Origin of the sequence: Fibrobacter sp. UWB10, from assembly GCF_900182935.1 — a bacterium.
GTDB lineage: Bacteria > Fibrobacterota > Fibrobacteria > Fibrobacterales > Fibrobacteraceae > Fibrobacter > Fibrobacter succinogenes_O.
The window spans coordinates 173,015-230,685 of the sequence record NZ_FXUE01000005.1 but is presented as its reverse complement, the minus strand read 5'-3'; the positions used below and the strand labels follow the sequence as shown (position 1 = coordinate 230,685).

Sequence of the window (57,671 nt, the reverse complement as noted above, 5' to 3'; positions counted from 1 at the left end):
GTTTGCCTGCCAAGCGAAATAGCCGGAGCCCCCTGTAGCAGGGTCTTTCCACATGTGTTTCTTGGCCCAATTCCAGAGTTTGTCGAATTGTTCTCTGTGATTGGTCTGCACGGCAATCATCATGCCGTAGCTCATGCCTTCGGAACGAATATCGTTGTTGTTGATGTCGACGATGTAGCCACCGTCGTAATCTTCGTAATACACGGTCTTATCGTTCTGGCCGCCAAAATAATGGTTCCAGAGTTCATCTAGCTTATCTTTGATGTCTTGGTCGGTCTTACCGAGAACCGTCTTGAAGGGGCTTGTGTAATCGCCGGTGTAGTAGGCGCCCGTGTAATTTTTATCGTCGCAATCCGGGCCGTAGTAGGCGCCGTTTTCGTCGAAGAATTTTACGGGAGTGACTTTGTCTTGCGCGTTTGATGCCGCAAAAAAGCCCAAAGTCAAGACAGAGATGATGGCCGAAAGAGAAGTGTTTTTCATACTAAGAAAAATACCTGCCCGTTGGCCGTGGCGCAATAAATAACAAGTTATTTGCGTTGTACCGATTTAAACGCCGAAATTAGGGACTATTCGGCAAAAGCGTGTTAGAATTTTTTGTGCAAACGAATAAACGTTTCTTCTACTTTACGATTCCGACGTCGCTCGTTTTGACAAAACCGCGGATTTTTTCACCGAGGCGGATTTCGACGAAACCGCCCTGTTCCGAAAGCACTTCGAATGTGGTACCTTCAGAAAGCGTGTTCAGCGTTTGCGATTTGTTGTTCGGGGCGCTGGTCACGTCGGCATCCTTGGCGGTTACGACGCCTTCGATGTCGGTTTCGGCAACAAAAATCTTGTAGCCGGCACTCATGGCGATAATGCAGAAAATGCTAGACAGCGCAAACATGGCGCCAATCAGCACGTTCTTTGCCCTACCGCTACGACTGATGCGTCTTGCGATTGCGGCGAGTGCAATTGCCCAGAAAATCCCGAGCAATACCCACATTTGCGTCCTTAAAGAAAGCGCATGGTGGGCTTTGAAAAGTCCTGCCAAAAGCGGGTTTTCTTCGCCGTCTTCTTCAACCTTGTCGCGGGTCATGGCCTGCGCGTACTTGAGGTTGTGAATAATGTCGTCGTTATTGGGGGCGAGGCGCAGAGCCGACTTGTAATAGTAAATGGCGAAACCGATCTTGCCTTCTCTAAAGTAGGCGTTGCCCAAGTTGTAGTAGAGGTCCGAATTTTCGGTGCCGTTGTCAACGCAGGTGCGCCATTCGTCAATGGCTCGCTCGAATTCGCCTTCGTTATAATAGACGACGCCGGATTCAATTCCGTTGCAATGATCTGCCGCAAAACCTGCTGTCGCCAAAGCGACCATCATGGCGAAAAAGATAAATACTTTCATTTTCATATTATACCTTCAATCCTTCGCACAATTTTTCGACATCTTTCAACATTTGTTCCTGTTCGTCCTTGGTCGGATTCACCGGAGCAAAACGCGCGAACGCGCACTTTTCAAGCCAGCTGTCAATGGCGGCAATCGTTTCGGCCTTAATACCAAGCTTGGCCAGTTCTTCCTTCATTTGCGGACGGGTCATGCCCTTGAATTCCAGGTTGGTCTTGTCGCTTAGGTAATCAATCAAACCGTTTTCGAGGGCGGCGTAAAGTGCCTTGGCGTCGCCCTTCTTTAAGGCTTCGCGGGCGTTTGCAAAACGGGCCTTGAGCATCTTGTCGGCCTTGCCCTTACGCACCAGGGCGGCATCGCTGTTGTGCTTGCGGCGGCTGCGCACGGCAAACGTTACAATCAAGTAGAACGGAATCGCGGCGGCAAAAATCACCCAGTAAAGAAAGCTCTTGTAGGGGGCGGTTGAGTCGCTGGCGTCGTTCACCTTGTGAATAAAGCGAATGTCGGAACCCAGCGATTCAATTTCTTGTTTTTGCACGGCAGCGGGGCCTTGGGCGACCGGCGCTTGGAAGATAGCCTCGGCAGCGGCTTCACCCTTTTCTACGACGACGTTCCAGGGGCCAGCCTTAGCGGTTTCGTACTTCTTTTTGCTTGGGTTGAACCAAGAGTAAGAAATTTCGGGAATGGTGAATTCGCCCTTCTTTTTGGGGTACAGGAACACGCGAATGTTTTTGGTGGTCACTACCTTGTTGCCGACAATCTTCTTGTTGATTTCGTTTTCGGGCGGCACCGAGCGGAACTCGCCGAAGTCGGGGAGCTTGGGGTCGGTAATGGATCCAGGCAGACCGTCACCCTTGATGTTGATGGTGAGAGTCATTGCTTCGCCGACCTTGAGGTTGGTGCGGTCGAAGTCTGCGTTAAAGGTGTAGCTACCGACCATGCCGCTAAAGTTGGCGGGCTTGCCTTCGGTAGGCAGCGGCTTTACCGTAATGTTCACCGTGGGGGTTTGCGTTTCGGTTTCGACAGATTCCTGACGAATCGATTGAGCATGGAACGACATGCCGCCCATTTGCTTTTTCTCTTCGACTACCTTGGGTTCGCCGCGCTTGGTGTACTTGAACTTGAACGGCGGAATTTGCAGGTTGCCGCTCTTGGTGGGGCTGAGCCATGCGAACTTGGCGCTTGCCTGCATTTCGCGGCGGCTGCCTTCGACCGGTTCGAACTTCATGTTCGAAAGATCGCTACGGTGTACAATAAAATCGTCGCCCGTGTTCATGTCGGTGGCCTGCAGGCCGCCTTCAAAGTGTTCGTAGGTGTGGAATCCGAGCGTCACGCTGAACTGTTCGCCTTCGTAAATGGACTTTTTGCTCGGAGTCAGGCTAACGGCCAGAGCGTCGTCGGTGTAGGCGCGCTGAATGGTAATAGGAACATCGCCGGTAAGGTTGCGTTTTTGTCCGTCGATGGTCAAGAAAATCTGTCCGACGCTGAGTCGGCCCGTCTTTTTCGGGGCTTTCAGCTTAAAGGTGTAAACGCGGGCTTTGTAACCGCCGCGACTTCCGCCACTGAAAAACGAATTGAACATGTCTTCCATGCTGGGGCGAATCACCTGGTCGGTACTGTCGATTCCCATGAGGGTGAATCCGTTTGCAGGTTCCATCTGCAAATCGCTACGGTTTTCAGGAAGTTCTGCTAAAGGGAATACGAGCTGGAGTCCAAAGGTCTTGCCCGATTCCACGCGTTCCCGGTCCACTTGCAGGGACGGCCGTGCAGATACGCACAGGGCAGCGGCTAGGCAAAATAAGATAATTCGTTTCATGCCCCAAATTTACCAAATTTTAGCCTGAAAAACAAAGAAAAGGGGGGAGGTCTCCCCCTCGCTACAGCCTTCGTCTTTCGCTACCCCCTCTGCGGGCACATCCCGCAACGCCCTGAAAGAAGGAAATGAAATTTTTGGAAAAAAGTCGCTGAATATATACTTTTTCCCCTTGACGCGTTAGTAAATTTTTGTTAAATTTGGCGCGCTGTTAAAAAATGGCGATAAAACGTCGAAAATAAAGGATGGAAGGAAATATGTACTGCATTCTCGCTGCCCTGCTGGTCAAGAGCTTCAAGAAGTACGCCAAGCGCGCTTAATTCGCCGCCTGGCTATTTTTTTTAGTTTTTCTCTCTCTGGTGATTAACCGGTTACGCTTCTATGGCTGACCGGTGTTTTTTTTGCCCAAATTGAGGCGAAATTTGCCTTAATCGAAGTTAAGGGAGCGGCGGTAGGGGGTAAAACCGGCGTTTTTGATGAAATTTTCGGCTTGTTCGATGGTCGTGAGGCCGTGGTTCTGGAGCACGTTTTCTTCGATGACGATGCTGTTGATGTCGTCGGCGCCGCAGTGCAGCCCGAGTTCACCTAAAGAAAGCCCCATGCCGAGGAGCGAAACTTCGATATGCGGGATGTTGTCGAGGTACAGGCGCGAAAGCGCCAGAAGCTTGAGGTATTCGTCGCCGCGCACGTGGCGGATCGGGAACTTGTCGGTTTGCGGCTGGAATGTCCAGACCACAAAACTCTTGAACCCGTTTGCAATATCTTGAGTCTTGCGCACGTAATCCAGATGCTCGATGATTTCTTCGGGCGTCTCGACGCTACCGAAAACGATGTTTGCGCTGCCGGGGAGCCCTTTCTTGTGGCAGGCGGCAAGCGTGTCGCACCAGACTTGGGCGGGCAACTTTTTCGGGCTCAGGATTTGGCGCATGCGGTCGGAGAGAATCTCGGCGCCGGCACCCGGAACGGAACTGAGACCTGCGTCCTTAAGAATATCTAGCAGCTCGTCGAGCGAAATTCCGTTGAATTCGGCGATGCGCACCAGTTCCACTGGCGAAAAACCGCGAACTTTTACGCCCATTTCCTGTGTAAGCATTTTCAGGACATCGGTGTAGTAGCTGAGCGGAATGTCCTTATTCACGCCGCCCTGCAGAAAAATCTGGTCGGCGCCCTTGGCTTTTGCTTCAAGGGTCTTCTGGCGGATTTCGTCCAAACTAAGCACGTAGGCTTCTGGGCTATGCGCCGGGCGGCAAAAGCTGCAAAAACTGCAAGTGATTTCGCAGACATTCGTGTAGTTGATGATGCGGAAAGCCGTGTAGCCCACCTTGTTGCCGGGGTTTATGCGGTGGCGCACGATATCGGCGGCCTCGGTCACCTCGGTCCACGGGGCGTTCTTCAGAATGTCGAGTGCTTCGGCGGGGGAGAGGCGGTTGCCTTCGATTGCTTTTTGCAAAAGGGAATTCATCGACGAGTAAGATAGAATTTATTCGCCCTATCATTGCCACACGGATTCGATTTTGCCAACGCAAAATCTAGATATGAAGAAAAACCTCTATTTGTTTTGCCGCACTGATGACAATAGTCACTTGCAGCTTTGCTGCTTAGTGGATATGATTCTCGGAACGGGGACGGCATCTCCTGTTCAATCCGTAAAAGAATTATATTTTGTCCGAGTATTTGATTTGAAGTTACCGGAGGTTTTCTGTGAAAAAGATCTTTGCGTTGTTGCTTTCGGCAGTTTTGTTTGTTGCCTGTGACGATGACTCTAATAGTTCAGCGCCAGCCACAGACCCGAGTGAAAAATCCTCTTCGTCTGTTTGCGGGGACTGCGATGGTTCGAGCCGTTCGACGAAGTCTTCCTCGAGTAGCGGTGTTCCCGAGGGGTATGTAGATCCTTCGACTGTAGTTACGGGGACTATGACTGACGAACGTGATGGGCAGACCTACAAGACTGTGACCATCGGTACGCAGACCTGGATGGCGGAAAACTTGAACTATAATACATTGAACAGTAGCTGCTCCTATCGTGACACGACCAAATGTTCCGAATATGGTCGTGGTTATAGCTGGTCTGCTGCGAAAAATGCTTGCCCGAGTGGCTGGCATCTGCCGACAAGAGATGAATTTGAAATTTTATTTACCACAATTGGCGACCAAGAAACGGCAGGCGCATTGCTTAAATCTTCTAGCGGCTGGTATGACAACGGAAATGGCTCGGATGCCTATTCCTTTGCGGCGCTCCCTAGTGGAGATGTGAATGACAATGGAATTATTGATGGCAATGAGGGATACAGTGCTAATTTCTGGAGTTCTTCTGAATCCCAGACCTATAGCGAATTCGCAATTGATATAAGCTTGTCTTATGATAAAGATTACGCGGCCATTGATAGTCAAACATGGAATATGCGATTTTCTGTCCGTTGCGTGAAGGACAATTAGCCGGGGCGTTGCGGGGCGGCGAGCGCCCGCAGAGAGGGTGGAGAGCAACGTAGTGCGAACCAGGGGGATTCTTCCCCCTTTTTTATAAAAAAGCAAGCCAAAATGCCCCCGATAATTGTATTTTTCTGTGCGGTACCGAATGATACCTTTAAAAATGCACAAATTGCACAAAAAGGTGAATATATGCTTGATTTGAACACTGTCGATTGGAAGACGCTCCCCTTCGGTTATTACGATACCGATTACAATGTCCGCTGCTACTACCGCGATGGCAAGTGGGGCAAGGTTGAACTTTCTTCTTCCAAGGACATCAGCATCCACATGGCCGCCACCTGCTTGCACTACGGCCAGGAAGGTTTTGAAGGCCTCAAGGCTTACACGGGCAAGGACGGCAAGGTCCGTATTTTCCGCGTCGACGAAAACGCCAAGCGCATGCAGAACACGGCTAACCGCGTACTCATGGCTGTTCCGCCTGTTGAATTGTTCCGCGAAATGGTTCACACCGTGGTGAAGGCCAACAAGCGCTTTGTTCCGCCGTATGGCTACGGTGCAACGCTCTACATCCGTCCGCTCCTCATCGGTATGAGCCCGGAAGTGGGTGTGAAGCCTGCCGACGAATACCTGCTCATGATGTTCGTGACTCCGGTGGGTCCGTACTTCAAGGACGGGTTCAAGCCGGTGGACATGATGATTAGCCGCAACTATGACCGCGCTGCTCCGCAGGGTACGGGTACGGTGAAGGTCGGCGGTAACTACGCTGCTAGCCTCCAGTCCCTTGCAGAAGCCAAGAAACTCGGCTACTCCAGCACCATCTATCTGGATGCGAAGGAAAAGAAGTACATCGACGAATGCGGTCCGGCAAACTTCTTCGGTATCAAGGGCAAGACCTACGTGACCCCGAAGTCCGAATCCATTCTGCCGTCTATCACCAACAAGAGTTTGCAGCAGCTGGCTGAATACCTCGGCTACACCGTGGAACGCCGCCAGGTTCCGTTCGAAGAACTCGCTGAATTCTCCGAAACTGCCGAATGCGGTACCGCCGCCGTGATTACCCCGATCAAGAAGATTGTGGATCCGGTTGCCGGCAAGGAATTCACCTACGGTGACGGCAAGAATCCGGGCCCGGTCTGCACGGAACTCTTCACGAAGTACACTGCTATCCAGTTCGGTGAAGCGGAAGACCCGTTTGGCTGGACTGAAGTGGTTGATTTGTAATCGCTGTTAGAAATAGTATTGAAAATTCCGCAGAGAAATCTGCGGGATTTTTTTAATTGAGTCTTTCTTTAAGGCGCGTGTAGCGGCGGGTGCTGCGGTTGTTGCGGACGGCCTGGTGGAAGGCGCCGGGGGCAGAAAGAATCCACACGTGGCCTTTCGCGCGGGTGATGGCGGTGTAGATTAAGTTGCGCTGTAGCATCACGTAGTGGCTGGAATCGAGAATTACGATGACAGCGGGGTATTCGCTGCCCTGGCTCTTGTGGATGGTGCAGGCGTAGGCGAGTTGCAGTTCGTCGAGTTCGTCATCTTGGTAGGTGATGAGCTTTTCGTCGAAGAAGACGGCGATTTTGCGTTTCTCTTTGTAGATGCTGTAGACGATTCCGACGTCGCCGTTGAACACGTTCTTGTCGTAGTTGTTCTTGATTTGCATGACGCGGTCGCCTACGCTCCAGCCGATGCCGACCATCTTGTGGCGAGGAACTCCTGGATTCAGCAGGTCTTGCAGGAACGGGTTTAGCTCGATAATGCCGAGGGGACCTTTGCGCATGGGAACGAGAATCTGCAAGTCGGTTTTGAGGTCGATATCGATTTTGCTGCGCACGCCGGTCGCGATCAGTCGCTGTAAATGCTGCTTGGCTTCTTCGGGCGTTTCGAACGGAACGAAGTGGAAGTTTGGACCTTCGATCGGGGCGGGCGTGATGCCCTGATTGATTTTAGCGGCCTTGTCGGCGATGTCGTTATCGCCGGATTGTCTAAAGATGTGCTGCAGGCGGACGCTTGGGATGCGCGGACACTGCAGCAGATCGTTGAGTACGTTGCCGGGGCCGACACTCGGGAGCTGGTCGGCGTCGCCAACAAAGACGATGCGGGCTGTTTCGGGAACGGCGTCGAGGAGCGAGGCCGCAAGCCAGGTGTCTACCATACTGAATTCGTCGACGACGAGCAAATTGCAATCGAGCTTATTGAACTCGTTCTTGTTGAATTTCTTGGTGACGGGGTCGACTTCAAGCAGACGGTGGATGGTGTAGGTCTTGTCGCCACAACAGTCGCCCATGCGCTTGGCCGCGCGGCCCGTCGGGGCGGCGAGCAGAATGTTTTCGCCCATCTTGCGGGCAAGGTGAAGGATTCCTTTGAGAATCGTCGTCTTGCCGGTGCCTGGGCCGCCGGTAATGATGCAAATCTTGTGTGCTGTGGCAAGGCGAATCGCTTCGCGCTGCACCGGGTGAAAGCTGAATTTATGTTCGCGTTCCCAGTCGACGAGTTCGCGCTCAAAGCCGTAAGTGGGCAATTCGTTTTCGTTGAGTCTGCGCTTGATGATTTCGGCGATTTTCTGCTCCGCATTGTCGAGCGGCGGAAAGAAACAATCGTCGCCGTGGCGCTTGATGCGGCCCGTTTCGCAAATTCGCTTGAACTGTTCCAGCAAATTCTGGATTGCATCGTCGTCGGTGACGTCAATGCGCAAGTTCTTGAGGGTGCGTCCGATTAAATCGTTGCTTGGCAAATAGCAGTGACCGTCCGAAAGCGATGCTTCTTGCAACGAGTAGAGAAGTGCTTCTTGCATGCGCATGGGGCTGTCTTTCGGGATGCCGACTTTCATCGCGATTTCGTCGGCCTTCAAGAATCCGATTCCCCAGATTTCTTCGCAGAGAATGTAGGGGTTTTCGCGGATTTTGCTGATGGTGTCCTGCCCGAATTTCATCCACAGCTTCTTGGCGACAGAGCCTGTGATGTCGTGATTGTACAGGAACAATAAGGTTTCGCGGCTGTGGCGATTTTCTTGCCAGCTGGCGAGGAACTGTTCTACCTTGGCGGCTGAAAGACCCTTGATTTTCTTGGCACGAAAGCGGTCGGGTTCGTAGTCGAGAATGTCGCGCAATTCTTCGCCAAAAGCGTCGACGATGGCTTGGGCTGTCTTGGGGCCGATTCCCGGAAAAAGGCCGCTGCCGAGGTAGGCGGCTAAATTGTTGTTCTGGGTTTCGACGATTTCGAAATGCTTTGCTTGGAACTGTTCGCCGAATTTGGGGTGGCGACCCCATTCGCCTTCAAAGCGTAGGTTTTCGCCTACGGAAAGTTCGGGCAAGGTTCCCGTGACGACGACTACCTTCTTGGTGCTACTATCAATAATCCGCAGGACGGTGAATCCGTTCTGCGGACTGTGAAAGGTGATGGACTTGACGGTTCCTTCGAGAATCACGCGATTTATCGTGCCTTGGGAACTTTACCTTCGTCCAGTTCGGGGTTCCAGCGGTCAGGATCAAAACCTTCCATCTTGGTAAGGTATTTGCCGCGAGTGCAAAGCAGGAATCCGAGAATGGCTGCATCGTGCAGGGCAATCACAAGGGCGGTTTTGTAGTCGAGACCGAATCCGAGCGGAGCGCCCTTCAGGTTTTCGGGGCTCACCCAAAGAATGTAGTCGCAGGTAATGAAGGTCATGAACATGCACGGAATAAGTGCAATCCAGAAGTTCTTCTTTTTGCTGCGCAGGTAAACCGTGGCCACGCAAAGGCTGCACACGGCCATGAGCTGGTTACTCCAGCTGAAGTAATTCCACAGAATGTTGAATCCTTCGGGGTTCAGGTTGCTCCAGAAAATGATGGCAGCGCAGATGGCAAACATCGGCACGGTAAGGAGCAAACGGTTCTTGACAGAGGTCTGTTCCATTCCGGTGAGTTCTGCAATCGTGAGACGGAGGCTGCGAAGGCTGGTGTCGCCACTAGTGATAGCAAGAACAATCACGCCCACGACAACGAGAATCGAAATCGGAGCCCAGGGAATCACGGTAGAAACGAGAATGCTCAAGACCTTAACGCCCGAAGCGCCGGTTAAGAGTTCCGGCATCTGGTGGTAAATGAACATGCCACCGGCGGCCCAAATCATACCGATCAGACCTTCGATAATCATCATGCCGTAGAAAGTCTGGCGACCAGTCTTTTCGGTGACTTCGGTGCGGGCGACAAGCGGACTTTGCGTGCTATGGAAACCACTAATGATACCGCAGGCAATTGTCACAAAGAGCATCGGGATAATCGGCTGTCCGCCCGGATGCTTGTGGAAATTGCTCATGATGTCGTTGAAGCAGAAGTTGTCGAGAACGTTCAAGTTCGGGATGATCCCCACGAAAATAGCGAGAGATGCAAGAATCAAGAGCGCACCGAAAATCGGGTAAATGCGGCCGATAATCTTGTCGATGGGGAAGAAGGTGCTTGCAAAGTAGTAGGCGAAAATGCAGGCGACGGCAATCCAGAACAAAGTGGGCGATACCGCAGAACCGGCAAGAATCGGGGTGTTGATGAGGGCTGCAGGCGTGTTGGTGAAGACGGCGCCCACCAAAATCAGGGCGACCGAGATTAGCGTCATCACGATTTTGGCCGGGCCTTTGCCCAGGAACTTGCGGGAAAGTGCCGGCACGTTGTAGCCGTTGTTGCGCATGCTGATCATGCCGCTGAAGTAGTCATGCACGGCACCGCCAAGCACGTTGCCGATAGGCAGCAAAATGAAGACGATGGCGCCGAACTTGATGCCGAGAATCACGCCAATCACAGGACCGATACCTGCGATGTTCAAAAGCTGGATGAGGACGTTTTTCCAGTGCGCCATGGGGACGCGGTCAACGCCATCCGGGTTTTCGAGGGCGGGAGTCTTGCGGTCATCGGGGCCGAAGACACGTTCAACGAATTTTCCGTAAGTGAAGTATCCGCCGACAAGAATCGCGATACCAATCAGGAATGTAATCATGTTATGCCTTCTTTTTGAGGTTTGTTCTTAATTTTAAAAATCTTCTTCTGCTGCGGGAGCTTCCGATTCTTCAACAGCGGGGACTTCCGGAGCTTCTACAGGTTCTTCTGCCGGAGCCTCGGTTTCGTCGGACTGCGTTTTCACGTTCCCGCCGCGGACATAACCCTTATCCTTAGCGATTTCGTCGGGAGTCTTGTCCGTGCCAAATTGCTGTCTGAAGTACAGAATGTTCGTTGTGTAGCTCGACTTGCCGGCGTAATCGTAGCCCACGACCGGGTGGAACGACTTGCCGAGCTGCAGTGCGATGGCAATGCCAAAGCGGAAACCATTGTTGCCCTTCACTTTGACATCGGGCTCGATATCGGTCATCTTGATAGGTTCGGCGCCTTCGACAGCGAGGCCTACCGTTTGATAGAATTCGCCAGAGGCTTTCATTTCGGCGCCCTGGTAGCCGAGCGACATCATGACTTCAAAGAAGTTGAAAGGCTTGTAACCGATAACGAATGCAAAGTTGTTCGTTGAAATGTCGAGCTTGAGTTCGCCATCTAAATCTTCGGGGCTGTAGCCGATGGCGCTGGAGTTGTGACCGTATACGATGCTTATGTCGAGCGGTTGGGCTGCTCTCGGGAGCATGTACTGGAAAAAGTGACCGAAGCTGTACTGGAATCCGAAACCGAACAGGCTGAATTTTCGCAGTTCGCTGATAGAAGGCAAGTACATTCCGCGGATAACAGCGCGGAAATGGAAGAAACTTGCGCCCAGCTGCAGGTAGGGATAAGTGAATACGCCGAGACCGTTAAGGGTTTCGTTACCGTATGTGGTTCTGTCCAGCATGTTCGTGGGGTCGCCGTGATCGCCAAAAATGGTCGGAAGTTCGAATCCGTTTTGGGTGTACGTTCTGTCGTCGTCATTAATAGGGATAATCGAAATCGGGAGGCCCGCTTCGAAGGTAAAGCTCTGCGGCACAGAAGCGCTTACGAACCAGTTGCTGTTGAGCACGTTACCCAGGTTGTCGACAATGGGCTTGACGTAACCGGTACGATCGCCAAAGCGGCTATCGAAAGCGGACATGGTTTCGCGTTCGGTGGCCCAGCCATCTGCGTCCATGGCGAAAATGGAACTGGCCCCTAAAAATAATGTGGCGATTAAAGCGAGCTTTTTCATACGCGGCCAAAGATAGAAAAAGAAAAGGCGCCGGGTGGGCGCCTTGGGTTAAAACTGATACTGTATCGAAAGATCCGCTAAAATGAAGGTTTGCCACAGATACGGGTCTAAATCGTTGTTGTCGACTCTGGAGCAATGTACATTTTTAAACCAGCTTTCGTAAACTTTGATAGAGGGAACCATGGCGATGTGCTCGGTAATATAGTAATGCAGGTTGGCGATGAATGCGACTGCAGAACCCATGAATTCGGCGTCGTATATGCCGTCGCTGAATATGGCGGCGTTTTCGGATTTTACGCTGTTGTAGGAATATCCGAGACCAAGGCCAATCTGGAAAAAGTCCGGATAGAATAAGTTGTATGTAACTTCGAGACTGGCGCGCCAAATGCGGGTCGACTGTTCGTAGGATTCGTCGGGAAAGTCGGCAAGAACCTGATCCGAAGTCCAGTATTGGAATCCGATTCCGAAAGAGAATGCACCGAGGTTTACGCCGAGCATAAAGTCCGGAGTCGCGATGAATTCTAATGCAGGCGGGTGAATGAGTCCGACAACGCCTGCGGAATCTTTGCCCTTGATGGCATGCTCGTTAAAGTCACCCTTGGAAACCATGACGCCAAAGCCTGCGGTGGCGTAGTAGCTACGCGGCCAGTAATATTCGTCGGCGAATGTGAGTCCGGCACAAAGGCAAATTAACAATGCAATGACTTTCAGCTTTTTCATTTTTTAACCCCTAACCAGTAACCCCTACTTGGCTGCGTAGTAGAACATCGCGTCGATGCACTTCTTGGCGGCAACGCGCACGCTTTCGTCGAGTTCCACGTGCTGGGCCTTTTCCGGGTGGCGGAGCGTTTCAAGAATGTTTTCGAGCGAGTTCGACTTCATGTATTTGCACATGCTGCAGCTGCCGATAAAGGTCTTTTTCGGGAATTCGTACTGCATGCGTGCGTTCAGACCGCATTCGGTGAGCAGCAGGAACGGGGTGCCTTCGGGCTGTTCCTTGATGTAGTTCACCATCTGGCCGGTGCTGCCCACGTAGTCGCTCAAAAGGGCGACGCCCGGGTGGCATTCGGGGTGGCTCACCACCTTGAGGCCCGGATTCTGGCTGCGGAAGAAGTTGATGAGTTCGGAATCGTAGGTTTCGTGCACGTAGCAGCAACCGCTGTGGAGCACGATTTCTTTCTTGATGCCTCGCTTCTGCATTTCATCGATCAGGTTCTGGCCCATGAGACCATCGGGTACGAACACAATCTTGTCGTTTTCGAGGCTAGAGACAATCTTCATCACGTTGCTGCTGGTGACGCACACATCGCAGTTCGCCTTCACGTCGGCGGTGGTGTTGATATAGCACACGAAGGTGTGGTCGGGATACTTTTCGCGGAGAGCCTTGACTTCTGCGCCGGTAATGGAGTCGGCGAGGCTGCAACCCGTAAGCGGGCCCGGAATCAGAACGTCCTTGGTCGGGTTCAAGATCTTGGCGGTTTCGCCCATAAAGCGCACGGCAGAGAACACGATTGTCTTTGCGCTCACCTTGGTGGCGTCTTGACTCAGCTTGAAACTGTCGCCATCGTAGTCGGCAACGCCCAAAATGATTTCGGGGGCCACATAGCTGTGGGCGAGAATCACGGCGTCGCGTTCCTTCTTGAGTTCGTTGATTTCGTTGATGAGCGGGAGCATCTGTTCGCATTTTTCCATGGAATAGGTGCAAAGCACAGCGCCCGGCTGGATAGAGCTAAGACGTTTATAGAGTTCTTCTGCTGTCATACGCCTAAATATAGCAAATTGTAAAAATATTTCTATATTTGAACGCGAAAAGTTTCCTGTGCCCTGAAAAGCCCATGCAGGAGCCCTACTGGGTGGCCTGCAAGGAGAGAATCCCGTGAAAGCCGGGAGCGGTCGCGCCGCTGTAAGGGAGGACGAAACCGGCATGAACCAATGCCTGCAAAGGTGTGAAGGAGCCGGAAGTAGATTGAGCCCCGAGCCAGAAGAACTGTGGGAAACGCTTTTTGAGGAACGATGCGAACGACGTCATTCTACAAAGCCGCTATGGTTGCGGTGTTTTTGTGTTGTGCGTGGGGAACCCCCTTTGCACAGACCGTGGTCATGTCAAAAGACGTGGCGGTCGATGAGTCCGCTCCTGTACAGGATCTTGGTTCGACCGAGGTGACAGCACCTTCGGTATCTGGTGTTGCTGTTTCTGGCACTGACTATATGGAAATTAGCCCTTCCGCTTGGGAAGGCCGTGGCTTGTCTGCCACAGAAATTCTGTCGTCGCTTTCGGGAATTCAGGGGTATACGCAGGGGGGCATGGGCAGTTTTCAGACGGTGAGCATCCGTGGCGTTGCGGCAAGGAACATCTTGATTTGCATTGATGGCATGCCGCTCAACGATGCGGGCGGCGGTGCTGCTGACCTTGGCGCCATTGACCTCAACAATATTGAAAAAATCGAAGTCTACAAAGACCGGACTCCGGCTAAGTATGGAGGTTCGGGTGTCGGCGGCGTTATCAACTTTGTGACTAAAAGTGCGATTAAGGCGTCTCGCGTGCCGACCGGTCGCGTTTTTGCAAGTTTTGGCTCGCACAATACGTTCGAAGGCTCTGCCCAGGTGAGTGCAAGTGTGACCGACAGCGTGCAGTTCTCGGCAACCGCTTCGATGCGCCACAGCGACAACGATTACGAATTTGACAATCGTAACGGCACGCTTTATAATGACGAAGACGATTTTAAGGACAGAAGAAAAAATGCGGAATTCACGGAGTATTCCGGAAACATTCAATACCGCATGCTTCATAGCGGTGGATTTTTCTCGACTTTGTCCGGAAACATTATGCACACCGAAGCGGGCAATCCCGGTACCGAAGACTTGCAGACCAATGTGGCAAAGTTTACGGGCGACATGGGCCAACTTTCGTACCGCTTGGAATTCCCCGAATATTTTGATTGCTTGCTGATTGAATCTGGCATTACGGGAAGATTCGAAAAGAATTCGTCGGAATCGTATTATCCGTTGGATAAAATCGGCTACCTGTCGCAAGATTTCAAGGTACTTGGCCTTGCAGGGTATAGGGCGATGCCCGAGGTTTCTGCAACTTTGTACCGCGGAAATCTTGAGGCTTTCCTTAGATTGGCAGGAAGTGCTGAACTCTGGGAAGCGCGCGGACCGGCGCAAGATTTCAGCCTGAATCGTTATACGGGTTCTGTGGCGGGCAATGTGGAATATTCCTTTACGCAGTGGTTCTCGCTTTTGGCCGAGGGCAATGTGCTGAAGTCGATTGATGATATTGATGGCGGCAGATTCCAGATGACTACAGGGGCGGCGCTGATAAGCGATGCGACCGAGCGTGATTTGAGCTGGGCCGGAATGGTGCAGGCGAAATTGGGCAAAAAAGATTCGTGGATTGGCGGAAGTGCTTCGTTCGGACGTTTCTACAGACAGCCGCAATTGATGGAACTTTATGGCATGTATCCGGGAACGCTTTCGAATCCGACTTTGAAAGATGAATCCGCGTTGAAGTTTGCGGCAGGGCTCTATCTGTCTACCCCGAAACAGCGCTCTGTATTCCGTGCCACATACTTTGAAACCCATGCCGAAAACGGAATTTATTGGTTGATTAGCACCAATATGATGAAGGCTTTCAATGTAGACAAGTCCGTTATTCGCGGGGTAGAACTGGAATTGGATAGTCGTCCGGTTGATTTTTTCCAGACCGTATTGCGAGCAACCATTCAAGACCCGCGTGATGATGGCTTAAGTAAGGCCTATAACGGGAATCTTTTGCCGGGAGAACCGGTGCACAGCTACTATGCCGAAGGTACAGTGTTCTTGCCTCTGCATTTGAGTAGCACGTTCTCGATGGATTACAGGTCAAGAATTTATAGTGACCGCATGAACTTTACGAGACAGCCTCCAGTGGCGCATTACAATGCGTCGCTTGCTTGGCAACCGTGGAATAAGACACGCCTCGTTTTTGCGGTCAACAATATATCAGACGAAACATATCGAAACATTTTTACCCCTTATCCGACTCCGGGTAGGGAATACAAGTTCACAATCATACAGGGGTTCTAGCCCCCGCGCTAAAATAGCGTAAAGCCAGAAAGGAGCAATAATGAATAAAAAGATACTCACAACACTAGCGGCGTTATCGTTCGCGTTCTACTTGGGCGCTTGCGGTGACGACAACAGTTCCTCGGCAGGCATTGAATGCTTGGACAACGAAAACTGCCTGGACGACGAAGACCTGAGCAGCGATTCTGACGACGCCAAGAGCTCTAGCTCTGTCAAGTCCAGCAAGAACAAGTCCAGCAGCTCTGTCAAGAAAGACGAAAAGTCTAGCAGCTCTGAAAAGGCTACTTCTAGCTCCAGTGAAAAGAAGGATGAAAAGTCCAGCTCCAGCGAAAAGAAGGACGACAAGTCCAGCTCCAGCACAAAGGATGACAACTCTAGCTCTAGCGAAAAGAAAGACGAAAAGTCCAGTTCTAGCGAAAAGGTAGAATCCAGCAGTTCCGAAGCTCCGGTATCTAGTTCTTCTGCAGAACCGGAATCCAGCAGCTCTGTTGAACCGAAGGTGACCTACCTGGCTAATACGCCGTTTGCCGCCGACCTGGAAGTTTCTGGCGATACGCTGTTCGCCGTGTTCCAGCGCTACGAAGTTGGCGATGATGGATATACCGCTATCTTCAACGATCCGGGTCTTCTCGCTATGTACAAGTTGAGCGACGGTACCCTTCTCGATACCATTACTCTTGTGACCAAGAACCCGCAGGTTGTGAAGGTTGTGAATGGCAATGTGTTCGTGGGTACGCAGGGTGAATACAATGCCTCTTGGGGTATTGACGCCGATGAAAACCGCGGTATCGAAAAGGTTGACCTGAAGAAGAAAAAGTCTGAACTTTGGGTGAGCGGTACGCTGCTTGGCGGTGGCGTGTACATGATGGATGTTGATCCGATTTCTGGCAAGGCTGTTGTTGCCGTTTACAAGGCTTACCAGAATGTTCCCGCTGCCGAAGTTGATTTGAATGACAAGTCGGTGAAGAGGATAGATGGTGTTGTCGATGCCAGCGGTGGCATTTACTATGACACCAAGGGTGAACTCTTCTATATCGGCGACCGTGGTTCCATTGACTATACCACGTTTGCTATGACCCCGATGGTGGCGTATTCTTATAACGGCCTGAAACTCTCCGCCCTTTATGACGACGAAATGGGTTACCAGCCCGCTGGTATTGCCGTTATCAATCACGAAGTGTTCGTTTATATCAGCGACTATGCTAACGCCGGTAAACTTTACTGGATTGATGGCGAAGACATCAGCGACGAAAGCATTCAGTTCTCTACCGACACGAAGATCGTAGAAGTCAATGGTGGCCTGTATGTAATGGACCGCAAGGGCAAGGGCAGCATTACGAAGGTGAATACCAGCGCAAAGAAGGTTGCTTGGCAAAAGGCCATCGAATCTGAAAACCCCTACGATATCGTGGCGATTGACGGTAGCACCGCTTGGGTTGCTATGTATAACGCTGCTGAAATCCGCAAGATTTCTCTCACGAATGGTTCGACGATTTCTTCCATCGACACGAAGGAACTCAGCGCCAAGATTGTCGAATAAGTGGCTGAATAATCAAAAAGACTAAGGTTCAGTAACCAAGTCCATTGCCCTGCGGATCAGTTCCGCGGGGCTTTTTGTTTTGGGGGCGTTTTCGCCGAGGTACTGGCGGTATTTGCGGGCGCCAGGCTTGCCGTTAAAGAGGCCGTACAGGTGGCGCACCAAAATGGTGGCGGGCGTTCCGCTGGCGGCTTCCATCTCTACATAGGGGAGGTAGGCTTCAAGCAATGCCTTGCGGCTTTCGGGCTTGGCGGCGCTTGCGTCGTTGAAAATACGTTCATCGGCATCGCGCAGGAACCATGGATTTTCGTAGGCTTCGCGACCGACCATCACGCCGTCCAAATCTTGGAGCAGTTCAAGCGTCTGGTCGAGCGTCTTGATGCCGCCATTGATTGAAATGTTCAACTGCGGCATTTCTGCCTTGAGGCGGTGTACCGTATCGTAGTTCAGCGGCGGAACTTCACGGTTTTCCTTGGGGCTCAGGCCTTTGAGCCATGCCTTGCGGGCGTGAACAATGAACACGCGGCAGCCGGCATCGGCAATGGTGCCGATAAAGTCGCGGAAAAATTCCCAAGAATCGAATTCGTCGACACCGATACGGCACTTGATAGACACGGGAATGCTCACGGCGTCTTGCATGGCCTTAAAACAGTCGGCGACTAGGTTCTTGTCTTTCATGAGGCATGCGCCAAAGTTCCCGTTCTGCACTCGGTCCGAAGGGCAGCCGCAATTCAGGTTGACTTCCTGAAAGCCGGATTCTTCGACCATTTTGCTGCATTTGGCTAAATCGGCTGGATTGCTGCCGCCCAGCTGCAAAACAGCGGGGTATTCGAATTCCTGATGGCGCAAGAATTGGTCCGGGTCGGTATGCAACAGCGCGTTGGTCGTGACCATTTCGCTGTACAACAAGATGTGCTTGGACAATAACCGCAAAAAATATCGTTCGTGACGGTCGGTGCAGTCAAGCATCGGGGCAATCGAAAGTCTGCGGTTAAAGTCTAATTCCATATAATATCTTTCGTCTCTCGTCTGTAGGCTCGGAGAGCCGTTCTCTCGTCTGATTTAAATAAACATCATCGTGTTGAGTTTGGCGCGGTACTTCCAGGTAAGTTCGTGCTTCGGGCCGAGAACTCCGAACAAAGTAAGCATCGCCTTCTTCGCGGCGCCGTCGTTCCATTCCGGAGCTTCTACGTACAAGTTCAAGAATGCCTGCAAGGCACTTTCAAAATCTTCGCTGCAGGCGAGCTTGCATGCTTCGTGGTACACGATCGCTTCTTTGCCCTGAATGTCCTTCTTGGCGGCTTCGGCGTGAAAATCGAGAAGTTCCAGCAACGATTTTGCTTCGCGGTACTGGTCGTCGGCTTCGGTAAACTTGGCGAGTACAGATTTTGCCTTTTCGGTGTCGCCCATGCCGAGGCTTGCCTTTGCCCACAAGAGCTGCAGCTTCTTGTCGTCGGGGGTCTTGGCGAGTGCTTCGTCGAGCATCGGGAGCGCCTGGTCAAAATTCTTTTGGGCGATGGCGTCTTCCAGGGCTGCCTGAAAACGAGCTTCGTCGCTCACGAAGAACTTTTCGAGACGCTTCTTGAGGTCTGCTTCGGGCAACACGCCCTGGATTACGTCTGCAATCTGACCTTTTTCGACAATGTGAACTTCGGGCACCGAGCGCACGCGGAATGCCTGAATCAGTTGCATGTTTTCGCGTTCGTCGCAACTCACAACGCCAAGCGTAAAGTCCATGCTGGTCGAAAGGGCGCCCAACAATTGGGAATATGGCGCGCAGTCAGGATATTCTGCAGAGGAGAAAAGGACTGCTACGGCGCGGGTTTCAGAGGCCTGAGCGACCTCGGTTTCAAAATTTTCAGCGGTAATCTGTACAACTTTAGCCATGCCACAAATATAGTTATTATATTAGGGTACATGAGTACATGCCCTTATTGCAAATCAGAGGTGGCAGAAATCAAGTTCCAACATTTGGACTTGCGTATTTGCCCGAAGTGCTATTCAACGTTTTTCCCGTGCGACCAGACCATGGCTTTTCGCAGTGACCTGACTGACAAGTCCCGTGAACTCTGGCTCAAGGCATTGCTTGCCAAGAATGTGCAAGACCCGGTTTGCGAAAATCCGTGCTGCATTGACCACGGTGAACCGCTTGTCGCCGGCAAACTTCCGGACTACGGTTACGACGGCAGGGTTACCACTTGCTGCAAGATGTTTCACATGCCGCCTTCTATGACCATCACGCTCTTGAAGCGCACTTTGGAACACCCGTTCCAGCAGGTTACGAAAGAAGGGAAACATCATTTCTTCTTTATCCGTGCTCTCGATGCCCTGATTAATAAGCTGTTTGGTGAAAAGGAACCTGACGAAGATCCGTTGGATTTGGTGCAGTACAGCCTTCATTTGAAACCCATTTTGGAACCCGAAGATTCTAATGGCTAAGACTTACATTGTAATAGTGGCAATTGCCGCCGTCATACTGGGCGTGTACTTTGCCTTGCCGGATCGTCACTTTACCGATTCTGTGTTCCCGTTGCACGATGGCGCCTCTGTCTTTGAATACGACGACAAGGGCGACGGTGGTTCGTCTGAGGTGACGTTTGCCTTGGCCGATTCTTCGCTTTCGTTTAGCTGTGCGCTTGGCGCCGATACGACCAAGAGCGCCTGGTGTGGACTTTTGTTTGACCTCAGTCAAGGTGAGAAGGCGGAATATCGCAACTGGACTTTTGTGGATTCGCTGATTTTGGATTTGGAATCTAGCGGTACCGATGAAATCTTGGTGAAGGTCTGGACGTTCGATCCCGACGTTACCGACATCACGAAGCCGCGAACCTTCCGTCTGCTCATGAAAGAAATTCCGCTGACCAAGGGCCGCCAGCGTATTGCGTTCCCGTTCGAACAGTTCTACACGCCGGACTTCTGGTACGACGACGAACATATCGACCGCAAACTGAACCGCCGTCATCAAGAAACGGTTGCCCGCGTCGAAATCGCTCCGGGCTGGAATCACCCGCGTGGCAAAAAATTCTCGCTCAAGTTCTATGCAATCTCTGCACAGGGCGTGAGCAATTTTGCTTTTGGCGTCGTGATGTTCTTGATGCTTGGGCTTATGATTGTGGCGATTGGCCGCACGCATTCGTACAACAAGGAAAGCGAAAGCAAGAAGGCGGATCCTAAAGCATGAAAAAAATCATAATTGCTTCGGCTGCGCTGGCTGTATTACTTGCAGTCTGGATTTGCCTGTTTGTCAAGTTTAGCGCATCGGAACAAATCCTGTTCCCGGGCTCTACATTCCAGGTGTATGCGGTGTCCGACGCGAACGTGGGTGGCTTTTCGACTGTAGAGCTTACAAAGCAAGATTCTGTGGTTTCGGCTCGCGTGAATATTCGCTCGGGTATGGCTTACCCGTATGCAGGTGTCGGAATCAATTTGCTTTCGGTCAACAACCGTCCGGCAAACGGATTCTTTGACTTCTCGGAATTTGATTCGCTTGTCATAGATGTCGAAACGAATCGTATGCAGCGCGTGGGCGTCAAGATTTTGAATGACGACCCCGTGTACAGTAAAAAGAATGTGTACCAAAGCTACCGCCCGATGGTGGCTCAAGCTCCTGTGATTATTCGCGACAAAAAGAGCCGCGCCTCCGTTTCGATGCTCGATTTTAAAGTGCCTGAATGGTGGCTTGCCATGCAAGGCCTCGACAAAGACGATGGCCTACGCTACATGAACCGCGGCATGTTTTTTGAAATCACGAACGGCGAAGGAACCATGCTCGGCATTCCCGACGAAATCGTGGTGCGTACGATTAAACTCTGGGGCGAAAATCGAACCTTCAAAGCGCTCATGATTGTGGCGCTCGTGGTGCTCCTGTTGATTTATGCAGGCTTTGTTTCGCTCACGATTCGCAATTCCGCAGGTTGCGTCGCTAGCCGCGAAAAGAAACTGAACGAATTAAAATCTCGCATGGGGAATGCGGCCAAGCTCTTGAAAGAATCGGACCGCTCGATTGCAGAAATCGCGCTTGCCGTAGGCGAAAAGAATCCCGCCGCATTCGAAAAAGATTTCGCCAAAATTTATGGCGTAAAACCTCTGGAATTCAGGACTAAAAAATGAAACGTATTTGGACTGTAGACCGCGTCATGCGTGTCTTGATTATGGCTGCTGGTATCGGCATTCTGCTTTGGGTGCTGAATTATTTGAGCGGCGTGCTCGCTCCGTTCTTTGCGGCGTTCTTGGTGGCGTACATTTTCGATCCGCTGGTGACCAAGATTCAGAGTAAAGTCAAGTTCCGTATTGTCGCTGTCGTTGCAGTGCTTACGCTGATGATTCTTGTGGTGGGCGGAGCTGTGTGGATTTTCGTGCCGATGGTGGTTGGCGAAATCAGGCACCTGGGCGAACTTATTCCAAAGTTGTTCAACGATTCTACTTGGGCAGATCGTTTGTCCATGTTCGTGCCTAAAAACTTGTGGCAAGAAATCAAGACGTTTATTTCTTGGGACAAAGTAGCGACTGCCATGCAGAGCCTTGACTTCTGGAATGCGGCGCAGTCCGTGGCGGGCAAGGTCTTGCCGAGCGCATGGAACGTGTTGAGCAAGACGTCTGCTTTGTTTGTATGGCTCTCTGGTGCAATCTTGATTTTTATGTACCTCGTGTTCATCATGCTTGATATGCCTAAGCTTCGCGGTGGTATCAAGAAGCTATTTCCGACAAGGTATAAAGAAGGTGCATCTGATTTTGGAAAGAAGATGGATATGTTCATGGGCAGCTATTTCCGCGCACAATCCTTGGTCGCGCTGACGGTTGGTATTTTGTATGCAATCGGATTTGGAATCATCGGACTGCCTATGGGAGTCGCCTTTGGGCTGTTCTCTGGCGCCTTGAACATGGTGCCGTACTTGCAACTAGCGACAATCCCTGTAGCCCTACTGCTAGCGGTAGTCTACGCTCTCGATAAGGGCATGCCGTTTTGGGAAGTCGCGGTGCTTGTCAGTGTTGTTTATCTGATTGTACAAATTATCGAAGACATGTTCTTGGTGCCAAAGATTGTGGGCTCTTCAATGAACTTGCCGCCGGTGGGCATTCTCTTGTCGCTTTCTATCTGGGGAAAACTCCTCGGATTCCTCGGTTTGATTGTTGCGATTCCATTCACTTGTCTGTGTCTTGTGTACTTAGACAAAATTCAGAAGAAAGCGGACACGATTGTAGAGGCCGAAGTCGAACCACCGCCCGAGGCTTGATTTTATAAGGATTTTTCAAAAATTTTTCAAAAAAAGTGTGCCGCGACGCAAAAAAAAAAGTATAATATCACTATAAAATTCTTAACCTACTCAAGGAGTTAATAAAATGAATAAGCAAGATCTCATCGACGCCATCCTCGCTAACAAGGAAGCAGGCATTGAATCCAAGGCTGCCGCTGGCCGCGCTGTTGACGCCGTTCTCGATGGCATCGCCGCCGGTTTGAAGAAGGACGCTTCTGTCCAGCTTATCGGCTTTGGCACCTTCTCTGTCAAGACCCGCGCTGCACGTACCGGCCGCAATCCGCAGACTGGTGCTACCATCAAGATCAAGGCTTCCAAGACCGTGTCCTTCAAGGCCGGTGCTGCTCTTAAGGCTGACGCTGCTAAGGCTAAGGTTGCTAAGAAGTAATTTTGCTTTAAAGCGATTTTGCTTTTGCACTCGGGACTCCCGGGTGCTTTTTTTTGTGTTTTGAAGGGCTTATCTAAGTTTTAAGTTTTGTCAACTGCGTTTTGTTTTCTATCTTATTGAATGTCAATTAATTAGCGAGAATGTACTATGAAAAATGTTATTAAATTGCTTTTGGCTTTTTCTTTTTTTTCTGTAATCGCCTGTGCAGAATATGAAGAAGGAACTGGAACTCGTAGTGATTGCCTGGAAAATCCGAATCTTCCGGTGTGTAACGATGTTGATCCCCAGGATGAACCTGCTGAGACGGGAACGCCTAGCGATAACGATTTATAGTTTTTTCTGATTTTGCACTGCACGGTTTACATTTTTTGATTTTACCATTGCAGAACTTACATTTTTTGTCTATATTTGCGCAAGTTTGAACCTTGTGTAATCTAGACGATAAGATGAACCAAAATATTGCAATGCCCTTGCCCCCGTGCAATGCAAAGTGCGCAATCCACTGCGCAACCGCAATTGGTTTTTCCAAGGTTAATTGTTTTTCTGATTTTATTGTTGCTGAACCGTTTGGTTCAGCGTTTTTTTTATGTCATCCTGAGCGCAGCCCGAAGGGCGAAGCCGAAGGATCTATTGGATTTAATAATTATTAGTCTTACGGAGAAAACAAAATGAAGATTGAAGGCATCGACAAAGTCCTTATCATCGGTTCTGGCCCGATCGTGATCGGTCAGGCTTGCGAATTCGACTATTCCGGCACCCAGGCTTGCAAGGCCCTGCGCGAACAGGGTTACAAGATTGTGCTCGTGAACTCTAACCCGGCTACCATCATGACCGACCCGGTCATGGCCGATGCCACCTACATCGAACCGCTGAACGTCGCCCGCCTCACCCAGATTATCGAAAAGGAACGCCCGCAGGCACTCCTCCCGAACTTGGGCGGTCAGACTGGCCTGAACCTCGCCTCTGCACTCAGCAAGGCCGGCGTGCTGGATAAGTACGGCGTGAAGGTCATCGGTGTGAACCTCGACGCTATCGAACGCGGCGAAGACCGTGAAATCTTCAAGGAAACCATGCAGAAGCTCGGTATCGACACCCCGCGCTCCGGCATTTGCCACTCTGTGGAAGAAGCCGAAAAGATCGTGGCTGAAATCGGCTACCCGGTCGTGGTTCGCCCGGCATACACCATGGGTGGTGCAGGCGGCGGTTTCTGCTACAACGTGGAAGAACTCCGCACCATTTGCAGTAACGGTCTTGAACTCTCCATGACGCACCAGTGCCTCATCGAAGAATCCATCCTCGGTTGGGAAGAGCTGGAAGTTGAAGTGGTTCGCGATTCCAAGAACCAGATGATTGCCATCTGCTTCATCGAAAACATCGACCCGGTGGGCGTGCATACCGGCGACTCCTTCTGCGCTGCTCCGTTCCTCACCATCGACAAGAAGCTCGAAGAAGAACTGAAGGAAAAGGCCTTCAAGATTGTGGAATCTATCGGCGTGATTGGCGGTACCAACGTGCAGTTCGCTCACGACCCGAAGACCGGCCGCGTGGTGATTATCGAAATCAACCCGCGTACCAGCCGCTCCTCCGCTCTTGCTTCCAAGGCTACCGGCTTCCCGATCGCCCTCATTTCTGCAAAGCTCGCTGCAGGCCTCACCCTCGATCAGATTCCGTACTGGCGCGATGGAAGCCTCGAAAAGTACACCCCGAGCGGTGACTACGTGGTGCTCAAGTTCGCCCGCTGGGCATTCGAAAAGTTCCGCGGCGTCGATGACTGCCTCGGCACCCAGATGAAGGCCGTGGGCGAAGTCATGGCTATCGGCAAGACTTACAAGGAAACCCTCCAGAAGGCTATCCGCGGCCTCGAAAACGGTCGCTCCGGCCTCGGCTTTGCCAAGGACTTCAACAAGAAGAGCAAGGAAGAACTCCTTGAAATGATGAAGACCGCTTCTTCCGAACGCCACTTCCAGATGTACGAAGCCATCCGTAAGGGCGCTACCGACGAAGAAATCTTCGCCGCCACCTACGAGAAGGCCTACTTCGTGCAGCAGATGCGCGAACTCGTGGAACTCGAAGAAGAAATGCTCAAGACTCCGGGCCGCCTGCCTGCTGACGAACTCCTCATCAAGGCCAAGAAGGACGGCTTCAGCGACAAGTACATCGCGAAGATCCTCGGCATCCGCGAAAAGGACGTGCGCAAGAAGCGTACCGAACTCGGCGTGGTCGAAGGCTGGTGCGCAGTGCCGGTGAGCGGCGTGAAGGACCAGTACTACTACTATAGCACCTACAACTGCAAGGACGAATCTACCGCTTCCAACAACCCGAAGAAGATCATGATCCTCGGCGGTGGCCCGAACAGAATCGGCCAGGGTATCGAATTCGACTACTGCTGCTGCCACGCTGCCATGGCTCTCCGCGAAATGGGTTACGAAACCATCATGGTGAACTGCAACCCTGAAACGGTTTCTACCGACTACGATACCAGCGACAAGCTGTACTTCGAACCGGTCAGCCTTGAAGACGTGCTCCAGATTTACCACAAGGAAAAGCCGGCTGGCGTGATCGTGCAGTTCGGTGGCCAGACCCCGCTGAACATCGCCCGCGCCCTCTCCGACGAAGGCGTGAAGATTCTCGGTACGAGCATCGACTCCATCGACATCGCCGAAGACCGCGACTTGTTCCGCAAGATGATGGACCAGCTCGGCATCCCGATGCCGGAAAGCGGCATGGCCACGAACATCGACGAAGCCCTCGCTTGCGTCAAGCAGATCGGTGGCTATCCGGTGATGATCCGCCCGAGCTTCGTTCTCGGCGGCCGCGGCATGGAAGTCATCTACGACGAAAACATGCTCCGCGAATACGTGGCGAAGGCTGTTGGCGTGACCCCGGATCGTCCGCTCCTCATCGACCGCTTCCTCCACAACGCTTTGGAATGCGAAGCCGACGCCCTCTCTGACGGCGAACACGTTTACATCCCGTCCGTGATGGAACACGTGGAACTTGCCGGTGTCCACTCCGGTGACTCCGCCTGCATCATCCCGCCGGTGACCATCACTAAGGAAAACTTGGCAACCATCAAGGATTATACCCGCAAGATTGCCGAAGCCCTCCACGTTTGCGGCCTCATGAACATGCAGTACGCTATCGAAGACGGCAAGGTGTTCGTCCTCGAAGCCAACCCGCGCGCATCCCGCACGGTGCCGCTGGTCTCCAAGGTCTGTAACACCCAGATGGCCCGCCTCGCAACCCGCCTGATGCTCGGTGCCAAGCTCGAAGACCTCAAGCTCAAGGACAAGAAGTTCAACCACCACGGTGCCAAGGAAGCTGTGTTCCCGTTCGACAAGTTCCCGAAGGTGGACCCGGTTCTCGGCCCCGAAATGCGCTCCACGGGCGAAGTGCTCGGTCTCTCCGACGACTATGCCCTCGCTTACTACAAGAGCCAGGAAGCCGCAGGTTCCTTCCTCCCGAACGAAGGTGCCGTGCTGATCAGCCTTTCCGACAAGGTTAACTTGTCTGAACAGGCCATCGAAATCGGCAAGGAATTCCAGAAACTCGGCTTCAAGATTTACGCTACCGAAGGCACCGCCAAGTTCTACGAAGCCGCCGGTGTCAAGTGCGAAGTGGTGAACAAGATTGCTGAAGGCCGCCCGAACGTTCTCGATGTCATCCTGAACAAGCAGGTGAACCTCATCATCAATACGCCGTGGGCAAAGCGCGACGCCATCAAGGACGAAAGCGCTATCCGTAAGGCCGCCATCAAGTACAAGGTGCCTTACATCACGACCCTCGCCGGTGCCTACAACACCGTCAAGGGCATCGCCGCCGCCCGCAACGGCCACGGCGCCGTGAAGTCTCTCCAAGAGTACCACGCTTCTATTGAAGAGGTGTAATTTCTTGAGAGCGTGTTAACGCAATTATAAAGGACTGCAGCGATGCAGTCCTTTTTGTATTTTTGCACCATGTCGTTGATTGCCCGTACTTTTATTTTGTTTGCGTTCTTTGTTGTATTCGCAGGTGCTGCGGATGTTCAAGTTATTGAAGGGGATGCCGACGGCTCGTGGGACCTTTCGGCGAAAAAACTCCGGGCAATGGCGACGGTCTATTTGGCGGAATTAGGGCATGTTCCTAGTGAGAAAAACAAGAACTTTGGGGTTTCTTTCTCTGCAACTGGACCGGCGAAGCGTACCATACAGATGAAAATGATTCTTCAAAACGGTCAGATTGAAGAAGATTCTGTTGTAATCGCGAATATGGATGACGCCGACGAAGCTGTGGAATCGATGCTTTCGAAATCTTTCGGATATGCCTCCCAAGTTTACGAAAGTGAAAGACAGCACGAAGTGTTTTTTATGGACTCCGAGTTCATTGGTGCTGACGACAAAATGGCGAATCTTGCGAGCCGGAATACGCAAAAGGCTCTTGGTGTACTTGGATACAAACTTTCTGAGAAGAGTCCCGTCAGACTCCAGATGTACCTAGTGAAGTTGAAAGATGCCTATTGGCTGGGAATGGTTCGCGTGGAAGGTTCCAAGGTCGTCAAGGGTGCGCATAAAAAATTCATGCCGGGCGAAGATTTGGAAGTCATTTTCTTGTCGTTAACCAGCCAGGTGATGAATCCGGATGTGTGGTCCGAGAGCCCCGATGTCGAAGTAAAAGATTATGCAAATACCCATGAGTCGAGGTGTCGTGCGACAGCATCTGCAAAATCCATTGATGGTTTCTTTGCTGGTTTTGTCTGGGACCTTCTGTGTTATCTTTCTGAATACAACGGAATAGATGTGGCGATGGGCGCCAAGGACCTTTATGGTAACTGGTATCCGAATTTGCGTATCGACTATGTGTGGGGATTTTTGCCCTATCATTCTTGGAGTGTGGGCTTGGATTATGCGGGATCCTTTGGAGAAACAAAATCGAGGTGGGCGTTTGAATCTATGCACCGGTTTTCGCAGAGCAAGGGCTTGTTCGTCGATGTTGTCTGGGGATGGGGCCATGATAGGGATTTTGAAGGCTGGTATCTGGGCGGCGATATCGGGTACAATCTGTTGGCGTCTAAGTCCAAGGCACATTGGCTGTCCCTGATGGTGCGCTATGACTGGGGCTTAGATGATGATTGGATCGAAGACGGCCGAATTTCTGTCAACTTGATTTACAGTTTACGCGGCTACTTTAGCGATTGATTATCTTTTATACCTAATCTTGCTGAATGAATTAATATGAAAAAAAAGAATCCTTCGATAGAATTGGTCCGGATTGTTGCCATATTGCTTGTGATTATGGCGCATAGTCAGCTTGGAGTTTCGTTTGGTGAAACGCTTGTGAAGGGGCGGCTCGCGATTTCTACGATGATTGCCGACGATGTTCCGCTGTTCTTGCTGGTGACAGGATTTTTCTTTTTTGGCCGCGTCAAGCAGGATTCTGATATTGCGGCGACTTTCAAGTACAAATTAAAATCGTTTGCGAAAACCATTTACATCCCGACAATCCTGTTTATTCTAATCAGCATTATTTACCGCTATTTTGCGCAGTCGGTGCCGTCGCTTGCCGATGCCGATTGGGATTATCTCGGGCGCTTTGTATTCAGGCTTTCGCCTGGTGACCATCTGTGGTACATTTGTACCTACATGTCTTTTGTTTTCTTTTTCCCGATGCTTGCTTTTATTTGCCAAGATTCGCCCGAAAAGAACAAACTGCGCCGCTTGTTGCTTGCAGTTGCGGTGGGTGGTGCCGTGATTGCCGATGTGCAGTATTTCTTTAGAATGAGCATGCTCGATATCGAAAAATACCTGTGGGGCTATTGCACCATATTCTTGATTCTGGGCTACGAGCTTTCTTTATGGGTCAAGAAGTTTGATCTTCAGCAGATGCCGCAGCGTTTAAAGCTTGCCGCCGTGGGCGCGGGCCTGTATCTTGCTGGCTTTATGGTCAAATTTGGCGCGCAGATTTACATGTTCGAACAGTACAACTACGGCAATAACCGTTTCCGCTGGCTTCAATGTACGCCTTGCTTTGTGACGGCGGTGGGAATGTTCCTGCTGGTTTATGCCATTGGCTCACTTGTCAAAAAAGAGGGTAAGCTTGCCTTGGTAATTAATTTCTTTGGTTCTTGCACCTTCGCCATTTACCTGTTCCACCAGCTTGTCATTAACGAAACCGGCGCTTGGCGCAATTCGCTCGTGCAGACGTTCAGCGGGTCTGAAACGTTCTTGACGGCGGCCGGGTATTACGGCGGCTATGCACTTGCCGTGTTCTTTACGACTTTTGTGGTGGCGCTTGTGTTCAAGCTTGCGGTCGACAATTCTGTCGGTCGAATTTTCAAGATAAAATAAAAAAAGCCGCTCTGGTGGGTCTGTCTCGTCTAGAGACTTGCGGCTCGCGATTGCTGACTGGAACGGCTGCGATGCCGGCGCTTCTTATCCACCAGAAGGGCTCAATCATTAATATACCACTTTATTTCTAAAGTGGTACGATTTTCTTTGTTTTCGATATTCCAAGTTGGAATATATTAGCCGATAAACCCGTGCGGGGTAAAGCCGAGGCCTTTAACGAGCTCGAAGTCCTTGCAGCTGTTGACGCCTGCTGTGGTGAGCATGTCGTCGGTGATGGCTGCGTTGGCGCCGCTCTTGAAAGCGCGTTTGCCGTCGTCGCCGAGAACGCCGCGGCCGCCAGCGAGGCGGATGAATGCCTTCGGGTTGATGAATCTGTAAATGGCTACGATGCGGCAGAATTCGTCGTTCGTGAGCTTCGGAAGATTCTCGTAGGGCGTGCCCGGGATGGCGTTCAGCACGTTCACCGGCGTGGACTTGACGCCGAGTTTGCGGAGGTCCAAGCACATGTCGATACGGTCTTCCATGGTTTCGCCGAGGCCCATGATGCCGCCGCTGCAGATTTCGAGACCTGCGGCAAGGGCGTTTTGCAGTGCGCCGATCTTGTCATCGTAGGTATGCGTGGTGCACACGTCGGGGAAGTGCCTGCGGTAAGTTTCCAGGTTGTTGTGGAAGCGGGTGAGGCCTGCTTCTTTCAACTTGTCGAACTGTTCTCTGTTCAAGAGCCCTGCCGAAAGGCATACGGAAAGCTTGGTTTCTTTCTTGAGGCGGCGAATGGCTTCGCTAATCTGTTCTACATCGCGGTTTGAAAGCGTGCGGCCCGAGGTCACGATGGAGTAACGCGGAATACCTGCGGCTTCTTTCTTCTTGGCGTCTTCAACAATTTCGTCGGCGCTGAGGAGCTTGTATTCGGGGGCTCCGGTGTGGTAGTAGCTGCTCTGGGCGCAGTACTTGCAGTTTTCAGAGCAACGCCCGCTGCGTGCATTCACGATAGAGCAAAAGTCAAAATCGTTGCCGTGAAATTTTTCGCGAATTTCGTTGGCTGCATCGCAGAGTTCCTGCAAGTCTTCGCTCAAAAGCTGGACTGCCTCTTCGCGGGTAATCTCGTAGCCGCCCAACACTTTTTCTTTAAGGTCTTGAATAAAGGACATATTTACGCTCCTTTAAAAACGGGCGTAAATATAGAAAATATGTTGGGAGGGGGATGGTTGCGGAATTTTGATAATTTTATTAGATTTCGGGGTATAAAGCAATGTCTGTAAGGAAAATCTCAACTGAGAACGTTTTTTTTGCGATTGTGCGTGGCAAAGTTGTAAATGGATGAACTAAATGATTGTCAAGGAACTTGAAAATCTTGTAAATGATGAGTTTTTGGATTGTCGTTCAAAAAAAGGCTATAAATCGGAAAAACAGATGGCCTTTTATTTACAAAGGAAATTTTTTGACAATCAGGAAATTTATGTTTTAAACAATCTCTATATAAAAACTGTTAATGACAAGGGATATTTTCAAATAGATCATCTTGTCGTGACAAAATACTGTTTTATTGTAATAGAATCAAAAACCTGTAATACTCATTTGAAATTTGATGAAAATCTGCAGTGGAGCGTCTTTGAACAAAAGGAACAAAAATGGATTGGGACAAAGAGTCCTATGATGCAAGCGGAAATGCAGGGAGATGCTTTGCGAAAGCTTCTTCAAGATAATCGTGAGAACTTGAGACAAAAATGGTTGAATAAGCAGGGTGGATTCTTGACTATGCCAATTCATACTCTTGTTGCCATTTCTGATTCGGGAATAATTGATTACCCTCCAAATAGTGGAGATTATTGCAAAAATGTTTTAAAAGCGGATTTAATTCCGAATAGAATTCTTGAAATAAATGAGACTTATAAAAATCGTGATACGATTAAAAATGTTTTGTTGAATCGAGATCCGACTTATATTCTACCTGAAGAAGATTTGGAAAAGACTATACGGTATATAGTTGGTTTACATCATGTGAAGCCTGTTTATCGGGAGATTGAGTGTGTAAATGTTCCGAAGTGTGATGCTTGTGGCCAGGTTTATTCGATTGCTTACAATAGTTCTTTGAAATGTTATGAACTGGTTTGCAAAGGATGTGGCTCCGCGAAAAAGATAAATTTTAAATGTCAAAAGTGTGGAGGGGGTCTTTCGATTCGTAGGTACAACGAATCATTTGTAGTTGGTTGCGAAAAATGCGATAATTATGGCAAATTGGTTTGATGAAATCGGTTTGTAAAAATACAGACTGCGAAATCAGAACCCTTGCAAACTTACTGCGCGATGGTTTGCGCGGATTTTCTTCAAATGAAAGCGAATACGTAATCTGATTTTTTACCATCCTTGAGTGCAGGCCGAAACCAAGGATTGTTGCCTTTGCATTAGTTTATTTCGGTTTTGCTATGCATGTTGCTCGTTGCAGACCGCATTTTGAAAGTCCGTTGCTTGTTCTTATAGGAAAAACTATCAAGATGGACGGAGTGAAGTCTTTGTTTGTATTGAAGAAAAGGTTATTTGGGAAAGGGTGGATTGACGATATATACGATTTTATGGTGCATATGTAAAAAAGACTTTTGAAAACGTTTATTTCTTTTTTCCAGGGGTTGATGATTGTAAATATTTGCTGTAGTTGTTTTTTATCAGAGTTAGATCGGATCCTTTTATACCGAATTTTCCTTGTGCGTCCCTTTTCCAGTCGGGATTGGGTAGACCAAATGGAATCGTTGCGTATACAGTTTCGTGGTTTTCAAGCTTTTTTTCGTTTTTAATGCATTTTTCTATATTTACGGTGTCTAATTGATTGGATGTAACATCGTTTGAAAAATTTATTAAATCATAATTGCGGATGACTTGGGCTGTGTAAAAAAGATCTGCATTCATTCCTGAAGGACATTTTGTTTCTTCACTGTCGTCTGGGTCATCATTCCTAAAAGTGGATGGATATCCGAAAAAACCGGTTCCACATCGCCAATAAAATTTGTTAGCACTATTATTATTAATACAAAGATCTCGCAATTGTGTCATTTGCTTGCGAAATGTGTTTTTTATGGGCAAATCTTGTACTTTTTGATAAGCGATTTCGATGTTTCTTGCGTGTTCTTTTAATTTAGATTTAGGAAATATGTGGTGAAATGTCGTATCTTGTCCAGCACCATAAGTGCCATTTGCAGGCTTTTGTTGATTGATTGTGTTGGATCCTTCGCCTGTATTTTCAATAGCGGGGGCAATGGTAACTTTTGTAGGCTTTAATTTTAATATTTCGCGTTGTATTGTTCTAGAGCTACAGGCAACATATGCGGAGCTGTTGCTTAAGGTCCCTTTACATTGCACAGCCTTTTCTCCCATGACATCGGCTTCATGCTCTAACGCAGCATTGTCGTTGACAGGCATTCCGTTGATATTCGTGGTGGGTGATACACGGCCGGCCATTTGCTGAGCGACGTGCCATGCTTCGTGCGGTAGGTGCTTTTCTTGACAGGGGGCTACGTGAATGTCGGTCCCTTGCGTGTAAGCGAGGGCCTGCACGGTAGCGGGTTTAGAGCTGTTGTAATGCACACGCACATCGTCCATCGAGAACCCGGAAAGGCTCTCGATACCAGATTTCAAATTGTCTGGCATTCCTGTGTTATTCGGACGTGGTGGGGCTGCACGCTGGGCTGCGTTGCTGGTCATATCCGCTTTGCGCTGGAGGGCTTCATTTTGGGAAGATGAATCAAGAACGGTGGATGCGGTGGTCGTGTCCGCCTTTTGTACAATGACTTGTTTTGGAATATAGGTAATCATGTGTTCTTTGTAAAATATTGTTTGTTTTTTTTCGAATTAGACTCAAAAAAATTTTTTTTGGGGGGGGCGGTAATTTGTTGGAATATGAATAAAATGACTATTGTTAATATGTGATTGGAACTAACAATGTATTGTTATATAATTTTTATCAATTGTTTATTTTGTAATATACTGCAATTTTGTCAAAAATACGTATGAAATTATATGCAGAATGAGTTGAAGTTTGAAAATTTGTATAGAAAATAAATACCTGTATTCTAATTTGTTCTACATTTCCGAAGGTTGACAAGGTTCTTTTGAATGAATTTTACAAGAAGTGGTTGGCAAATGACCGTACTCCCTGCTGTAAATCGCAGGATAGTATATTTGTTATATATGTCAAGTTTTTTCTTTTTACGGATAATATTATCTATTATTTTTCCATTATTGCTTATTTGACAAGTTGCATATTTTGAAGGAGAGTGAAAAATCCTATCGTATGCCTTTATCCAAAAAAAGATTAGCTATATTTTGTATGAATTCTGGAAACTTATCGATTTTTTTACCATTGAAGTCGAATAAACCTCGAAATTCAAAAATGGGACATTCTTCCTGATTGATTGATTCTGTTGAGTCTCCTAAGCCAGAAATGCCATACTTTTCATGCTCTGCAGCAACATAAGTGGGGTCTGAATTAATGCATTGGACGGTATAGGCGGGGTCGATGTTGATTGTGTTGATTGTATTAAACAATTTGGTTAAATACGTATAAAGTCCTTGTTTGTCGACTCTATAGTCCTGTTTTCCGTAATAAAATTGATCTACTTTATTGTCGAAATTTAAAATAACTTGTTGCTGTGATATAGGGGACATTAAGGAAAATATTTTTCCAAAACTGGTTCTATTCATTATGCTCATTGTAGATTTGGGGTCATCTTTTGAGGAATCTTTGTTAAAGGAGTTTATAATATCAAAAAATGCTTGTACATCATCGTTTAAATCATGCTCTGTTGGTGTTGGAGTATGCTTAGATATTAAATCTTTTAATTCCTTCTTAAACGTTTCGGTCTGTGGGAATAAAAAAGATTCATGATCAAAACAATTTTTTATTTCTTGTTGCTCATCAGCCTTTAATGGGAGGTAATAAAAATTGTATACGTCTTTTGGATTCATTCCAGATGGTACTTGAAAAAATTCTCTAGCATTATGGCTTAAACCAGTAGTACTTTTGGCCTCAGGTTTTTTTACTTTAAATATATTTCTCAAAGGACATGCTGCTGTCACATGAATGCCAAATGTAACAAGTTTATCTTTGTCTATTATTGTTTTGTTGTGATCTGTAGCAACATTGATTGGCGTAATTTTCCCTTTTCCAATATCTTGATTTCTTTTTCTTTCAATATAGGCATAAGTCAAATCTTGAATTTCTAATGCTATGTTTTCTCCGATTGCGTATAAATCATCATATAAAGGAATTTTTAGAGCGTCAAAGACTAACTCTATCACTAACTCGCTCGGATTCCTTTTTTGTGTATCGTAATTTGTATCTGTATCAAAGGTGACGTCAACAAGGCCATCTGCGATAGAAAAAAGACTCTTTGCTTTAAAGTTTTCTTCTGGGGTGTTTTCTGCTACTTGAAAACCATGTTTAGAACCATTTAAGCGGTTTCTATCAAGTTCAACTTCCATTCCGAATTTGGGACATCCTTCTTTTTTCAACTCAGAGTTTGCCCATAGCTCATGAATTTTTACCCAGATTTCCCTTGATAACTTTTTCCCGCAATATGCTTTATAGCTTTTTTTTAATTGTTGAGGAATAGCTTCTTCGTTTTCTATTCTATACCATATTTTATTATAATCAGGATTCTTATACCATCTACCATTGTCGGAATTCCTATACCATCTACCATTATCGGAATACCTATACCATCTGACCCCACTTCTCAAATTTGACCACTTCTCAAGTTGGCCTTCTTTTTCCCATTGGCCAACAAATTGGGATACGCTGCCCACTACCATCGTATTGTTGTGTGGATGATAGCTTGTTAATTCATTGTTTTTCGAAATATTTGGTGAAATTGCTCTGTCTCCCATCACATCGGCTTCATGCTCTAGCGAAGCATTGTCATTCACCGGCATACCGTTAATATTCGTGGTGGGTGAAACGCGACCGGCCATTTGTTGCGCTACATGCCATGCTTCGTGTGGTAGGTGCTTTTCTTGGCCGGGAGCTACGTGAATGTCGGTTCCTTGCGTGTAGGCGAGTGCTTGCACGGTAGTGGGTTTTGAACTGTTGTAATGCACACGCACATCGTCCATCGAAAATCCTGAAAGACTCTCGATACCAGACTTTAAATTGTCCGGCATTCCCGTGTTGTTCGGTCGCGGGGATTCTTCTCGCTGGACAGCGTTGTTGGCCATATTGGCTTTGCGCTGTAGAGATTCACTTTGAGAAGATGAATCGAAAAGCGAGGCGGCTTTGGAACCTGCAACCTTTTGGACGGTAGAGGACTTTTGTGCGTATGTGGTGCTCATGGTGTTATCCTGTTAAGCGAGTTGTTCTTCTTCTTCGTCGTCGACGATGCGCTGGATAGATTTGCCTTGGACGGGTTCTTCCTCTTCTTCGAGGGAGGCGCGCTGGAGGGCATTGCCCATGAGGTCTGCTTTGCGTTGCAGGCTTGCGCTTTGCAGCGAAGAATCCATAAGGCTTGCGGCGTTACTGTTTGCGACGCGCTGGGCGGTTTCTGATTTTTGAGCGTATGTGCTTAACATAGGTACTCCTTTTCTTATTTATGTTTTAAGTTTCTTTTCGGAAAGTCTGCGGAACGATAAACCTGGAGCAGGGTGATGGCGATGACTGTCAGGATAATCACCACGAAACAGCCCCACTGTCCGACCTTACCGACATAATCCATGAAAATCGGGTCAAAGTTGGAAAGAATGAGCGATGTGAGCAGCGGCGGTATGGCGACCAGTGCCACGAGCAGCGCCAAGTGCTTTGAGAAATAGGAATTCACGTTGCAGTTGACAAAGAAACAAATCAATAGCAAGAATACGAGCGCGTATACGACTGTATTCAACAAGCGGAATGCCCAGCGGTGGGTGCAGAAGAAGGCGGCGATTGCGCCCTGGCGTTCATGCGAGCCATCTTCTTTTTCGAACTTTTGCAACAGCGTGTTGGCCAAGGTCTGTTCCAAGAATGCGGTGTCGTTGGGAATGCCGTACGGTGCAACACCCAGTGAATAGTAGGCGTCGTTGTAGAACGAGGCGTCGTCTTCGAGTTGGTCCCATTGTCTGTAATCGAGCCACAACATGGGTACAACGGCGTGGAGCACTTTCGTGCGATTGTCGCCTTTGAGCTGTTGATTCAAATCGTGGTATATGAGCAATTTGCTGCGCGATACCGGTTCGTCGCTAAGGACTATCAAGAAGTTTCTTGCGATGTCTCCGTATGCCTGCGAACCATCCAAGAGCGTCCTGAAAAAGTCGTAGCTATAGATTCCCTTTTCTTGAGCTTCGTAGGTAGAATCCTTGCGTACGTTTATTTTTTCGGTAAGGTCTGCTTGGTGCATGAGCAAGTTGGTGTATGCAAATTCATTCGCCGTTTTTAGCGTTTCTTGCAATCTCCAGAAGTTTTCTCTGAAAATTTCCGTGTTAACCGGGTCGGTGGGGTAGTTTTGGAACCAGAGTGTTACTCCGTCGCCGCGATTGCCTGCGTCTTTGCCGTCTAAGGTGAACGTTGCGACAAATCTTTGGAACAAGGAATTGTTTTTCTTGTTGACGAGCTGCTCGATTTGGTTGATAAGAGTGGTAAAGAAGTCCTGCATTTTTTGGGGATCGTTGGCAAGGGGACCCCATTCGCTCTTTTTGATAATCCAGTCTACTTTAACATTGTGTTTGTGTGCGACGTTGACAAATTCGCTTTGACCGTCTCGGTTGAAAAAGTCTATGGCGAGCGAGCCCAAAGGCATTTCTAGCTTTCCTTTATGGGAGGCTGTTAGCCCGTAATAGGCGATTCGAGTAATGACAGAAAAGTCAAGAGTGTCGCCGCCTTCTTTTGCAAGCCAGTAAGGGTATATGGCGTAAACATCGCCGTTGAGTTCCTTGTATTGGCTGCAACCGCAGTCGTTGGCATACCATGTAACGGGGGTTGTTTCTGAAAAGTTAACCTGGACATCTGTTGTCATGTTGATGATGTTTTCTAAAAGGCTGGAGTAGAGCGTGTCTAGCAGGGAGAATGCATGGCTCCAGCGGTCTTCGGAACAAGTCAGGAATCTGTAACGCTTGTTGAGTAGCGAGAGGAGTCGTTGGGCGTTGTCAAGAACGGCATCTTTTTGTTGGGCTTGTTTTTTTGTTGGGTAAACCGGAAGCTTGCTATTCGTTCTAAAAAGGTCTTCGATTTCGCTGTCGGTCCAAAGGACGTCTTTGACATTTTGATAGGTGCCACTCGTATCATAGCAAACACCAAGAGAGGCGGCGAATAGGCTTAGGGCGTAACGTCGCATCATCATAGAATCGGCAAAGACGATTCCTTTCATGTTGTTCAGGAATTTAGAGATGGTAGGAGAATTCGAAAGATGTATTGCTTCTTGTCGAATGTAATTTTTTAATGAGTCCATTTGGATCGGTGTTAACCAAACGCGGTCTATAATGGAATCTTCGGGAGACATGCCATCAAGCTGTAGTAGTTTGATTGTAACAGTTTTTCCTGCCAATGCGAAATTGTTGACACGTCTGTGGAATTGGGGATAGTCCGATATCGCTAGCTGAAGATCTTTCGCCATTTCGTATCGATCCATGTAATAAATGCCGACTCTTGAATCGAGTTTTTTGAAAATGTCTGCCGTGTCGGCTATTTTGGGCATGTTGTCATATGCCTGCACGAGAGAGTCTGATATGGCAAACGAAGTAAATTCGTTGCTTGCAGCGAAAATGCCGCTAGAGAATACGAGGAGATATGCGATTGTTAACGCAATTATTTTTTTCATAAATTTTTTCCTTCTTTAAGCAGTTCTTTTGATACAGCTTGTTGTAAATCTAATTTATTAATAATTTTGCGTTTGTTCATAATGGCTGAAATAGCGGCGTATCGGGCTACATTGGTCAATGCGCCGCCTGAAAGTTCATAATTGTTTGCAAAGTAATCGAAAATTTCGTCTCGGTTTTCGACTTCTGTATTCTGGAAAATGTTTTTCCACAAAGTAAGGCGTTCGTTGGGCTCGGGCAACGGAAAATAGACGGTGCTTTGAAATCGGCGTGAAAAAGCCTCATCTATGTTCGATTTTAAGTTGCTTGCAAGGATTACGATTCCCGGAAAGTCTTCGACTCGTTGCAATAGGTACGAAATTTCTTGGTTGGCAGAGCGGTCGTTGGAATTGTTGGTCTGCGTTCTTGCACCAAAGAGTGAATCGGCTTCGTCAAAGAACAGAATCCAGTTGCGGCTTTCGGCCTGGTCGAAAATGTTCGAAAGGTTCTTTTCGGTTTCGCCGATGTATTTGGATATTACTTGGGACAGGTCTACGCGGTAAACGTCCATATCCATTTTTTTGCCGATAAGGGTGGCGGTCAGGGTTTTGCCGGTGCCCGGTGGGCCATAGAAAAGCACTCGGTAACCGCGTTTTAGATTTTTGCGAAGTCCGAATTCGTCGAGGATTTCTTCGGAGTGCTCAATCCATGTAAGCAACTGCTCGATTTCATTTTTTGTGGTGTCTTCGAGAACCAAATCATCCCATTCTAGGCGCGTGGTGATAAGCTTGGCCGGAAAATGCGAACTATAGTCGGGCTTGTTCTGTACGCCAGTGGTAAAGAATTCTAGGTATTCCGAAGAAATTCGCAGTGCGGCGGAATTGCCGGGCTCGCCGCGTTCGCCGTATTCCAATTGCAGAATGCGGCTTGAAACTAGCTTTTGGTCGTTTTCCAAAAGTCGCATTAATTCTATACGGCGTTCAAGGTTGTCGCCTGCCAATATAAAGAGCGCTGTTTCGCAGGTGGGCAAAAAGCCGGAATGGCTTTTGCCGTGCCAGCCGCCAAATTCGGTATAGGGCCTGCCAAGAACCTTGTTGTTCAAGAAGAATGAATCGAGCGTTTGCGGGCATAAATGGGGGAGTAGCGCAAGTGTCAGAATAATGCGCTCGTCAAAGCCGAGCTCCAGTTGTAGAACGGTTCGGCCATAAGGGGTTTCGGTGTCAAGTTCCGGGGGCGGGCAATAGCGTACGTCGAGAGTTTTGCGCTCGTCGTCTTCGGCACAAAAATATTGCTCAAAGCGCAGGTCAATTACCTGGCGGCACCAATCAATTTCATTCTTGAGTGATTCTACCATTTCTTACCTCTCGCGCCAAGTCACATGTAAAGGTGTTTTTTGCCAAGGGAGTTTGACAGTCGTGTAGCTCCAAGGCAATTTGTCGAGCAGAATGTCGAATGCCATCGGGGTGATTTTCAGGTGAGGCCCGTTGTCTTCGGTGGTCAAGATTCCGTCGCGAATCAAGAAAGAAGACCGCAACCCATCTGGCGATGTGTGCCCGATGGCGCTCCAGTTGGTAATGACTCCGTTCAAAAGGCTTTCTGCGATGCTTTTCTGTTCGTTTGAAAGAATGGGCATTTTGGTGAGCGGGCTGCTTGTGTCGATGCCGCAGAGCAGTTCGATGACTGAATTGTCTGCGGGTGGGGGCGTGTAGCGCCCGTATATCGTGTAACTCAATACAGAGACAGCCAAGGCTCTTTGCGTGTTGTCGCTGAACTGGCCTGCGTGTGTGCAGCCGGTCTTTTCGAAAAGCATGGGAATGTATGGGGCGAGCAGTACTATGCCGCAATCGCCTGCGTGCGCCAGTTTTGCTTTGGGAGCCGCGATGTCTTTTTTGCCGAGGTTCTTTAATTTTTCGAATGTATTGCAGGCAATTTGCCTGATGTCGAGTCCAGGATTTTGCGCATGGAGCTGCTTGAGGACTGTTTCTGCGACTTGCAGTGGGTTGAATTTTTCTTCGGCGTGCTGTTCGCACCATTCGGCAATGCGCTTGTGGATATCGCTTTCAATCGTTGCCGATTTTTGCAAGGGGAGCCCGCGGCTGCATGAATCTTGCAGAATCTTGGCGACAGGGGTGCACTTGTTTTCGAGAATTTGGATCTTGACTTTTTCTGCGATGGCCTGCGGCAAAGCCTTGCGAATGTGGTCCAGCGGATTTTGAGAGGGAATGCTCCCGAGGTCAATTTCCAAGTTTTCGATGATATAATCTTCGTCTTCAGGGACGATTTCTTTTAGCGTGGCATCAATAGCTTCGATTAAATCGTGGCGTGCAAAATCGTAGAGCGCGCCTTCAATGGTGGCGGCTTGTTCGCGGCTACTGCAAACCAAATCTAGAGTCATATCGTCTATTTTGTTGATTTGCTCTACAGCCATAATGCCTCCGAAATTCGGCCTTTATGTTCCTCGAGCCAGTTTTCAAGTGCTAGGATGTGTGTCCTGCATTTGATAAACGAAAGAACTTCGCGGGTATGTACCCAGTAAAAGACGGGGCACAAGTGGGCGGGCAGTTCGTCGCGAATAAAGCGTTCGATGCCTTTTTGCTTTTCTTCGGTGTTGGTGAACGGAGTTTCCGATGACCAAACGATAAAGACCTTGCCAAATGCGTTCTTGGTGAAAATGCCGTCTAACACATGCATGCGCATGAGCGGGGCTTTTTTCAGGCTTGTCAACCCGAGCATGATTTCGATACGCAGTTTCCACCACTTTCCGCAGCGGTGCAAGTGGAGTTCCGGCAAATGCATCAAGTAGCAGATTTTATATTGCAGCAGTCTTTGGCGAAGAATGGGAAATTCGCTTTCGTTAGGGTTGATTCCGCGCAATTGCAAAAACAGCTCATCGGGGAATGTGACTCCGTACATGGCCAGCATTTGGTCTAGAATGCGGTTGTAACGGTTAAAGTCTGCTGCAGGTGCCTGTAGCGAAAAACTCTCGGCGAAATCTTGCATGGCCTGCAAGAAAGTCTTGAATAGAACTTCAATCGGTTCAAGGTATTTCTTGAGTTCGCCTGCGCTAGAACCATAGCGGTATATGGACGGGAATTGCTCGATTAAGGGGAAAAAGTCCATAAAGTCGCATGCCGCCCCAGATGGGAGCAGAACGGGCTCTAGCTCCTGTGGCTCAAATAACAGTTCGTAACGCGATTGCGAAAGTTCTGAACCGTTGGGTTCTACCGAAATGTTTTCAACCGCTTCGCCGAGGTTTCGCCAATCGTGCCAGAGGGCAGAAAAACGATTTAATAGCGAATCGAGTTTTTCGGGAGAAGATGCTTTTGGCCAAATGCGAACGTCGTAAATTCCAGGCGCGCTTTGGCAGAAGTTGATTTTCGTGCAGTCGAGTTCGCGCGCAAAAAATTGCTCGTAGTCGTCGCAGGTAACAGGGAACTGCTTTAAGACTTCTTCGCGTGTATACAGGGCCTCTTGTTTGTAGTCAATACGGCCACTTGGGGTGCACAAGAAGGCTTCGATGTCGAATCCGGTCTTGTACCCCAAATCGGTGAGCGCGAATACGATTTGCTCGAGAATGGTAACGCCCGGGTCGTGCGGGTTAAAGTCGGTCCAGACATTACCGCATAACTTTTGAATAAGGCGAATGCCTTCAAGGCGAAGCGTCTCGTAATCGAGCCCATCGGGCTGCATATTTTTGGAAACAGTTTTAATCAATGGTTGTTTCCATCAGGTTGTCGTACCAGAGCTTGGTAATGCGATAACGTACAAAGGAACCGCTCTTGTAGGCGCAGCGTACGCGGAGCTGCAACTTAAAGCTGTATTTATCGGAACCTTTGACCCAACGTATTTCAACTTTCGAACTGCGTCCGCCGTAATAAGATTGCGTTTTGTTAATTTCGGGGTTCGAGTTGAATACATTGACTGCTATAGCGTGGAGAAGTGCGAAACGGCCTTCGTCTTCTTGGCCACCGGCTCCTGCTATAATTTCAAACGCCTGACAGCCGGTCATTTCGTTGGTGATGTCGTGCCAATTGCCGTCGGTAGGAACGGGGAATTTCTCGTTTTCCTTACCAATGCGGCCTTCTGAGGCAATGACACCGTGTACGTCGAGTTCGCATTCGGGCTTGCGGGTGCCGATACCGACTGCAAGAGACGCTTTTTTACTTTGTTCGTCAGCAGTGGGGCCAATAAGCGACATGACGCTTTTCGATTCGTCAAGGCCGGGGGTGCTTATGTGCAGACTGCTTTTATTTTCATTTGAATTCTTGCGAATTTCGGTATGCCAGAACGGGTTGCCCTCGGTTGTGTTTTCGTAAAAACTCATGAGTTTGCCCGAATCGGTAATTTGCGAAATCTTGAGCCCGGTTTCGCGCGTTTTTTCGAGGCCTTCTTCTTCCACGTTGACCATAGAATCAATCAGGTCATAAAAGTCTTCTTCGCAGGGCATTTGACCTGCTCTAAAGCGATTTTTTAACAGGGGACGGTTTAATTTAGCCATTGTTTCTCCGTTGAATAATGAATGTTGAGCCTATTTCTAGATCGCCGAAGCCGACTGTGATATCTCTGGATTCTTCTATTTCGGCAACGACGTTTATAAAATGTCTTTTCATAGGCGTGAGAATACTCCAGGGATATGTTCCTTGAATATAGCCAATATTCTTTTCGTCGGATTCCTCCATGTTATAATTGCAGTTGTCTTTCGAACAAATTCTGAGTACCGTGAAGTCGCTGACGGCTTTGACATAGGGCAAACTTTCGATAAGTGATAAAAGGTGTTGCTTGTTGAGCGACCATCCGAAAAAGTGTTCGGGGTGGGAATTACTCCACGGTGACAGAAAACAGTTGATTACTTTGTTTAGGTCCAAAAGGCGTTCGCCCTCGTCGATTCCGTTGATAAAATCCACATTGCAGCGGATTTGAATTTTTTCGAATAACGGGTTCATGACCGAGATTTTTGAGAAAGAAGAGGTCCTTTGGCTCAAAAAGATTTTGATGTCTTCTAGGGTTTTTCCGCTAAGGCATGGGTCCCATACACGGCGACCGTCGTCGAACAAAGACGATACAGGTACAACAAGGATTTGTCCGGGAGTTGGAATGTCTGGCTTTTCGGGGTCTAGGCAAGCAAAGCACTTGACAAGGTGCACCTCGGGGAATTGCTCTAAAATCAGTTTTTCGCAGTCTTTTGCGGTCAAGGCGCGGTCGCGGTGGTACAGGTATTCTGCAACTCGTGTCCGCATTTCGCTCTGGTTTTCTTCAGGCTCGCCGCCAAAAGATTCTTCGAGCTGGAAAACCTGCGAAAAGCCGCTAATACTTTGGGCGAGTTCGTTAATGGTTCCGGGCTTGCAATGCTTGAAACTTTCCTTGGTGCCAAATCCGCTGCAGCGCACGACTTCGATGCCTTGTGCATACACCGCAAACAAACGGCTGCAATGCCGCCAGCACTTTTGGGTTTCTAGGCGTAACCAGCATAGCCCTTCGGGCATTAGCGGCGAATCGGTCTGGAAATCTTTTGGGAGCGTGAGCGAAACAATTCCCGATGTGGTAAAGTGGGCGGTTGTATTGTATAGAATGTTGTCGGCAGGGAGCTTTGTCCAGCCGTTAGCGCCCAAGTAAGACCAAGTGTAGGTGCAGTCTTCGTTGTTGTAAATGTAATCGGAATCGCGATTTAATACGAAATACAGGTTGACGCTCTTGGCGGCCTTGGCATTGGCAAGCCCTAAGAGCAATGCGCCGCCTTCTAGCTGCAATTGCGATCTTTTGCTAACGCCCCATGGGCGCAAGTAGATGAAATCGCCATCGCTGTTGTCGGAATGTCGCAAGTTAATTTCTGCTGTCGCAGTGTAGTCAATCGACAGGTTTTCAAGTTCCGGCGTGTAAGGCTGTTGTGGTAAATTAAAGTCTTGACCGAAATTCTTTTTGATGGCCTGTTGCATCAAGTTCCCGCAAAGGACTTTTGAATATTCTTGATGCATAAAGCCTTTTTCGGGCGATATCAGTTTTATCTTGAAAAATCCGTCGCGGGCGCTGGGTGTGTATTCAAAATTTTCGGCATCGTAGGTCTGGCTTGCGGAACAGCCTCCGAGAACGTCGTCGCACGACAAATAAAATTGGTCTGAAATTTTGTCGGGCTCGATTTGGAAAAGCTTTTGCTCGATGGCTGCTTGCGAACTGAACGGGTACCAAGTGCCTCCCAAAAGGGCGCTTACGCCCACTTTAAAATCGCGGGTTAGCGGGGCTTCGGGGTATAGTCTGTACCAGTCGCCAAAATCTCTGACGTTGGGTAGCCCGCGCCAATTGCCGTGAATGCTAAATGCAGAAAGTCTCTTTCCGCGAATTTCTTCGCAGCCGACAATGAAGGAGTTGCCTACGGCGGGCATGGGGCCAAAGGGCTGCACCGGGGCGCTTGTTGCAAGCGGGCCGATATCGTTGCTGAGTGCCAGCCGACGGCTGCCGGTGACTTTGGCTTGCAATGAAATTTTGCGCAGTTTAAGCTTTCGGAGTGTGTTCCAAGAATTGTAAGAGGTCCGCGGCATAACGATGATTTTCATCGCAGGGCCTTGCATGTCGAATTCGGCTCCATGTATGGCCGGATCGCAGTTCACAATCGGCGGAACCATTTCCGAAAGCTGTATGGTCAGCCCAATACAATTCTGCTCAGTGCGCGAGTCAAGAAGGTTCGAATCTAGCTGATAGCCTTCAACATCGTACCAGCCTTCTGCTGTCGAAAGCGAAATGCGGAAGGCGTTTTCGAAGAATTTGATAAATTGCTCTGGCGACTGGCCCTTTTCGAGGAGGGTTCCTTTGACGCTTTCGGTATCGAAGAAGATTTTTACTTTAATACGTCGGATACCGTCGTTCAAGTAAAGCAGTCTGGAGGATACTGCTAGACCGATACGAGCGTTTTGTGAGGCGGCCGATCGGTCGCCAGAGCGGGTGAGTCCAAAAAGTGGATACGGGGTAGGGTCTTTACTTTCGAGGGCTTGTTCCGGCGTGTATACCGGAATGTCGGTGACCGTGGGGATTCCATTTTCGGGAACGGCCAAGGTGTAGATTTTTTGCACCTGAATGTCGTTCAGTTCAACATCGTTTACGGATTTGTATTCGATGGGTTCACCGTTTTCATTAGTGCCTGCGATAAAGCGTGCGCCCTTTAAAAGCTTGTGCCGGAATCCGCTTGATTCTACGGGGATAACGACGTGAGCGTGATCCCCATGAGCTTCGTTTGGCTTTTGACCTAATACCTTGTGAAAATAAAAATCAATTCGGCGATCGGGCAGCTGATTTAAACGTTCCTGAATTCGGCCTAAGAGTTTTGCGACGACGGCGTAAAGAGCTTTTGATGGTTCCGTGTTGCCGTCAGATTCAAATTCAATCGCATTTGCCAGAAGGGGAATGTCTTCTTTGTTTATAATCGGGGTGCTTTCGCGTTCCTGTTCGTATTCGCAGATTTTTTCGAGCAACTGCTGAAGGGTCATGTCGTTAATAGCGACAAAACCTTGCGCAAGTTCCTTGAACTTGCGGGCCTCTTGGCTTAACCCTTCGCTGACAAAGATGCTTCGATTCACGAATATTCCCTTAAATTGTAACGTCTGTACCTTCGTTTATGTAAAACGGGTAAACTAAATTGCGGCGGCTGTTGGTGGCAATCACCTTGTAAATGATATTGATTTCTAGAACGTCCTCTGTTAAATTCATTTTGGTGTCAATGTTTTCAATTTCGACTCGCGGCTCGAAATTGGATATGGCCCGCTCGATTTCTTCTTTGATTCGTGCGAGGGTGTTTTCGCCGTAGTCGCCAAAGCAATAGTCGCGCAGGCGACAGCCAAAAGTCGGGCGCATCAGGCGCTCACCGGGGTAGGTCCCGAGCAAAATGCGCAGGCTTTCGTCGATGTCTTCATCGGCTTCAGACATGGCGACTGCGCCATTCTCGAATTTGAGCGGGAATTTCCATCCGCGGCCTAAAAAGGTGAGTGCGCTCATTTAACCTCCGATTTGCACCGTGGGGCATCCCAGGGCGATTGTGCCGCCGTGCGCGGTAGAATCGCCCATGCGTGCGGCCGGCTTTTTGCCAATCATGACTGTGGCAGATCCTTTGATAATCGTGTCAGGCGGCCCCACGCATACGCAGCTGTCACCCATGACAGCTGCGGGCATGCCCCCGATCAACACGGTCGGAACGCCGGGACCCACAATGGGCCCGCCGACATGCGGCACGGGCGGGGTTCCGGGCGTTTGCATGGGGCATGTGTGCATATCTGTAAGTCTTGCTGCTGGAGGCATTTTGTGTTTCCTTTAGTTGATCATGACCATGGCGCCCTTGACGGTGGTCTGCCCTGATGCTGAAAATTCTGCAGTTGCGGTCCCTTGCGCTTTAAGCCCGACTTTTGCCTTGATTTCTACATTTAATCCTTCGGCTTTCAAGTCTGAGGTCGATTTGAGTTCAATACCGCCCTTGGCGTCGACTTTGAACTTTCCTGTTGCTTTGACGGTAACGTCCTTTTTGGTTTCGAGATTGATTCCGCTATCGGACATTTCGACCTTGTTTCCGTTGGGGTCTTCTAGGGTTATTTTTTTGCCGTCGTCATCCAGTACGACTTTCCTATTTCCGGGAGTCGTAACCGTAATCGATTTCTTTTCTTCGTCAAAAGTGACGCTCAGTTTTTCGCGAGTTAGCAGTTGCTTGGTGTTGTTCTTTTTCTCAAGCTCCTGCGGAACTTGCCGCTTAGAACTGTACAGGCTCCCGAGTATCACGGGGCTAGAAGGGTCTCCGTTAAAGAATCCAAGAATCACTTCGTCGTTGACTTCGGGGTAAAACAGACTCCCGTATCCTTCCGAAGCGTAAGGAACTCCAAAGCGGGCCCATACGCCCTCTTGTTCGTTTTGCATCAAGGGAATTTTGACTTTGACTCGATTGAGCTGGTCGGGGTCGTCGCTGATTTGGAGAACGATTCCCGTTAAAAGCCCTGTAATGCCGCAGTTGTAGCCTGCTGCCGTCGGTGCCATGGTGTTGAATTTTTCGACATACCATTCTTTTTTCATTCCAAAAGAAAGGGTCGTTGTCCATGAACCGACTTCCATGTGATGGTGAATTCCCGATACAAGCGCGTCGCCATTGAATCGCGATCCCAAGTAATCGAGTTTTACCATTTTGCCTAAATTCGCCTTCACGTTGCCGGTGCATTTGACGCTGCCGCTGATGCGCGAAAGTTCGTTCTTTAATTGTTCGGCTTTTGCCCAAGTGCCCAAAATGCCTTTGTCGACTTGGGAATTGATTTGTAGAACCTGGTCGGATATAGAAAGTGCCTTTGCAAGGTCGCTAGAACTCAAGTTCCCCTGCGTTTGCACAGACTGTACGCCCGATTTATTGGAAATCATTTCTTGCTTGGTAATGTCCCAAGATCTGGCTTCTACATTTTGCACTTGGTGTTCTGAATTGACACTTGCGTTGAATTCGATAATGTCTGTGCCCCAAGTGAGTGAAAGTTCTGAATTTCCTTTGGCTGCGATAGGTTCTATGGTGGTACCGCTTTGGTCGGCAAGCAGCCAGCAACCGTTCGCTTCGGCGCGGGTCATGATAAAGTCCCAGTCAGTACAGTAGTATTGCATCAGTTCTTTATGGGGCCCGCCGCCAATAGAAGAATTGACTCCGCATTTTGAAGCTAAGGCGCTGATAATGTCATCGTCGCTTTTATTTTGGTAGTTGGCGTTATGTCTCGATTCGGTGAGAGCGATGGCTTTGTGTCGACACTCTATTTTGGTGCAACTCTTGCCGTCTTCTGATACCGAAATTCCAAGACGTGTGATTACGCCCTTAAAAATGGAATTAAGATCTGTTGAGTAGCCTGCTTTCAGTTCTATTTCTTCGCCGGGCTTTAATTGGTCTCCCTCGCACAGGTTGAATTTGCCGGTAGGCATGTCACCGTCAGCAATGGTGATGGTCGCTTTAGGAATACTGTTGATTCGGTAATCCACGTCGGCCGTAACAATTTGCGCGGTCGATGGCAATGCTTTGCCCTTGCAAAATAAAACGCATTCAACAACTCCGCCGGTATTTTTCAATGGTGATTCTGGCATATATTAATCCCTAATTGGTGGAAATTCCAACATGGTTCCAGGTTTTAAATTTCTGAAATTGGTGAGTCCGTTGATTCGTGCAATTTGAAGGTAGTACGAAGAATCGTTGTAGACTCGGTTGCACATGAGCGGGAGCGTGTCGCCAGCTTTAACTTCTACAAGGTGCGTTAAGTCCGGAGATTTTTTTTCTGTATTTTTCCAATCGAGATAAAAATATTTAGCTCCAATAGATACTTCAGCTCGAACGGGTTCGCCGGTTACGTTGAATAGGGTGTACTTGACGTCGAATTTTGTAACTCGTACAGTATAGGTGTAGTCGCCCCAGGTTAATTTTACGACGGGCGGCTGGTGGGACTCCCCATCAAAATCGTAAACGACTTTTTTTAATTTAGTTACCATCTGCTTGATGGTGGAACAGCCTTGAGGCCATTCTTCTTTGGGAACAACTCCTGTCGTATCGAAATAAATTGTCGGAATAGAAATGGTAGGCGCAGATTGAGATGAGTAAACACTGTAAGCCGTGTCCCGATAACTACTGTAGTTGATTGAGGCTGAAAATGACAGACTGTCTGGGTTTAACATAACGGTAAATGGCTTTCGATCGCTAATTGCCGAAAGCTGCCCGTCGTGTTCACGAAAAGCTTCGAATGTCATCTTATTTTGGCCGTCCATTACTATCGCTCCTGATTCTGACGCATGGAATCTTCAATTAAACGTTTGCATTCCTTTAAAACATCTTCCTTAAGAGATGCGGGCGCTTTTTGAAGGCTTTCGTCCGTTTCAATTCTGACATTGATACTGAGGTTCTTGATTTCCAATGACATTTTAAAGAGTCCTTTTCACGTTCCAGTATTTCATCGTCAAGGTTTCTATCATGATTTCACCCTTCATGGCGTTAAGCGTGCTGAACGACCATTTTACAGGGTACGCACCATTGAATGTCCATGTTGCTAAGGGTGTGTTTTTTTCGTCTAACAGAGTTACTTCGATTGATTTGGGTGTAACCCTGAATGCGTTCGTCATGGAATTCATGCTGCTTGTGCACCATCTGTAAAGCGGGTCGCTTTCGCAAAGTACGGCACGTTTTAGGACTAAATCGGAAAACTTTACTTTTTGAGGTAAATGGTAGACAGTCGAATTGTCGCCCCCGCTGTGGACTTCCTTTGTCTCGATAGAGGTTTCCAATCCGGATACCTCGCTGAATGCAACTTTTGAATTGCCCAGCTTTACGGAAAAGTGGAACACAACAGGAAGCGGCCATTCGACTTTATCTGCCATGGGGTTTCTTAGCCGTTAGTAATCGTCATGCCTTCGTGGACAATTTCGATGCTTTCGACAGCAACTTCATTGCCTTCGGCCTTGAGTTCATAACCAGAAATCTTGGTGGGCCAAGCGTTCTTGAGTGTCCAAGTCATAGCCGGGTTATTTTCTTCGTCCAGCAGGCTAATTGTAATATCGATCCTCTTGATCGTATTCATCTTAATCTGGCTGAACCAATCCCAGAACTTATTGTCGCCCTTGAAAATGCCCTTCTTCATAGTAACATTGCTGTACTTGATCAGGCCGGGCATCTTGATAACGGAATAAATCGGGCTATCGCCGGTACGGTACTTGATTTCTTCGGACTGAGCATCGAGACCCGTGACTTCCTGGAAAGACATTTCCTGGTCGCCCCACTTTACCTGGAAGTGGAATTTGGGCATGGGCCATATGCTTGCGGATTGAGTAGATCCATCTTCTGCCATTTTGTTTACCTCCTATTAGGACTTTTGCTGCTGTTGCTGGAATGTGATTTCGATGAATTCAGCCGGGCGGATCAAAGCGACCTTGACCGTAATGCGCAAGATACCTTCGAGAATATCTTCGGGCGTCATGGTTTCGCCGAGGCCAACGTACACTTCGAATGCGTCTGCCGGGCTAGAGCCTGCAAGGCCGCCACGCTTCCAGATGCTTGTCAAGAAGTTGTTAATCATGCCCTTCATGGTGACCCAAGTGTTTGCGGTGTTCGGTTCGAACACGAATGCCTTGGATGCGAGCTTGATGGATTCTTCGAGCATAATCATGGTGCGGCGAACGTTTACATAGCGCCAATCGAGGCTGTTGCCGTCGAGCGTGCGTGCGCCCCAAACCTTGTTGCCGTCGCCCACGAAGGTGCGGATAGCGTTAACGGCCTTACCGTTAATAGGAACGTTCAAGTCTTCCTGTTCTTCGTTGGTGAGGTTGATTGCCGGAGAAATCACGCCATTCACGCCAACGTTTGCCGGAGCCTTCCAAACGCCGATGGAGTTGTCGACCATCGTGTAAATACCAGCGATTGCGCCAGTAGGCGGCATCAGGTTCAGCTGTTCGCGAACCAGGTCCATAATGGTGGCGTAATTCGGACAAATGACCGAGAGCGTGCGGTGAATGGTCTGCACGGCAGCTTCGTCCTTGACGTCGGCGGCAGCCATCTTGTCGATTTCGGCCTTAATCTGTTCTGCCTTCGTGGCGGGTTCTGCGGGCACGGCGTCCGTAAGCATCTTGGCCAAAGCGTCTACGTTTTCAACGTTGGCAAAAGTCACTTCGTTCGACTGAACCACGCTCGTGTTGAGCCACGGATAGTAAACGGCACCGTAATTCAAGAAGTTCGTGACCTTTTCGCGGAAGTCCGAAATGCATTCGCGCGGTTCCTTGTAGCCGTCATAAACGTCGAGAATGGCAAAACGGTTCTTCATTTTGGCGCAGTGGGCGAGCATGGCGTTCTGAACGTTGGCGCATGCGTCTGCCGATTCGAGCGAAACCGCTTCAGGAATCACGACCAAGGTGGGTTCCTGTTCCTTTTCGAACGGGACAATTGCCTCGGTCAAGGCCTTTTCCGAAATTTCTTCACCATAGGGGCCTACCGACATAATGTAGCAAGAGGCGCCGCCATTCTGGTAGAACATGCGGATTGCATCAAACAGGCGGAAACGTACCTTGGGCGGCGTTACCTTGCCGTCTTCGAGCGTAAAGCGCATAAGGGCGCTTTCGCCAAATACAGCTCTGTATTCTGCGAAAGATGAAATTCGGAATGGCTTGTTGAATACGGACTGACCCTTGTATTCGGCCTTTTCGGTGTAGCCGATAAACATGGGAATTGCCGTGGCAACTTCCACTACGGAACTGGGGAAGGCGTCTTTTTCGACAAGATAGACGCCGGGGGTTTTATAGGATGCAGACATTTTGTTTTTATCTCCTATGGGGTTATGTGTTAATAAATGATTCTGCTACAATTTCGCGCCTATTTTTATCGAGGCAAACGGTTGCGATGGATCTTGCGTCCATGTTCGGCAGGCATTTTATAATTGCCTTTGAAGAATTCTTTTCGCGCAATTGGAAAAGCGGTGGGGCTCCGTAACGCAGGGGAATGTCTTGTTGCGACATAAAGACAATTGTGTCGGCGTGCTCTTCGACAATGTCAAAAGAAGGGGCGTCTGTATTGGGCTTGTAGCCTACAATTTCCACGGGCCTGTTTACGGATAGCCCGGAAATGTTGTAACGCCATTTTAGGTGCTTTGTCTTGAGCGGTATGGTGACCCTGCTGTTGTCAACGTTGTTCTGGTTGCTTATAGCGATACCGAACAGGGGCTTTGGAACTTGCATGTTTTCGGGAATCTTATCCTTGGTGCAAGATTCCCATTGCAAAGAACCTTGGCTTATTTTGGCGAAGGCGATGCTGTCTTCGGGAATGTTTTCGAAGTCGGTCGCACTCCAAACGTTGCGATCCGTCGGATATACCCAAAAAACGAGTTCAATTTTGCTTGCGAATGCTTCTTCAGGGGCAATCAGGCGAATGCCTCCGATTGCTTCTTGAATCAGGAACCCTTCGCGGCGAATCGTCGTTTCAGAATCCAGCTCCGGAACAAAAGTGAAATCGCTGTACTTTCCACAAAAGTACTCGTGGCTTACTAAAATGTCTGCCCATATTCCGTAATTCATTAGAAGGCTCCGATAGCGGCATCGTCTGGAACGTGAATGACGTATGGACGGTAATAAGAGTAGCCGCTTCCGAGCGCAACAGTGCGAACCTTGTATACGACAGAGGGTACATATTTACAGCCTGTAACACTCCACAAATTGCATAATTCCTGAAGGTCCAGGTTTTCTACGTCGATGATTACCTTTTCGAGACCATTGGTTAGGTCAGGAGATGTTGTGCGGTCAAAAATGCTGTGGTCCTGAAAAAATCCGACCGCCTTAGACAAGTATTTGAGCGATTCTTCGTAAAGCTTTGGCTTGAAGTTTGCTGCGAGAACAACGTGCAGGTTTAAGAAAACGGGCTTTGAACGCACAATGTTACGAAAGCCATCGTATTCCGGCTTCGAATTGGTGTGTGCCATCGTATCTTTTTCGACATTCGTTAAAAACAGTACGAGCTTGTTGGTTGTATGTTCCGATTCGCGGCCGTCATTATCCATTATTCTCGACACAACAACGATATCTTCTTGTGTTTGTGCCTTTCGTCGTAGGTACTGGTTTAACTGTGCTGCTAAAAATTGCAGTGATGCATTTATCATAAAAATTACTCTTTTGTATGAAAAATCTAATTAAGTTTTTACAAACAAAAGAATTGTATGGAAAGAATAAAAATTATAATTTGTTTGCTGTTATTGGTACAACGTAATTCGTGAAATGTGTGCTGTGCAAATGGAATGAGATTTAATGTGGATAATGTTGTACTAATAAATTGTTTGTAAAAAGATTTATACAATTGCGTAAATGCATGAAAAGTGCCTGACTTTAGGCCGGCTTACAGAAGCCCAGGCGATGAACTATCCGTACTTTTTGAACAATTATATGTTATATTAAGAAGGTAAACGTTTTATTCTAAAAAGGGGTTATATGCTCAAAAAACTATTCCTGTCCGCCGCAATGGCGGCTTTCGTCTTTACCGCTTGCGATTCTGAAAGTTCTACTTCGCCGAAAGACGAGGATCGACCCCAGGTGAATAATACGGATCAGTCTGGTGAGGCAAATAATAATGCTGCTGAAAATAATGCGGCTGTGAATAATGATGCTGGCAATTCGAATGCTTCTGCCGATGTTCCTTGTTCTGTAGAAAAAACTTCCGCAAATTCCTTTGTCATGAAAATAGATGATGGCAGTTCATTGTCGACGGTTACGACAACAATTGCAGGTGGCCAGGCGGAAATTGATTACGTGACCGTATACGATGCATCTGTACCGGCGACAAAGATTGAGGCGCTGTGTGAGGTGAACAAACAAGATGCTCTCACGAAGAATGCGACCGTAACATGCGAAGACCATTCCATGACGATTCACGAAGTCGAGGATGCCGAAATGGGCTTTGATGACGCTTTGAAATCTGCAGAAGACGTTTGTAAAACGATGAATGCTTATCTGTCGGAAACGTCTGATACAGGAGCGACTTGCAGTGTCACGAAGGATTTGAGTGACTACTTCCAATTTGCTGCGGTGCAACCGGACTCGGGCACGATGTATTTTTCTTTGGAATATAAGAACGGAATTCTTCTGGTCACGACTGAATATGTTTTCGAAAATACGGTTTCTCAGGCCGAAATTGATGAGTTTTGTGCCGAGGTCAAGGCTGAAACTCTTGACCTTGGTGCTGCGACAGGCCTAGAAACGAACGTGGAATGCGATGGTAGAATGGTTACCCAATATGTTTCGGAAGAAGTCTCGGCGGGGAATATAGATCGCTATTTCTCTGAAACTGTGGCGGATATGAAAGCCTATTGCAAAGAAATTCAACGAACCGGCGTAATTCCAGACTACATCTAATAAAATTTCAAAAACACCTTAACAAAAAAGCCCGGCACCGCCGAGCTTTTTTTCCAAAATAAAAAATATAAATCACATTTTGTTAAAGAAACGAGTGAGACGAGGCGTCGCTCGCCCGTAGCGTACAAATTCGTACGTGAGGTGCGAGCGCAACGAAGTATCGCGAAGTTTATTTAGCAAAAGGTTCCATCACTTGCCATAATACAGCTTTATGTGCGTGAAGTCTATTCTCCGCTTCTTCAAAGCTCATGTTCACGTCGAGGTTGTCCATCACGGAGTCCGTGATTTCTTCGCCGCGGTGAGCCGGCAAGCAGTGGCTGACCTTGCAGTGAGCCGGAGCGAGCTTCAAGAGTTCGTCGTTGATCTGGAACGGCAAGAAGTGAGACTGCTTCGTAGCCTTTTCGCCTTCCTGACCCATAGAAACCCACACGTCGCTATAAAGAATGTCGGCGTCCTTGACGGCTTCCTTCGGATCGTGGAATACGCGGTACTGGCAACCGTGCTTCTTCAGGCCTTCTTGAGCTTCTTCGACCACCTTGGCGGGCTGTTCAAAGCCCTTCGGGCAGGCGAGCGTGAAGTTCATACCCACCTTGGAGGCGAGGGCGAGGAAGGAGTTGGCCACATTGTTGCCGTCACCGATGAAGGCGACGGTCTTCGGCTTACCATCGGCGTTCTTGAAACCGCCGAGGTTTTCGCAAATCATCTGGGCAAAAGCGATTGCCTGGCACGGGTGATAGTCGTCGGTCAATGCATTCACGACCGGCACGCTACCGTATTCGGCGAGCTGTTCCACCAAGTCCTGCTTAAAGCAGCGGACCACGATGGCGTTCACCCAGCGGCTAAGGCAGCGGGCGACGTCCTTGACGCTTTCGCGCTTGCCAAGGCCAATGGAATCCGGGGCGAGCAACACGGCGTGGCCGCCGAGCTGGTTCATGCCCACCTGGAAAGTCGTGATAGTTCGCAGCGAGGGCTTTTCGAAGAACATGGCGATGTTCTGGCCGTGCAGGCGGTCAGATACCTTGCCGGCGTGGACTTCTGCCTTCAGGCGAGAAGCGATTTCGATAGTTTCCAGGATTTTTTCTTCGCTCCAGTCCATGAGGCGGAGGAAGTGCTTGTTGCGATCAATCATTTTTTGATTCCTTTGGGCAAGCCCGTAAAACAAAAAAAATTAAAAAACGGAGCTTTTACACTCCGTCTTTAACAGGAAATCACAATAGAATGCTAACGGATATTAGCGAAGTTTCTTTTTGTGACGGTCACGACGACGGCGCTTCTTACGCTTGTGAGTCGCAATCTTCCTGCGCTTTCTTTTCTTTCCGCAAGGCATGTTGTTTCTCCGTTAAGGGTTAAACTTAAAAATGTGCCTCCAAATAGAGAAAATTTTAGGGGCTTTGTCAAGGCTCAATAGGGCAAAACGCATAAAAATATGCAAAAAAGATATGCAAAAAAGGCCCCCGACTAGCGTCGGAGGTCTTTGAGGTGTCTGGATTTCTCGAGGAGTTAATTTAAAGTCGGTGTATCCCAGTCAATCCATTCGGACTTCTTGAAGTTGATTGTCTGCGTATTCTTGGAATAATCAATCTTACCCGTCTTGGCGTCCTTGCCGAGCAGGAACTTGTTCATAAAGTCCTTGACTTCGTCGAACTGTCCGTTCGGGAGCGAGCAGTGCGCGTGGCCGCCTTCCTGGCTGTAGGTGTAGTTCTCTGTCACGCCGAGTGCGTCATAGACCTCCTTGGAAGCTTGTCCGCAGTAGTTCGACGGAACTTCACCCAGCCATTCCTGACCAGCGTTGTCGAGGATGAGGAGGGCGCGCGGAGCCACCATGGCCACCAACATGTGCTGGTCGAACGGGAGCGTGTTTTCCTTGCCATCGTAGTTCTTAAAGCTAGAAATCATCCAGCGGCCTTCAGTACCGGCACTGCTCAAACCCTGCACAAACTGCTTGCCCTTCTGCTTGTTGACCTGAGCGCCCACACGCCAAAGCGATGCGCCACCGGAACCGGATTCTTGCGGAATAGTAAGGGCGATACGTTCATCGAATGCACCCACGGCAAGAGTTCCCTTGCCCCAACGAGAGCAACCCGTCATGGCGAGGTGATGCACGTCGATACCCGCTTCCGGAGTCTTTTCGAGAGCGTCGATAATGCGGCTTACACCCCATGCCCATGCGATGATGGTGCCTTGGCCCTGGTTATAAAGCTGGAAGAACATGCCACCACCGCTTTCTGGGGCGACGTCATCCGGGTTGAATGTAATCTGGGCGATGTCGAGACCGTTCGTTGCGTTGCCGAGGCTTCCGCAACCGCCCATCATGCCACCGCCAAAACCGATCATGGCCGGCTTCGGCTTGTCCTTGGTGCCCGCGTTGCTGATTTTCACGGAGAAACTGCCGGATTTGCCCTTGTCTGTCACCTTGATAGTGAGCTTTCCGCCGGAGTAAGAACCTTCGACCTTTTCGGGATTGCGCGGCTTTGTACCGAACATGAGTTTTTCGTACATGGCGCCGATTTCTTCGCGACGGCACTTCCAATCGTCCTTCGAGGAAATGCGCTTGCCGTCAAGACCCATGAACGGGTCCGGGAGTTTTGCGTTGTTTACGCTAGATGGGATATTGCCGATCTGGCATTCGCTGCGGTGGTCTTCCACGAAGTTGTTCTCGGGTGTCGGCGGAATAATTACTTCTTCGCTGGAACTGGATTCGGCGGGTTTTACGTCGCCGACGGAGCTGCTAGAAGTGTGATGATGGTGTCCGCTGCTCGAAGATCCGACAACGGGTTCTGAGGTCAAAGAACTTGAAGATGTGTAAGAATTATTTGGAATTGAGTCGTTTTGTGCGCCTGCAGGGTCGCCTGTTTGGTTTGAATCTTGCGGCGTCACAATGGGTTCTTGGTTGACGTTCCCCGAAGAATCTGTCGGTGTACCGATCACGTTCGGTCCATCGCTGATTCCAAGGCCTGAATCTGCGTTGTGAGTCTGCTGATTGGCCAAATTTGCCGAATCTGCGTTAAATTCGCCATATTTGTCAATGAGGCATTGCTCTGTGGTACAATCGGTAGCGGTCGTGTTCTCATCGCCGCATGCCCAAAAACCGGTGGCAATAATTGCCACTGGCAACAAGTATTTATATTTCTTCATACATCCAATCCCAATTAGAGTGTAGTGAATTCTGCACTCGTAAATGTGTAAATAAAATATATTTATTTTTGGAAAGTGGAATGTTTTGTTCCGATTTTTTACGTTAATTTTTGTCAACAGGGCGTGGCACTCGCCGTTTTTTTAGGATTTGCTATAATTAAGGTGTTCATGTAAGGAATTAGATTATGGAACAGCAGGCTGTAGAAGCGGTATCCTTTTTTCATGGAACTTTTTGGGCTTTAGTCCCCTCCATTGTGGCTATTATCCTGGCTCTCATTACCAAAGAGGCTTATTCCTCTTTATTTGTCGGCGTCCTTATCGGCGGGCTTTTCATTAGTCAGGGGAGTTTCCCGGGCTTTTTGGAAGCTGTGTTCAAAAACGGGATGGTCAAACAGGTGTCAGACCCGTGGAATGTGGGTATTCTGTTTTTCTTGGTAATGCTTGGCGCAATGGTTGCCTTAATGAATAAGTCGGGGGCAGCGGCGGCGTTTGGAAACTGGGCCAGGCTGCATATCAAAACCAAGGTCGGTGCGCAAATAGCGACGATTGTTCTTGGCATTTTGATTTTCGTAGACGATTACTTCAATTGCCTTACAGTGGGTAGCGTCATGCGCCCGG

The 57,671-nt window shown here is 48.9% G+C and carries 47 protein-coding genes, 2 pseudogenes and 1 riboswitch (2 of these 50 running past the window's edge); of the genes and pseudogenes, 16 read left to right on the top strand and 33 right to left on the bottom strand.

From position 1 onward, the window contains the following. The 4 genes from QOL41_RS12425 to QOL41_RS12410 all read right to left on the bottom strand — a co-directional run. A protein-coding gene (locus tag QOL41_RS12425; RefSeq protein ID WP_283430016.1) for a family 8 glycosyl hydrolase crosses the window boundary here: on the bottom strand, positions 1 to 480 show its 5' portion. The gene continues 1,110 nt to the left of window position 1, outside the view; the window shows 480 of its 1,590 coding nt (coding positions 1–480); it begins with the start codon at positions 478 to 480; its stop codon lies off the left edge, out of view. Between the two features lie 139 nt (positions 481 to 619). Continuing rightward, positions 620 to 1,387, bottom strand: a complete 768-nt coding sequence (locus tag QOL41_RS12420; RefSeq protein ID WP_283430015.1) for a tetratricopeptide repeat protein — start codon at positions 1,385 to 1,387, stop codon at positions 620 to 622. Between the two features lies 1 nt (position 1,388). Beyond that, on the bottom strand, positions 1,389 to 3,197 hold the full coding sequence (locus QOL41_RS12415) for a BatD family protein (protein WP_283430014.1): 1,809 nt from the start codon (positions 3,195 to 3,197) through the stop codon (positions 1,389 to 1,391). 424 nt (positions 3,198 to 3,621) lie between these two features. Beyond that, the gene (locus QOL41_RS12410) at positions 3,622 to 4,656 is read right to left on the bottom strand and encodes a radical SAM protein (protein ID WP_283430013.1); all 1,035 of its coding nucleotides are present in this window, start codon (positions 4,654 to 4,656) and stop codon (positions 3,622 to 3,624) included. 239 nt (positions 4,657 to 4,895) lie between these two features. Here QOL41_RS12410 and QOL41_RS12405 point away from each other — a divergent pair, with 239 nt between their 5' ends. Together QOL41_RS12405 and QOL41_RS12400 are read left to right on the top strand one after the other, a co-directional pair. Continuing rightward, positions 4,896 to 5,630, top strand: coding sequence for a fibrobacter succinogenes major paralogous domain-containing protein (locus tag QOL41_RS12405; protein WP_283430012.1), 735 nt, complete (start codon positions 4,896 to 4,898; stop codon positions 5,628 to 5,630). A 192-nt stretch (positions 5,631 to 5,822) separates the two neighbouring features. After that, positions 5,823 to 6,845 (top strand): branched-chain amino acid aminotransferase, encoded by a 1,023-nt coding sequence (locus QOL41_RS12400; RefSeq protein WP_349362408.1) that lies wholly within the window; start codon positions 5,823 to 5,825, stop codon positions 6,843 to 6,845. 52 nt (positions 6,846 to 6,897) lie between these two features. Here the strand turns inward: QOL41_RS12400 and recD2 are convergent, their stop codons facing one another. From recD2 to nadA, 5 genes are read right to left on the bottom strand one after another with little or no spacing between them, the layout of a single operon-like run. After that, positions 6,898 to 9,039, bottom strand: coding sequence for an SF1B family DNA helicase RecD2 (gene recD2, locus QOL41_RS12395; RefSeq protein ID WP_283430010.1), 2,142 nt, complete (start codon positions 9,037 to 9,039; stop codon positions 6,898 to 6,900). Positions 9,040 to 9,044: 5 nt separating this feature from the next. Continuing rightward, complete coding sequence (locus QOL41_RS12390; protein WP_163437867.1) at positions 9,045 to 10,580, bottom strand: carbon starvation CstA family protein; 1,536 nt, start codon at positions 10,578 to 10,580, stop codon at positions 9,045 to 9,047. Between the two features lie 33 nt (positions 10,581 to 10,613). Next, positions 10,614 to 11,744, bottom strand: coding sequence for a DUF6588 family protein (locus QOL41_RS12385; RefSeq protein ID WP_173652739.1), 1,131 nt, complete (start codon positions 11,742 to 11,744; stop codon positions 10,614 to 10,616). A gap of 48 nt (positions 11,745 to 11,792) precedes the next feature. Next, positions 11,793 to 12,464: a hypothetical protein gene (locus tag QOL41_RS12380; protein WP_283430009.1), complete on the bottom strand. Its 672-nt coding sequence runs from the start codon at positions 12,462 to 12,464 to the stop codon at positions 11,793 to 11,795. Positions 12,465 to 12,488: 24 nt separating this feature from the next. Next, entirely contained in the window at positions 12,489 to 13,505 is a 1,017-nt protein-coding gene (nadA, locus tag QOL41_RS12375) for a quinolinate synthase NadA (RefSeq protein WP_072800104.1), read from the bottom strand. Between the two features lie 55 nt (positions 13,506 to 13,560). Then, a riboswitch (cobalamin riboswitch) is annotated at positions 13,561 to 13,753 on the top strand. Between the two features lie 4 nt (positions 13,754 to 13,757). Between nadA and QOL41_RS12370 the strand changes: the two genes are divergently transcribed. Both QOL41_RS12370 and QOL41_RS12365 read left to right on the top strand, forming a co-directional pair. Then, positions 13,758 to 15,812, top strand: a complete 2,055-nt coding sequence (locus tag QOL41_RS12370; RefSeq protein WP_283430008.1) for a TonB-dependent receptor — start codon at positions 13,758 to 13,760, stop codon at positions 15,810 to 15,812. A gap of 40 nt (positions 15,813 to 15,852) precedes the next feature. After that, positions 15,853 to 17,352, top strand: coding sequence for a hypothetical protein (locus tag QOL41_RS12365; RefSeq protein ID WP_283430007.1), 1,500 nt, complete (start codon positions 15,853 to 15,855; stop codon positions 17,350 to 17,352). A 21-nt stretch (positions 17,353 to 17,373) separates the two neighbouring features. Here QOL41_RS12365 and dusA read toward each other — a convergent pair whose 3' ends face one another. Continuing rightward, a complete protein-coding gene (dusA, locus tag QOL41_RS12360) occupies positions 17,374 to 18,357 on the bottom strand; it encodes a tRNA dihydrouridine(20/20a) synthase DusA (RefSeq protein ID WP_283430006.1) in 984 nt (327 codons plus the stop codon). A gap of 54 nt (positions 18,358 to 18,411) precedes the next feature. Beyond that, entirely contained in the window at positions 18,412 to 19,236 is an 825-nt protein-coding gene (locus QOL41_RS12355; protein ID WP_283430005.1) for a tetratricopeptide repeat protein, read from the bottom strand. A gap of 30 nt (positions 19,237 to 19,266) precedes the next feature. Between QOL41_RS12355 and QOL41_RS12350 the strand changes: the two genes are divergently transcribed. The 9 genes from QOL41_RS12350 to QOL41_RS12310 all read left to right on the top strand — a co-directional run bounded on the left by QOL41_RS12350 (position 19,267) and on the right by QOL41_RS12310 (position 29,315). Further along, positions 19,267 to 19,788 (top strand): hypothetical protein, encoded by a 522-nt coding sequence (locus QOL41_RS12350; protein ID WP_283430004.1) that lies wholly within the window; start codon positions 19,267 to 19,269, stop codon positions 19,786 to 19,788. Beyond that, positions 19,781 to 20,530: a hypothetical protein gene (locus QOL41_RS12345; RefSeq protein WP_283430003.1), complete on the top strand. Its 750-nt coding sequence runs from the start codon at positions 19,781 to 19,783 to the stop codon at positions 20,528 to 20,530. The genes QOL41_RS12350 and QOL41_RS12345 overlap by 8 nt, the downstream gene beginning before the upstream one ends. After that, on the top strand, positions 20,527 to 21,459 hold the full coding sequence (locus tag QOL41_RS12340) for a helix-turn-helix domain-containing protein (RefSeq protein ID WP_283430002.1): 933 nt from the start codon (positions 20,527 to 20,529) through the stop codon (positions 21,457 to 21,459). Before QOL41_RS12345 ends, QOL41_RS12340 begins: the two co-directional genes overlap by 4 nt. Further along, entirely contained in the window at positions 21,456 to 22,583 is a 1,128-nt protein-coding gene (locus QOL41_RS12335) for an AI-2E family transporter (RefSeq protein ID WP_283430001.1), read from the top strand. Before QOL41_RS12340 ends, QOL41_RS12335 begins: the two co-directional genes overlap by 4 nt. Positions 22,584 to 22,689: 106 nt before the next feature. Then, positions 22,690 to 22,992: an HU family DNA-binding protein gene (locus tag QOL41_RS12330; RefSeq protein WP_173652729.1), complete on the top strand. Its 303-nt coding sequence runs from the start codon at positions 22,690 to 22,692 to the stop codon at positions 22,990 to 22,992. Positions 22,993 to 23,139: 147 nt separating this feature from the next. Next, positions 23,140 to 23,325, top strand: a complete 186-nt coding sequence (locus tag QOL41_RS12325) for a hypothetical protein (protein WP_283430000.1) — start codon at positions 23,140 to 23,142, stop codon at positions 23,323 to 23,325. 335 nt (positions 23,326 to 23,660) lie between these two features. After that, positions 23,661 to 26,879: a carbamoyl-phosphate synthase large subunit gene (carB, locus tag QOL41_RS12320; protein WP_283429999.1), complete on the top strand. Its 3,219-nt coding sequence runs from the start codon at positions 23,661 to 23,663 to the stop codon at positions 26,877 to 26,879. Positions 26,880 to 26,948: 69 nt separating this feature from the next. Beyond that, the gene (locus tag QOL41_RS12315; protein WP_283429998.1) at positions 26,949 to 28,166 is read left to right on the top strand and encodes a hypothetical protein; all 1,218 of its coding nucleotides are present in this window, start codon (positions 26,949 to 26,951) and stop codon (positions 28,164 to 28,166) included. 36 nt (positions 28,167 to 28,202) lie between these two features. After that, entirely contained in the window at positions 28,203 to 29,315 is a 1,113-nt protein-coding gene (locus QOL41_RS12310) for an acyltransferase (RefSeq protein ID WP_283429997.1), read from the top strand. Positions 29,316 to 29,491: 176 nt separating this feature from the next. Here QOL41_RS12310 and bioB read toward each other — a convergent pair whose 3' ends face one another. Next, positions 29,492 to 30,463 (bottom strand): biotin synthase BioB, encoded by a 972-nt coding sequence (gene bioB, locus QOL41_RS12305; protein WP_283429996.1) that lies wholly within the window; start codon positions 30,461 to 30,463, stop codon positions 29,492 to 29,494. A gap of 178 nt (positions 30,464 to 30,641) precedes the next feature. On the opposite strand from bioB, the gene QOL41_RS12300 reads away from it, so the two are divergent. Continuing rightward, a complete protein-coding gene (locus tag QOL41_RS12300; RefSeq protein WP_283429995.1) occupies positions 30,642 to 31,559 on the top strand; it encodes a nuclease-related domain-containing protein in 918 nt (305 codons plus the stop codon). Between the two features lie 1,107 nt (positions 31,560 to 32,666). Here the strand turns inward: QOL41_RS12300 and QOL41_RS14215 are convergent. The 19 genes and pseudogenes from QOL41_RS14215 to QOL41_RS12210 form a co-directional block, all read right to left on the bottom strand. Then, positions 32,667 to 32,966 (bottom strand): annotated as a pseudogene (locus tag QOL41_RS14215) (eCIS core domain-containing protein); the annotation flags it as partial. A gap of 2,205 nt (positions 32,967 to 35,171) precedes the next feature. After that, a pseudogene (locus tag QOL41_RS14210) lies at positions 35,172 to 35,633 on the bottom strand (eCIS core domain-containing protein); the annotation flags it as partial. 12 nt (positions 35,634 to 35,645) lie between these two features. Continuing rightward, complete coding sequence (locus tag QOL41_RS12285; RefSeq protein ID WP_173652723.1) at positions 35,646 to 35,870, bottom strand: hypothetical protein; 225 nt, start codon at positions 35,868 to 35,870, stop codon at positions 35,646 to 35,648. A gap of 14 nt (positions 35,871 to 35,884) precedes the next feature. Then, the gene (locus tag QOL41_RS12280; RefSeq protein ID WP_283429992.1) at positions 35,885 to 38,086 is read right to left on the bottom strand and encodes a hypothetical protein; all 2,202 of its coding nucleotides are present in this window, start codon (positions 38,084 to 38,086) and stop codon (positions 35,885 to 35,887) included. Further along, positions 38,083 to 39,417 carry an ATP-binding protein gene (locus QOL41_RS12275; RefSeq protein WP_283429991.1) on the bottom strand — a complete coding sequence of 445 codons (1,335 nt, stop codon included), beginning with the start codon at positions 39,415 to 39,417 and terminating at the stop codon, positions 38,083 to 38,085. The genes QOL41_RS12280 and QOL41_RS12275 overlap by 4 nt, the downstream gene beginning before the upstream one ends. A 3-nt stretch (positions 39,418 to 39,420) precedes the next feature. Then, positions 39,421 to 40,491, bottom strand: a complete 1,071-nt coding sequence (locus QOL41_RS12270; protein WP_283429990.1) for a contractile injection system tape measure protein — start codon at positions 40,489 to 40,491, stop codon at positions 39,421 to 39,423. Next, entirely contained in the window at positions 40,482 to 41,777 is a 1,296-nt protein-coding gene (locus QOL41_RS12265) for a hypothetical protein (RefSeq protein WP_283429989.1), read from the bottom strand. Before QOL41_RS12265 ends, QOL41_RS12270 begins: the two co-directional genes overlap by 10 nt. After that, positions 41,770 to 42,561: a hypothetical protein gene (locus QOL41_RS12260; protein WP_283429988.1), complete on the bottom strand. Its 792-nt coding sequence runs from the start codon at positions 42,559 to 42,561 to the stop codon at positions 41,770 to 41,772. The genes QOL41_RS12265 and QOL41_RS12260 overlap by 8 nt, the downstream gene beginning before the upstream one ends. Continuing rightward, positions 42,554 to 45,628 carry a baseplate J/gp47 family protein gene (locus QOL41_RS12255; protein WP_283429987.1) on the bottom strand — a complete coding sequence of 1,025 codons (3,075 nt, stop codon included), beginning with the start codon at positions 45,626 to 45,628 and terminating at the stop codon, positions 42,554 to 42,556. The genes QOL41_RS12260 and QOL41_RS12255 overlap by 8 nt, the downstream gene beginning before the upstream one ends. A 10-nt stretch (positions 45,629 to 45,638) precedes the next feature. Continuing rightward, a complete protein-coding gene (locus QOL41_RS12250) occupies positions 45,639 to 46,043 on the bottom strand; it encodes a GPW/gp25 family protein (RefSeq protein WP_173652716.1) in 405 nt (134 codons plus the stop codon). After that, complete coding sequence (locus QOL41_RS12245) at positions 46,044 to 46,343, bottom strand: PAAR domain-containing protein (RefSeq protein ID WP_283429986.1); 300 nt, start codon at positions 46,341 to 46,343, stop codon at positions 46,044 to 46,046. Between the two features lie 12 nt (positions 46,344 to 46,355). Beyond that, a complete protein-coding gene (gene vgrG / locus QOL41_RS12240) occupies positions 46,356 to 48,137 on the bottom strand; it encodes a type VI secretion system tip protein VgrG (protein WP_283429985.1) in 1,782 nt (593 codons plus the stop codon). A 3-nt stretch (positions 48,138 to 48,140) separates the two neighbouring features. Further along, complete coding sequence (locus QOL41_RS12235; RefSeq protein ID WP_283429984.1) at positions 48,141 to 48,809, bottom strand: CIS tube protein; 669 nt, start codon at positions 48,807 to 48,809, stop codon at positions 48,141 to 48,143. Positions 48,810 to 48,811: 2 nt separating this feature from the next. Next, entirely contained in the window at positions 48,812 to 48,961 is a 150-nt protein-coding gene (locus tag QOL41_RS14285) for a DUF5908 family protein (protein WP_502846886.1), read from the bottom strand. Position 48,962: 1 nt separating this feature from the next. Then, positions 48,963 to 49,415 (bottom strand): phage tail protein, encoded by a 453-nt coding sequence (locus tag QOL41_RS12230; protein ID WP_283429983.1) that lies wholly within the window; start codon positions 49,413 to 49,415, stop codon positions 48,963 to 48,965. 8 nt (positions 49,416 to 49,423) lie between these two features. Beyond that, on the bottom strand, positions 49,424 to 49,882 hold the full coding sequence (locus tag QOL41_RS12225; RefSeq protein ID WP_173652710.1) for a phage tail protein: 459 nt from the start codon (positions 49,880 to 49,882) through the stop codon (positions 49,424 to 49,426). A 15-nt stretch (positions 49,883 to 49,897) separates the two neighbouring features. Beyond that, a complete protein-coding gene (locus tag QOL41_RS12220) occupies positions 49,898 to 51,337 on the bottom strand; it encodes a phage tail sheath family protein (RefSeq protein WP_173652709.1) in 1,440 nt (479 codons plus the stop codon). 22 nt (positions 51,338 to 51,359) lie between these two features. Further along, the gene (locus tag QOL41_RS12215; protein WP_283429982.1) at positions 51,360 to 52,094 is read right to left on the bottom strand and encodes a hypothetical protein; all 735 of its coding nucleotides are present in this window, start codon (positions 52,092 to 52,094) and stop codon (positions 51,360 to 51,362) included. After that, entirely contained in the window at positions 52,094 to 52,672 is a 579-nt protein-coding gene (locus QOL41_RS12210) for a Pvc16 family protein (protein WP_173652707.1), read from the bottom strand. Before QOL41_RS12210 ends, QOL41_RS12215 begins: the two co-directional genes overlap by 1 nt. Before the next feature lie 325 nt (positions 52,673 to 52,997). Between QOL41_RS12210 and QOL41_RS12205 the strand changes: the two genes are divergently transcribed. Next, the gene (locus QOL41_RS12205) at positions 52,998 to 53,918 is read left to right on the top strand and encodes a hypothetical protein (RefSeq protein WP_283429981.1); all 921 of its coding nucleotides are present in this window, start codon (positions 52,998 to 53,000) and stop codon (positions 53,916 to 53,918) included. Positions 53,919 to 54,087: 169 nt separating this feature from the next. Here the strand turns inward: QOL41_RS12205 and argF are convergent, their stop codons facing one another. Together argF and QOL41_RS12195 are read right to left on the bottom strand one after the other, a co-directional pair. Continuing rightward, the gene (argF, locus tag QOL41_RS12200) at positions 54,088 to 55,047 is read right to left on the bottom strand and encodes an ornithine carbamoyltransferase (protein ID WP_173652705.1); all 960 of its coding nucleotides are present in this window, start codon (positions 55,045 to 55,047) and stop codon (positions 54,088 to 54,090) included. A 371-nt stretch (positions 55,048 to 55,418) separates the two neighbouring features. Further along, on the bottom strand, positions 55,419 to 57,053 hold the full coding sequence (locus QOL41_RS12195; RefSeq protein WP_283429980.1) for a glucuronyl esterase domain-containing protein: 1,635 nt from the start codon (positions 57,051 to 57,053) through the stop codon (positions 55,419 to 55,421). Between the two features lie 185 nt (positions 57,054 to 57,238). Between QOL41_RS12195 and QOL41_RS12190 the strand changes: the two genes are divergently transcribed. Then, positions 57,239 to 57,671: the beginning of a Na+/H+ antiporter NhaC family protein gene (locus QOL41_RS12190; protein ID WP_283429979.1), read on the top strand. Its footprint extends 1,157 nt past the window's final position; only the first 433 of its 1,590 coding nucleotides appear in the window; its start codon is at positions 57,239 to 57,241; its stop codon lies off the right edge, out of view.

Bases quoted from the DNA above. Each gene is read 5' to 3' on its own strand.
- QOL41_RS12420 (WP_283430015.1), bottom strand. From the start codon at position 1,387: ATGAAAATGAAAGTATTTATCTTTTTCGCCATGATGGTCGCTTTGGCG.
- QOL41_RS12415 (WP_283430014.1), bottom strand. From the start codon at position 3,197: ATGAAACGAATTATCTTATTTTGCCTAGCCGCTGCCCTGTGCGTATCT.
- QOL41_RS12410 (WP_283430013.1), bottom strand. From the start codon at position 4,656: ATGAATTCCCTTTTGCAAAAAGCAATCGAAGGCAACCGCCTCTCCCCC.
- QOL41_RS12390 (WP_163437867.1), bottom strand. From the start codon at position 10,580: ATGATTACATTCCTGATTGGTATCGCGATTCTTGTCGGCGGATACTTC.
- QOL41_RS12385 (WP_173652739.1), bottom strand. From the start codon at position 11,744: ATGAAAAAGCTCGCTTTAATCGCCACATTATTTTTAGGGGCCAGTTCC.
- QOL41_RS12380 (WP_283430009.1), bottom strand. From the start codon at position 12,464: ATGAAAAAGCTGAAAGTCATTGCATTGTTAATTTGCCTTTGTGCCGGA.
- nadA (WP_072800104.1), bottom strand. From the start codon at position 13,505: ATGACAGCAGAAGAACTCTATAAACGTCTTAGCTCTATCCAGCCGGGC.
- QOL41_RS12370 (WP_283430008.1), top strand. From the start codon at position 13,758: ATGCGAACGACGTCATTCTACAAAGCCGCTATGGTTGCGGTGTTTTTG.
- QOL41_RS12365 (WP_283430007.1), top strand. From the start codon at position 15,853: ATGAATAAAAAGATACTCACAACACTAGCGGCGTTATCGTTCGCGTTC.
- dusA (WP_283430006.1), bottom strand. From the start codon at position 18,357: ATGGAATTAGACTTTAACCGCAGACTTTCGATTGCCCCGATGCTTGAC.
- QOL41_RS12355 (WP_283430005.1), bottom strand. From the start codon at position 19,236: ATGGCTAAAGTTGTACAGATTACCGCTGAAAATTTTGAAACCGAGGTC.
- QOL41_RS12350 (WP_283430004.1), top strand. From the start codon at position 19,267: ATGAGTACATGCCCTTATTGCAAATCAGAGGTGGCAGAAATCAAGTTC.
- QOL41_RS12345 (WP_283430003.1), top strand. From the start codon at position 19,781: ATGGCTAAGACTTACATTGTAATAGTGGCAATTGCCGCCGTCATACTG.
- QOL41_RS12340 (WP_283430002.1), top strand. From the start codon at position 20,527: ATGAAAAAAATCATAATTGCTTCGGCTGCGCTGGCTGTATTACTTGCA.
- QOL41_RS12335 (WP_283430001.1), top strand. From the start codon at position 21,456: ATGAAACGTATTTGGACTGTAGACCGCGTCATGCGTGTCTTGATTATG.
- QOL41_RS12330 (WP_173652729.1), top strand. From the start codon at position 22,690: ATGAATAAGCAAGATCTCATCGACGCCATCCTCGCTAACAAGGAAGCA.
- QOL41_RS12325 (WP_283430000.1), top strand. From the start codon at position 23,140: ATGAAAAATGTTATTAAATTGCTTTTGGCTTTTTCTTTTTTTTCTGTA.
- carB (WP_283429999.1), top strand. From the start codon at position 23,661: ATGAAGATTGAAGGCATCGACAAAGTCCTTATCATCGGTTCTGGCCCG.
- QOL41_RS12315 (WP_283429998.1), top strand. From the start codon at position 26,949: ATGTCGTTGATTGCCCGTACTTTTATTTTGTTTGCGTTCTTTGTTGTA.
- QOL41_RS12310 (WP_283429997.1), top strand. From the start codon at position 28,203: ATGAAAAAAAAGAATCCTTCGATAGAATTGGTCCGGATTGTTGCCATA.
- bioB (WP_283429996.1), bottom strand. From the start codon at position 30,463: ATGTCCTTTATTCAAGACCTTAAAGAAAAAGTGTTGGGCGGCTACGAG.
- QOL41_RS12300 (WP_283429995.1), top strand. From the start codon at position 30,642: ATGATTGTCAAGGAACTTGAAAATCTTGTAAATGATGAGTTTTTGGAT.
- QOL41_RS12285 (WP_173652723.1), bottom strand. From the start codon at position 35,870: ATGTTAAGCACATACGCTCAAAAATCAGAAACCGCCCAGCGCGTCGCA.
- QOL41_RS12280 (WP_283429992.1), bottom strand. From the start codon at position 38,086: ATGAAAAAAATAATTGCGTTAACAATCGCATATCTCCTCGTATTCTCT.
- QOL41_RS12275 (WP_283429991.1), bottom strand. From the start codon at position 39,417: ATGGTAGAATCACTCAAGAATGAAATTGATTGGTGCCGCCAGGTAATT.
- QOL41_RS12270 (WP_283429990.1), bottom strand. From the start codon at position 40,491: ATGGCTGTAGAGCAAATCAACAAAATAGACGATATGACTCTAGATTTG.
- QOL41_RS12260 (WP_283429988.1), bottom strand. From the start codon at position 42,561: ATGGCTAAATTAAACCGTCCCCTGTTAAAAAATCGCTTTAGAGCAGGT.
- QOL41_RS12250 (WP_173652716.1), bottom strand. From the start codon at position 46,043: ATGAGCGCACTCACCTTTTTAGGCCGCGGATGGAAATTCCCGCTCAAA.
- QOL41_RS12245 (WP_283429986.1), bottom strand. From the start codon at position 46,343: ATGCCTCCAGCAGCAAGACTTACAGATATGCACACATGCCCCATGCAA.
- vgrG (WP_283429985.1), bottom strand. From the start codon at position 48,137: ATGCCAGAATCACCATTGAAAAATACCGGCGGAGTTGTTGAATGCGTT.
- QOL41_RS12235 (WP_283429984.1), bottom strand. From the start codon at position 48,809: ATGGACGGCCAAAATAAGATGACATTCGAAGCTTTTCGTGAACACGAC.
- QOL41_RS14285 (WP_502846886.1), bottom strand. From the start codon at position 48,961: ATGTCATTGGAAATCAAGAACCTCAGTATCAATGTCAGAATTGAAACG.
- QOL41_RS12230 (WP_283429983.1), bottom strand. From the start codon at position 49,415: ATGGCAGATAAAGTCGAATGGCCGCTTCCTGTTGTGTTCCACTTTTCC.
- QOL41_RS12225 (WP_173652710.1), bottom strand. From the start codon at position 49,882: ATGGCAGAAGATGGATCTACTCAATCCGCAAGCATATGGCCCATGCCC.
- QOL41_RS12220 (WP_173652709.1), bottom strand. From the start codon at position 51,337: ATGTCTGCATCCTATAAAACCCCCGGCGTCTATCTTGTCGAAAAAGAC.
- QOL41_RS12215 (WP_283429982.1), bottom strand. From the start codon at position 52,094: ATGAATTACGGAATATGGGCAGACATTTTAGTAAGCCACGAGTACTTT.
- QOL41_RS12210 (WP_173652707.1), bottom strand. From the start codon at position 52,672: ATGATAAATGCATCACTGCAATTTTTAGCAGCACAGTTAAACCAGTAC.
- QOL41_RS12205 (WP_283429981.1), top strand. From the start codon at position 52,998: ATGCTCAAAAAACTATTCCTGTCCGCCGCAATGGCGGCTTTCGTCTTT.
- argF (WP_173652705.1), bottom strand. From the start codon at position 55,047: ATGATTGATCGCAACAAGCACTTCCTCCGCCTCATGGACTGGAGCGAA.
- QOL41_RS12195 (WP_283429980.1), bottom strand. From the start codon at position 57,053: ATGAAGAAATATAAATACTTGTTGCCAGTGGCAATTATTGCCACCGGT.